The organism is Marinilactibacillus sp. XAAS-LB27 (genome assembly GCF_036039175.1).
Lineage (GTDB): Bacteria > Bacillota > Bacilli > Lactobacillales > Carnobacteriaceae_A > Marinilactibacillus.
This window is the reverse complement of record NZ_JAYXKP010000001.1, coordinates 1-57,671: the sequence shown is the minus strand read 5'-3', so window position 1 is coordinate 57,671 and position 57,671 is coordinate 1. Positions and strand designations below refer to the sequence as shown.

54 protein-coding genes (1 of these 54 running past the window's edge) are annotated in these 57,671 nt (G+C 36.3%); 8 read left to right on the top strand and 46 right to left on the bottom strand.

Annotated features, from left to right (window positions below; all coding sequences use genetic code 11):
* The 6 genes from VXN63_RS00270 to VXN63_RS00245 all read right to left on the bottom strand — a co-directional run.
* Positions 1 to 1,983, bottom strand: partial view of a glycoside hydrolase family 3 N-terminal domain-containing protein gene (locus VXN63_RS00270; protein WP_327755975.1) — the 5' portion only. It extends 321 nt beyond the left edge of the window; only the first 1,983 of its 2,304 coding nucleotides appear in the window; its start codon is at positions 1,981 to 1,983; its stop codon lies beyond the left edge, outside the window.
* A 16-nt stretch (positions 1,984 to 1,999) separates the two neighbouring features.
* Positions 2,000 to 5,125, bottom strand: a complete 3,126-nt coding sequence (locus VXN63_RS00265; protein ID WP_327755974.1) for an alpha-mannosidase — start codon at positions 5,123 to 5,125, stop codon at positions 2,000 to 2,002.
* Positions 5,126 to 5,296: 171 nt separating this feature from the next.
* A complete protein-coding gene (locus VXN63_RS00260; RefSeq protein WP_327755973.1) occupies positions 5,297 to 7,561 on the bottom strand; it encodes a helix-turn-helix domain-containing protein in 2,265 nt (754 codons plus the stop codon).
* A gap of 43 nt (positions 7,562 to 7,604) precedes the next feature.
* Positions 7,605 to 8,258 carry a YesL family protein gene (locus VXN63_RS00255; protein ID WP_327755972.1) on the bottom strand — a complete coding sequence of 218 codons (654 nt, stop codon included), beginning with the start codon at positions 8,256 to 8,258 and terminating at the stop codon, positions 7,605 to 7,607.
* A gap of 178 nt (positions 8,259 to 8,436) precedes the next feature.
* Positions 8,437 to 8,934: a hypothetical protein gene (locus tag VXN63_RS00250; RefSeq protein WP_327755971.1), complete on the bottom strand. Its 498-nt coding sequence runs from the start codon at positions 8,932 to 8,934 to the stop codon at positions 8,437 to 8,439.
* Positions 8,935 to 8,950: 16 nt separating this feature from the next.
* Positions 8,951 to 10,828 (bottom strand): beta-N-acetylhexosaminidase, encoded by a 1,878-nt coding sequence (locus VXN63_RS00245; RefSeq protein WP_327755970.1) that lies wholly within the window; start codon positions 10,826 to 10,828, stop codon positions 8,951 to 8,953.
* Positions 10,829 to 11,025: 197 nt separating this feature from the next.
* On the opposite strand from VXN63_RS00245, the gene VXN63_RS00240 reads away from it, so the two are divergent.
* Entirely contained in the window at positions 11,026 to 11,259 is a 234-nt protein-coding gene (locus VXN63_RS00240) for a hypothetical protein (RefSeq protein ID WP_327755969.1), read from the top strand.
* A gap of 48 nt (positions 11,260 to 11,307) precedes the next feature.
* Here the strand turns inward: VXN63_RS00240 and VXN63_RS00235 are convergent, their stop codons facing one another.
* The 9 genes from VXN63_RS00235 to VXN63_RS00195 all read right to left on the bottom strand — a co-directional run bounded on the left by VXN63_RS00235 (position 11,308) and on the right by VXN63_RS00195 (position 20,725).
* Complete coding sequence (locus tag VXN63_RS00235) at positions 11,308 to 12,201, bottom strand: DUF7916 family protein (RefSeq protein WP_327755968.1); 894 nt, start codon at positions 12,199 to 12,201, stop codon at positions 11,308 to 11,310.
* A 235-nt stretch (positions 12,202 to 12,436) separates the two neighbouring features.
* Positions 12,437 to 13,111 (bottom strand): hypothetical protein, encoded by a 675-nt coding sequence (locus VXN63_RS00230; protein ID WP_327755967.1) that lies wholly within the window; start codon positions 13,109 to 13,111, stop codon positions 12,437 to 12,439.
* A 153-nt stretch (positions 13,112 to 13,264) separates the two neighbouring features.
* Complete coding sequence (locus VXN63_RS00225; protein ID WP_327755966.1) at positions 13,265 to 14,254, bottom strand: sugar kinase; 990 nt, start codon at positions 14,252 to 14,254, stop codon at positions 13,265 to 13,267.
* Positions 14,255 to 14,264: 10 nt separating this feature from the next.
* Positions 14,265 to 15,020 (bottom strand): 2-dehydro-3-deoxy-phosphogluconate aldolase, encoded by a 756-nt coding sequence (gene dagF, locus VXN63_RS00220; RefSeq protein WP_327755965.1) that lies wholly within the window; start codon positions 15,018 to 15,020, stop codon positions 14,265 to 14,267.
* A 17-nt stretch (positions 15,021 to 15,037) separates the two neighbouring features.
* Positions 15,038 to 16,135: a DgaE family pyridoxal phosphate-dependent ammonia lyase gene (locus VXN63_RS00215; protein ID WP_327755964.1), complete on the bottom strand. Its 1,098-nt coding sequence runs from the start codon at positions 16,133 to 16,135 to the stop codon at positions 15,038 to 15,040.
* 2 nt (positions 16,136 to 16,137) lie between these two features.
* Positions 16,138 to 17,247 (bottom strand): amidohydrolase/deacetylase family metallohydrolase, encoded by a 1,110-nt coding sequence (locus tag VXN63_RS00210; RefSeq protein WP_327755963.1) that lies wholly within the window; start codon positions 17,245 to 17,247, stop codon positions 16,138 to 16,140.
* Between the two features lie 9 nt (positions 17,248 to 17,256).
* Complete coding sequence (locus VXN63_RS00205) at positions 17,257 to 18,342, bottom strand: DUF871 domain-containing protein (RefSeq protein ID WP_327755962.1); 1,086 nt, start codon at positions 18,340 to 18,342, stop codon at positions 17,257 to 17,259.
* A 298-nt stretch (positions 18,343 to 18,640) separates the two neighbouring features.
* Positions 18,641 to 19,936: a PTS sugar transporter subunit IIC gene (locus tag VXN63_RS00200; RefSeq protein WP_327755961.1), complete on the bottom strand. Its 1,296-nt coding sequence runs from the start codon at positions 19,934 to 19,936 to the stop codon at positions 18,641 to 18,643.
* Between the two features lie 87 nt (positions 19,937 to 20,023).
* Positions 20,024 to 20,725, bottom strand: coding sequence for a GntR family transcriptional regulator (locus VXN63_RS00195; protein ID WP_327755960.1), 702 nt, complete (start codon positions 20,723 to 20,725; stop codon positions 20,024 to 20,026).
* A gap of 184 nt (positions 20,726 to 20,909) precedes the next feature.
* Between VXN63_RS00195 and VXN63_RS00190 the strand changes: the two genes are divergently transcribed.
* Positions 20,910 to 21,245, top strand: coding sequence for a DUF6054 family protein (locus VXN63_RS00190; RefSeq protein WP_327755959.1), 336 nt, complete (start codon positions 20,910 to 20,912; stop codon positions 21,243 to 21,245).
* Between the two features lie 47 nt (positions 21,246 to 21,292).
* Here the strand turns inward: VXN63_RS00190 and VXN63_RS00185 are convergent, their stop codons facing one another.
* From VXN63_RS00185 to VXN63_RS00140, 10 genes are all read right to left on the bottom strand, one after another.
* A complete protein-coding gene (locus VXN63_RS00185) occupies positions 21,293 to 22,111 on the bottom strand; it encodes a formylglycine-generating enzyme family protein (RefSeq protein WP_442915289.1) in 819 nt (272 codons plus the stop codon).
* A 222-nt stretch (positions 22,112 to 22,333) separates the two neighbouring features.
* The gene (locus tag VXN63_RS00180) at positions 22,334 to 23,794 is read right to left on the bottom strand and encodes a sulfatase-like hydrolase/transferase (protein ID WP_327755957.1); all 1,461 of its coding nucleotides are present in this window, start codon (positions 23,792 to 23,794) and stop codon (positions 22,334 to 22,336) included.
* Positions 23,795 to 23,954: 160 nt separating this feature from the next.
* Complete coding sequence (locus tag VXN63_RS00175) at positions 23,955 to 25,877, bottom strand: beta-glucoside-specific PTS transporter subunit IIABC (RefSeq protein WP_327755956.1); 1,923 nt, start codon at positions 25,875 to 25,877, stop codon at positions 23,955 to 23,957.
* Between the two features lie 119 nt (positions 25,878 to 25,996).
* Complete coding sequence (locus VXN63_RS00170) at positions 25,997 to 26,827, bottom strand: PRD domain-containing protein (protein ID WP_327755955.1); 831 nt, start codon at positions 26,825 to 26,827, stop codon at positions 25,997 to 25,999.
* Positions 26,828 to 27,054: 227 nt separating this feature from the next.
* Entirely contained in the window at positions 27,055 to 27,741 is a 687-nt protein-coding gene (locus VXN63_RS00165; protein ID WP_327755954.1) for a plasmid pRiA4b ORF-3 family protein, read from the bottom strand.
* Positions 27,742 to 27,827: 86 nt separating this feature from the next.
* Complete coding sequence (locus VXN63_RS00160) at positions 27,828 to 28,136, bottom strand: DUF5316 family protein (protein WP_327755953.1); 309 nt, start codon at positions 28,134 to 28,136, stop codon at positions 27,828 to 27,830.
* Between the two features lie 57 nt (positions 28,137 to 28,193).
* Positions 28,194 to 28,838 (bottom strand): hypothetical protein, encoded by a 645-nt coding sequence (locus VXN63_RS00155; RefSeq protein ID WP_327755952.1) that lies wholly within the window; start codon positions 28,836 to 28,838, stop codon positions 28,194 to 28,196.
* Positions 28,839 to 28,920: 82 nt separating this feature from the next.
* Positions 28,921 to 29,334, bottom strand: a complete 414-nt coding sequence (locus VXN63_RS00150) for a GNAT family N-acetyltransferase (RefSeq protein WP_327755951.1) — start codon at positions 29,332 to 29,334, stop codon at positions 28,921 to 28,923.
* A gap of 83 nt (positions 29,335 to 29,417) precedes the next feature.
* Positions 29,418 to 30,104: an amino acid ABC transporter permease gene (locus tag VXN63_RS00145; RefSeq protein WP_327755950.1), complete on the bottom strand. Its 687-nt coding sequence runs from the start codon at positions 30,102 to 30,104 to the stop codon at positions 29,418 to 29,420.
* 2 nt (positions 30,105 to 30,106) lie between these two features.
* A complete protein-coding gene (locus VXN63_RS00140) occupies positions 30,107 to 30,976 on the bottom strand; it encodes a transporter substrate-binding domain-containing protein (RefSeq protein ID WP_327755949.1) in 870 nt (289 codons plus the stop codon).
* Positions 30,977 to 31,409: 433 nt separating this feature from the next.
* On the opposite strand from VXN63_RS00140, the gene VXN63_RS00135 reads away from it, so the two are divergent.
* Positions 31,410 to 32,270, top strand: coding sequence for a competence protein ComK (locus VXN63_RS00135; protein ID WP_327755948.1), 861 nt, complete (start codon positions 31,410 to 31,412; stop codon positions 32,268 to 32,270).
* A gap of 49 nt (positions 32,271 to 32,319) precedes the next feature.
* Here VXN63_RS00135 and VXN63_RS00130 read toward each other — a convergent pair whose 3' ends face one another.
* Entirely contained in the window at positions 32,320 to 33,138 is an 819-nt protein-coding gene (locus tag VXN63_RS00130) for an N-acetylmuramoyl-L-alanine amidase family protein (RefSeq protein WP_327755947.1), read from the bottom strand.
* Between the two features lie 11 nt (positions 33,139 to 33,149).
* Positions 33,150 to 33,698 (bottom strand): sigma-70 family RNA polymerase sigma factor, encoded by a 549-nt coding sequence (locus VXN63_RS00125; RefSeq protein WP_327755946.1) that lies wholly within the window; start codon positions 33,696 to 33,698, stop codon positions 33,150 to 33,152.
* Between the two features lie 699 nt (positions 33,699 to 34,397).
* On the opposite strand from VXN63_RS00125, the gene VXN63_RS00120 reads away from it, so the two are divergent.
* Positions 34,398 to 34,745 carry a TM2 domain-containing protein gene (locus VXN63_RS00120; RefSeq protein WP_327755945.1) on the top strand — a complete coding sequence of 116 codons (348 nt, stop codon included), beginning with the start codon at positions 34,398 to 34,400 and terminating at the stop codon, positions 34,743 to 34,745.
* A 145-nt stretch (positions 34,746 to 34,890) separates the two neighbouring features.
* Here VXN63_RS00120 and tkt read toward each other — a convergent pair whose 3' ends face one another.
* Genes tkt through VXN63_RS00085 form a run of 7 tightly spaced genes read right to left on the bottom strand, consistent with a single transcriptional unit; the run spans position 34,891 to position 41,455 of the window.
* Positions 34,891 to 36,885, bottom strand: coding sequence for a transketolase (tkt, locus tag VXN63_RS00115; RefSeq protein ID WP_327755944.1), 1,995 nt, complete (start codon positions 36,883 to 36,885; stop codon positions 34,891 to 34,893).
* A gap of 19 nt (positions 36,886 to 36,904) precedes the next feature.
* Positions 36,905 to 37,597, bottom strand: a complete 693-nt coding sequence (alsE, locus tag VXN63_RS00110) for a D-allulose 6-phosphate 3-epimerase (protein ID WP_327755943.1) — start codon at positions 37,595 to 37,597, stop codon at positions 36,905 to 36,907.
* Between the two features lie 27 nt (positions 37,598 to 37,624).
* A complete protein-coding gene (locus tag VXN63_RS00105; protein ID WP_327755942.1) occupies positions 37,625 to 38,725 on the bottom strand; it encodes a PTS fructose transporter subunit IIC in 1,101 nt (366 codons plus the stop codon).
* A 33-nt stretch (positions 38,726 to 38,758) separates the two neighbouring features.
* Positions 38,759 to 39,208, bottom strand: a complete 450-nt coding sequence (locus VXN63_RS00100; RefSeq protein ID WP_327755941.1) for a PTS sugar transporter subunit IIA — start codon at positions 39,206 to 39,208, stop codon at positions 38,759 to 38,761.
* A 23-nt stretch (positions 39,209 to 39,231) separates the two neighbouring features.
* Positions 39,232 to 39,546, bottom strand: coding sequence for a PTS fructose transporter subunit IIB (locus VXN63_RS00095; RefSeq protein ID WP_327755940.1), 315 nt, complete (start codon positions 39,544 to 39,546; stop codon positions 39,232 to 39,234).
* A gap of 30 nt (positions 39,547 to 39,576) precedes the next feature.
* Positions 39,577 to 39,975 (bottom strand): PTS sugar transporter subunit IIA, encoded by a 399-nt coding sequence (locus VXN63_RS00090; protein ID WP_327755939.1) that lies wholly within the window; start codon positions 39,973 to 39,975, stop codon positions 39,577 to 39,579.
* Complete coding sequence (locus VXN63_RS00085) at positions 39,965 to 41,455, bottom strand: BglG family transcription antiterminator (RefSeq protein WP_327755938.1); 1,491 nt, start codon at positions 41,453 to 41,455, stop codon at positions 39,965 to 39,967. Before VXN63_RS00085 ends, VXN63_RS00090 begins: the two co-directional genes overlap by 11 nt.
* Before the next feature lie 427 nt (positions 41,456 to 41,882).
* Here VXN63_RS00085 and VXN63_RS00080 point away from each other — a divergent pair, with 427 nt between their 5' ends.
* A complete protein-coding gene (locus tag VXN63_RS00080; RefSeq protein WP_327755937.1) occupies positions 41,883 to 42,194 on the top strand; it encodes a PTS sugar transporter subunit IIB in 312 nt (103 codons plus the stop codon).
* Between the two features lie 76 nt (positions 42,195 to 42,270).
* On the opposite strand, the gene VXN63_RS00075 is transcribed toward VXN63_RS00080, so the two are convergent.
* The 5 genes from VXN63_RS00075 to VXN63_RS00055 all read right to left on the bottom strand — a co-directional run bounded on the left by VXN63_RS00075 (position 42,271) and on the right by VXN63_RS00055 (position 47,024).
* A complete protein-coding gene (locus tag VXN63_RS00075) occupies positions 42,271 to 42,471 on the bottom strand; it encodes a hypothetical protein (protein ID WP_327755936.1) in 201 nt (66 codons plus the stop codon).
* Positions 42,472 to 42,566: 95 nt separating this feature from the next.
* Positions 42,567 to 43,499, bottom strand: coding sequence for a glycoside hydrolase family 43 protein (locus tag VXN63_RS00070; protein ID WP_327755935.1), 933 nt, complete (start codon positions 43,497 to 43,499; stop codon positions 42,567 to 42,569).
* 99 nt (positions 43,500 to 43,598) lie between these two features.
* On the bottom strand, positions 43,599 to 44,366 hold the full coding sequence (locus tag VXN63_RS00065) for a tyrosine-protein phosphatase (RefSeq protein WP_327755934.1): 768 nt from the start codon (positions 44,364 to 44,366) through the stop codon (positions 43,599 to 43,601).
* Between the two features lie 118 nt (positions 44,367 to 44,484).
* Positions 44,485 to 46,095, bottom strand: a complete 1,611-nt coding sequence (locus tag VXN63_RS00060) for a DUF7309 domain-containing protein (RefSeq protein WP_327755933.1) — start codon at positions 46,093 to 46,095, stop codon at positions 44,485 to 44,487.
* Between the two features lie 248 nt (positions 46,096 to 46,343).
* Positions 46,344 to 47,024, bottom strand: a complete 681-nt coding sequence (locus VXN63_RS00055) for a hypothetical protein (RefSeq protein ID WP_327755932.1) — start codon at positions 47,022 to 47,024, stop codon at positions 46,344 to 46,346.
* A gap of 531 nt (positions 47,025 to 47,555) precedes the next feature.
* On the opposite strand from VXN63_RS00055, the gene VXN63_RS00050 reads away from it, so the two are divergent.
* Positions 47,556 to 47,891, top strand: a complete 336-nt coding sequence (locus VXN63_RS00050) for a hypothetical protein (RefSeq protein WP_327755931.1) — start codon at positions 47,556 to 47,558, stop codon at positions 47,889 to 47,891.
* Between the two features lie 388 nt (positions 47,892 to 48,279).
* Here VXN63_RS00050 and VXN63_RS00045 read toward each other — a convergent pair whose 3' ends face one another.
* The 6 genes from VXN63_RS00045 to VXN63_RS00020 all read right to left on the bottom strand — a co-directional run bounded on the left by VXN63_RS00045 (position 48,280) and on the right by VXN63_RS00020 (position 55,386).
* A complete protein-coding gene (locus VXN63_RS00045; RefSeq protein ID WP_327755930.1) occupies positions 48,280 to 48,999 on the bottom strand; it encodes a GntR family transcriptional regulator in 720 nt (239 codons plus the stop codon).
* Positions 49,000 to 49,018: 19 nt separating this feature from the next.
* Positions 49,019 to 50,041, bottom strand: a complete 1,023-nt coding sequence (locus VXN63_RS00040) for an ADP-ribosylglycohydrolase family protein (RefSeq protein ID WP_327755929.1) — start codon at positions 50,039 to 50,041, stop codon at positions 49,019 to 49,021.
* A gap of 1 nt (position 50,042) precedes the next feature.
* A complete protein-coding gene (locus VXN63_RS00035; protein ID WP_327755928.1) occupies positions 50,043 to 51,449 on the bottom strand; it encodes a PTS transporter subunit EIIC in 1,407 nt (468 codons plus the stop codon).
* Between the two features lie 613 nt (positions 51,450 to 52,062).
* Complete coding sequence (locus tag VXN63_RS00030; protein WP_327755927.1) at positions 52,063 to 53,307, bottom strand: PTS sugar transporter subunit IIC; 1,245 nt, start codon at positions 53,305 to 53,307, stop codon at positions 52,063 to 52,065.
* Positions 53,308 to 53,330: 23 nt separating this feature from the next.
* Complete coding sequence (locus VXN63_RS00025; RefSeq protein ID WP_327755926.1) at positions 53,331 to 54,050, bottom strand: glucosamine-6-phosphate deaminase; 720 nt, start codon at positions 54,048 to 54,050, stop codon at positions 53,331 to 53,333.
* 19 nt (positions 54,051 to 54,069) lie between these two features.
* On the bottom strand, positions 54,070 to 55,386 hold the full coding sequence (locus VXN63_RS00020; protein WP_327756608.1) for a 6-phospho-beta-glucosidase: 1,317 nt from the start codon (positions 55,384 to 55,386) through the stop codon (positions 54,070 to 54,072).
* 172 nt (positions 55,387 to 55,558) lie between these two features.
* Here VXN63_RS00020 and VXN63_RS00015 point away from each other — a divergent pair, with 172 nt between their 5' ends.
* Positions 55,559 to 56,308 carry a MurR/RpiR family transcriptional regulator gene (locus tag VXN63_RS00015; RefSeq protein ID WP_327755925.1) on the top strand — a complete coding sequence of 250 codons (750 nt, stop codon included), beginning with the start codon at positions 55,559 to 55,561 and terminating at the stop codon, positions 56,306 to 56,308.
* 145 nt (positions 56,309 to 56,453) lie between these two features.
* Here VXN63_RS00015 and VXN63_RS00010 read toward each other — a convergent pair whose 3' ends face one another.
* Entirely contained in the window at positions 56,454 to 57,269 is an 816-nt protein-coding gene (locus VXN63_RS00010; protein WP_327755924.1) for a CAP domain-containing protein, read from the bottom strand.
* 252 nt (positions 57,270 to 57,521) lie between these two features.
* Between VXN63_RS00010 and VXN63_RS00005 the strand changes: the two genes are divergently transcribed.
* Complete coding sequence (locus VXN63_RS00005; protein WP_327755923.1) at positions 57,522 to 57,644, top strand: hypothetical protein; 123 nt, start codon at positions 57,522 to 57,524, stop codon at positions 57,642 to 57,644.
* Positions 57,645 to 57,671 lie beyond the last annotated feature (27 nt).

The following is a 57,671-nucleotide window of genomic DNA, read 5'->3' as shown; positions in this document are numbered from 1 at the left end:
TTCAACTTTCAAATTTGAATATTTAATTTTCGAATAATTCAAACCTTCTCCAAATGAGTAAAGAGGTTTCCCTGTCATGTCAAAGTAATCCTCTTTTTTTCCTGACCGTTTTTGGTTGTAATAAACTGGAAGTTGTCCACTGGATCTAGGAATTGATACATTAAGTTTACCGCTTGGGCTATAGTCGCCTGCCAGTAGACTTGCAATAGCCTCCCCACCTCGTTGACCCGGGTACCAGCCAATCAATACTGCATCTGATAACGATACAACCCTTTCAATTGAATGGGGTCTTCCCTGTATTATAATTGTGATAATTGGTTTCTTGTACTCATGTGCTATCTTCAAGATTTCTAGTTGATTGCCGCCCAAGCTCAAATCTGAAACATCAATATTTTCACCAGAATCCATATTCTCTTCTGGCGTATTGACTGCCCCATTTGCCAGAAAATCCGTACCAAAGTTCCGAGCACTTGAACCACCTAAAGCTAGAATAATCACCTCTGAATTTTCGCAAGCTTTTCTGATTTGTTCTATCTCAATTTCTGAGCTTCTCACGGCACATCCCTTTGTATAAACAATTTTACTACTTTTAAATCTATTCCTAATTCCTTCAAAAATGGTTGTAGCATATTCTCCTGCCTGTGGACTTGTATAATCTCCCAATTGATTATAGAGACTGTTCGCATTCGGTCCTATGACTGCGATTGTTTTAGGTTTTTGTAATGGTAAAATATTATGATCATTTTTTAAAAGGGTTAAAGTTTCCTTTGCTGCTTCCAGATTAGTCTGTTGCCAGTCTTTTTTGCTTACGTCCCAGTCGATTTCTATGCTTTCTTTTGTTTTATCAAATAGTCCTAATAAAAACTTAATAGATAATACTTTATATACACTTCTATCCAAGGTTTCCATCTCAATCGACTGATTTTCTATACCCTCTTCAATAGCTAAATATGAGTGATCCCACAAACTTAAGTTTACGCCAGCTTCTAACGCTTGTTTAGCATTCAAGCTTTTATCTTGCATGGCATTTTGGAGCCTATCTATTGCGCCCCCGTCTGCCATTACAATACCTTGAAAATTAAGAGTATCCCTTAGTTGTTTCGTTAGAAGATCTGCATTAGCATGGCAAGGTATTCCATCGATATCATTGTAAGCCGCCATCACACCTACTGCATTTACTGTACTTTTCATTATGGGATCATAAATATCAAATAACTCTCTTTCTCCAATAGAGACATCTCCAGAATTATGTCCGCCTAACGCGTCTCCTTGTGCGATTAGATGCTTGAGCACCACACCAATCCTGCTATCAGATTTTTCAAGTTGCTTTGTTGTTTTTTTAGTAAAGTCTTCACCTGTCTTAATCAAGTCCCCTTGAAATCCTCGAACCACTCTTCGAGTGTATTCAGCTGCTAAATAAGGATCTTCACCAAAACACTCTTCCGTTCTTCCCCATCTAGGATCTCTAACTAAATCTAAAGTAGAAACAAGCGCTAGGTGGACACCTTTTGCAGAAAGTTCCTCGGACATTTTTCGAGACATCTTTTCAATCAATTCTGGATTAAACATTGCTCCTCTACCAATATTCGTTGGATAAGATATACTGTCTAGAGCTTGATGACCATGTGGGCATTCTTCTACAATCAGTGCAGGAATGCCTAAATGAGTATGTTCTTTTATATATCTCTGGACTAAACTCACGACTTGACGACTATCTTCTAAAGGAATACCATTTTCTTCTGTTACATTTGACCATGGATCTGCCCGGAACAATCCATATAAGGCGCCTATCCCCCCGCCCCATTTAACATGTTCTTTAAACTTTTCAGTTAATTCAATATCTCCAGTTGACGTTTTTCGATAAACTTCCCAACCGTATAAGTGCTGGTTCACTTGACCTACTTTTTCTTTTGTTGATAATCTGCTTAGCAAGTCAACGACACGTTCATGTATGGTTAATTCTTCGTTTTCAAATGGTCTCAATACAGAACACCTCGCTTTATTTTAATAAAATAGTTTTGATTTCAAAAGGATCTAAAGTCATCTCAATTGTGCCACCTTGAATATCCTCTAAATCACCTTCGTAGGCTTCTAGCAGATTTGTTTCTATCCACTTCTTCACTTTTGAAGTTATTTTGAGTTTGAAATTTCTTCGACCACCAGTATGATCATGGAATCGAACCACATATCCTGATCCATTTTGAGCTTTTTTGATAGCATCTACAAACACCGTCTCTTCACTTTCAACCTCTATAATGGGTTCTATCCCTGTTAGTACACCTTGGTAAACTCTAGAAGCATGATTTATTTCCCAAGCTTTTTCTGCTGTTTGGGCTTCAAGGAAGCTACCTTTATGTGGTAACAAGCTATAAGTGAATTGATGTTTGCCCAAATCAGCCTGAGGGTCTGGATCTATCGTTCCTGTTACAAGTGTTAATCTAATTGTTGAATTTTTAATATCATGTCCATATTTGGAGTCATTCAATAAACTAACACCGTACCCTGTTTCTGATAAATCTACCCATTGGTGACCAATGCTTTCAAATCTTGCCTTATCCCAAGAAGTGTTCCAATGCGTCGGTCGTTTAACATTTCCAAATTGAATATCATACGTTGCTTCGACTGATCGAACATCCACATCAAAACCTGCTTTTAATACTTGTTGTCTTTCTTGCCAGTCTAAATTCGTTACAAAATCAATTCTTCGATCATCTCTGTACAAAATCATATCTTGCTGCATAGAAGATTTGCCGAAATTGTAAGTAAATCTTATTTTAGAAAACAGGTTATTCTGATCAATAATTTCAACTGTATCTGCAACCACTTCAGTAGCCTTTTCCTGATAAAAGATATCTATATCCCATGCGTCATAAGATAGAGGCTTATCTTCAAATAATTCGATTTTATTTCCCAAATCTTTCAATACTTCTCTTGACTGTTTTTTATCAAAAATACTAATTAATTGTCCTTTTTCGTTCCATAAAATACTATAAAATGGCGTTTCAACACCATGGTCTTTAAAATTGAAAGATCGGCTGTTATCACTACTCAAACTTTCTTTTTTCAAAGAAAGTTTAACCGATCCAAAAGCTGGAATATCATTCACTAAAACACTTGTTCGTCCATTAATAGCGATTGATTCTAAACTTTCTCCTCTTTGATTTATAACAGACATATCTTCAGTTAACAGGATAGGTAAATCAATGATTTCAGACCTTTCCCAACTTGCGGTATTATAGACAGTCCATTCAGATTCGGATTCCTTTACCGAGGATAATCGGTTGATAATCGAATTTGAAATGTCAAAAGCTCTTTTATACTCAACAAGATTATCTTGATAAACCTCATTGATTGAACAGCCTGGTAGAATGTCGTGGAACTGATTTTTAAGAATAAGCTTCCAGCCTTCATCAAGAATCCCAGCAGGATACTCTATATTCTGATTCATTTCCAATGTAGAAGCGATCAATTCACTATCACGATAATCTAATTCTAGTTTTCTGTTATCTTTTTTAACTCTTCCCTGAGAGGTATAGGTTCCTCTATGATATTCCAGATAAAGTTCTCCATCCCAAGTACTCACTTCGTTTGGTGAAGCAGAATCAATTGTTTCTTTTAGCGTGTTGAAATATTCTTTTGCCGTTCCTGTTTCAACCTTTGGTAAAGTTGGAATAGTATACTGCTTCATACGTGTCATCATCTCAACCATTTCACGATCGGTTCCACCACCACCATCGCCATGACCATATGCTAACAGTAAGTCTTTGTTTAAAGATTTATTTTGATAGTTCCTATAAATCCCTTTCACTGTTGCTGGTTCCATTAGTCCGCTGTAAACTGCCCCAATGGTTTCATCTGCGCTATTTGGGTTGGGAGTTGTGATGAAATGCGTATAAATTTCACTACCGTCTATGCCTCTCCAGATAAACGTATCATTTGGCATTCTGTTATATTGATTCCAACTTAATTTGGTAGTCATTAAGACTTCAATACCTGATTTTTTTAGTATTTGGGGCAGTGCCCATGAATATCCAAATACATCCGGTAGCCAAAGATAATGAATGTCTTTATTGAATTCATTTTTAAAAAAAGATGCTCCATAAATGAGTTGGCGAACAAGAGATTCTCCTGAAGGAACATTACAGTCGGGTTCGATCCACATTGCACCATCAGCTTCCCAACGACCTTCTTTAATTCTTTCTTTCATCTGCTCATAAAGTTCTGGATAATCTTCTTTTATAAACTCATAAAGTTGAGGTTGAGATTGCAAGAAAGTATATTCTGGATACTGTTCCATCAATCTTAATACGGTTGAAAAGGATCTTGCTGACTTCTCTCGGGTGTGCTTCAGTTGCCATAACCAAGCCACATCTATATGCGTATGGCCTATACCAGTTACTTTAGTGATGGGATTGGATTCAAAACTTTCTAGATGATCTGTTATAATTTTATTTGCTCGCTCGACACTACTATAAAATCCACTACTACCAGGTTCGGTCCAATCTATTACTAAAAAAGTTTCATCTAAGATTTGTAGGAAAAGTTCTCTTTCTGGTGATTTCTTATCTAAGTCCATTGCAGCTTTATACAAAAGCTTAACGTTGAAGTACAAATCATCTGTAACATAGGACAACACAGCTGTACTAAAATCGTTTAGCCGATGTTCGATTTTTTGTACAGGTCCGCCTGCTTCCAAACCTGTCCAAAGCATAAATGAAAACTCGATAGTTTTATCCGAGTACGATTCATCCAAGAACAATTCTTTGTGATTTTGATCCATTCCCTGAAAGGGACGACCGTTTATAAAGGTAAACGCTTCAAACCCTTCTAACTCCCGAATACGTCCAGCGATAAATTTTGTGAAATCTAAAAGAACAACAAATTTTTCACCGCTATTTAATGTTGGAATAGTTAGTGACGCTTTAAACCAGTAATAAGTATCTCTTCCGATTAAAAGCTCATTTGGAGTTAAAGCGTTCCAATCTTCTTCAACAGTAGGCGGGTATTTTTTATCTTTATTCAGATCGTTATAAACTTCAATATCATTAACAGCTTGTCGCCCAGTATAACGATATCCTGATAACTCCATCATTCTTCTTAGTAATTTTGGCTCTCTAAAATCCATACTATCTTCTCCTTAAGATCTTTTTTTCAGATTATGCTACTTATAAAGCTTAAGCAAGCGCATTCAAAAATTACATATACGTAAATTTGTTACATAGATAGAAACTTTATAATGTTTCAAATAAAAAGACTATAGAAAAAGGCTATTCGCCTTATCTATAGTCTAATTTTTCTAATGTGTAGTTGAAGAAACAGCAGTGTTTTTATACTGTTTTCGGTACTGTCCTGGAGTCAACTCATTTTCTTTTCTAAATTTCCGTGTGAAATTAGAAACGTCGTAGTATCCAACTTGAATCACCAATTCCTTTATAGGCATAGACGTACTCACTAATAGTTCTTTAAAGCGGTTCATTCTAAGTGACTGGACAATATTCGAGAAAGAATCTTCAGTTTCTTCTTTAATTAATTTACTAGCATATGATATCGATATATTATAATCTGAAGCAATCTGTTCCAATGAAATCTCTGGGGAACTATACGAATTGAAAATATATTGAACAATTTTTTTTCCAATCTCAGTACTTTCTTTTTCCAATTGTTTATTGATATCTGAACAAATATGGCTACAAATATCTATGACATGCTTCTCAATTGTCAAAGTGTTTGAGAAGTCTGTCAAATCATTTAATACCTTACTATATCGAGAAAGCCCTAGACTATTACCTGTCCTAACCACTACATTAACAATATACGCATTAACTGCTTGAACAACAATTGGATTATGAGTTGTGTTTTTAATTCCAGTAAATATATCATTGATCGTTTCAGTCGCGATTTCTATATTTCCTTGTTTTAAACTTTGCTGTAGTAACATTGAGCCTTCTTCTGGATAATCAAAATTGCCAGAAGCATTGGTTGCATTTCGTTCTTCTTTAATATCCTTAAAGAATAAAACGTTCTCTTCATCTTCTTTTCGATTATAGAGTACTTCCAAAGCTGAACTCGCTTCTATATACGAATTTTTTATTTTATCCCATGTGTTGTAAGTAGATCCAATACCAATTTGAATCTGACTATGATTGACAATATTACTCTGCTCGATATGTTTTTGAATCTTACAAATTGCTTTTTTCCATGTTTCCATTGAATTTTCTTTGAGATTAACAATCAAGAATATTTGATTGTTTCTAAGATGTGGAATGGTCGCTTCGAAATTGTATTGATTATGGTCCAGCAACGTATTCAGTTCTTCACTTAGAATTTCAATCGATTTTATATCATTCACATTGAAAGACTGATTGTTCAATTCAATAATCATTAGGGCAAAATAAGAAAATGGGAATATAATATCTTGTTTTGTTAACTGTTTTTCAAAGTTGTCTATGCTACCATAACCACCTTCAATTAAGTTTAACAGTGTAGCATTTCTAATAATTGGAGCCTGTTCATCCATTCTAGTATTTAAGATTTTAATCTCAGAATAAGTACGATTGATATTAGACTGTATTAAATCCCATTCGTTTCCATTTTGATCAGTAGAATCTTCAAAAGCATTAACAAGTTTTTTGATCGGCTGATAGTTAACTTTAGCAAAATGATAAGAAATAAAAATCCCTAAACTAGTTAGTAAGATGACTCCTACTACAAATAAAAACATGATAACATATAGAGGTCTGTAGAAATGGTTGTTTTCAATAAGTGATACAAAAGACCAACCTGTTACTTCATTCGTTACAGAATTAGACAAATATTTTGATCCGTCTATTCTGACTGTGTCTGATTCTATTATCTCAGGAACAGAATCGGTTAGTATATCTTGAGAAATATCAGGAAATATTGAACTACTAAGCACAACTTGATTTTGACCGTTGACTAGGAATGACATACCTTCATTTCGTTCGTTCAATAAATCTAAATGATTCTTTATTGGTAACGTATTGATTACAAATAAAATACTTCCGTAGTTATAACCGTTATTACCCAATGGCATAGTATAATACATTTGATTTTCAATAATTGATAGTGATTCTTCTCCATTTCTAACGACAGACTCCATTTGTTCTCTATCAATTAGATTCGAAAAATGTATAGCATGCTCGAACATTGCAGTAGTATCCATGTTCCCTCTAGAAGAAAGAACAAAATCAGTTTCTGTGATCACGACATACATTGCTTCAATAGAATTGGTTGAATGCTCATACTGTTTGATTGTCTCTCTATGGCCTTCAAGTCGGTTTCTATTGTTAGATGCAAATTGGCTAAAACTACTAGCCTGATTGACATAATTACCTAAAGAGCGAACGTCAGCCATTAATTCATTTAGAGCAATATTGGACTGTTCTAAATAGCTCTCGTTCGTACTTTTCAAGTCTTCTCTAATACTTGAGATATAGACGCTGTTTACAACAACTATCAGTAGTAATAAAGGCAATGAAAAAACTAGAATATAAGATAGAACGTACTTTTTGAATAAAGATGATTTAGGAATATATTTCAAATCATTACGCCTCTCTTTCAATTATTCTAAATCCGAAACGATTCTATCCGTTTTTTTGTTCCTCTTGTTTGAGTTCGTCAATTTTTTTCAAACCATTAAACGTAAACCAAATAATTGGTAGAATAAGCAAGGGTGTTCCAAAGAAAATACCTAAGAATGGCAAGAACTTAATGATTTCATATGAAAGCATGAGTCCCAAGAGTGCAGCTATTGTAAACACAGGGGTAGATAAAGAAACATAAAAAGCTTGTTTTATGGTCTGTTCATAAGACAAATTGTGACCCACCATAACAGTAAAAGTATAGACAGTAATAAAGCCTAATAGGAAAATACAGACCAATAACAACGTGTGTAATAAAGATGATCTTATGACAGATTCGTTAACACGTAAGTCAAAATATAAAAATCCAAATCCAGCTAGAAGTGTGTAGCCGACCTTATTAGAAACAGCAAATTTTGAGTTCCAAGTTTCTATGAAAATTTTTCTGATAGAAATGACTGTCCCTTGATCTGTGAATAGTTTAATGAAATATTTATAGATAGCAGCGATAGAAGGGAAAATTCCAAGTATAATCCCGCCTTTTAAAGTATATAAAATGAAAAACAACTGTAGGACAAAAGTATTGCCGATGTGTTCTCCAAAATTAAATACCGTCTTTAAAAATCCCTTTTTCTTTTTTTTCATAACATCTGCCATATGTCTCATTCCTTTCGTTCGTAAAGTTCTTAATTCACAACCAAATTGTAAACGCTATCTTTATTCATTGTACTATATTACATGAATGTTTTCATCTTCTATTTCAATCAATCACTTTTAGTGTTAATTGTTACCGATATATAGTGAAAAACGCCTATCAAAATAGGCGTTTTCTTTATTATTCAATGAAAAAAGTTTCTGTCATGACCGTTTCAGCTATTTTCCACTGTTCGTTTTCTTTGGTTATCGTATGATTGGCTAATGATACATGATCTCTATAAGGTTCTGCCTCTTCAGCTGTATGAACTGCTACACTCTGCTGCTCTACTTGTATCAGCATTTCATTAGCATCTTGTTCGAGAATTCTAATGCCTAATATGGTGTGCTCCATATCGTAAAGATCAAAAAATTCACTTAGTTCAGTTTTTGTACTTACTTGCGCAGAATTAACGATTGTAGTAATATACTGTTCGATATTCTCATTTTGAGCATATTCTAGATTTCTTTTTATCACTGCTATTCCTTCTTGAATAGCAGTTGGGTCTGAGATATCAGTATCTTCTTCGATTTCGTATGCGACTGAAGACGGTTCAACATAGTCTCTTGTATTTGTAGCTGAGCATCCAGTCAGGAATGCTATGAAAAATGACAGCCCTAAAAGTCTTATAGTCCTCATATTGACACTCCAATTCTTAAACACCTGATAATTTACCGGTACTTGCAATATCTTTGTATAGTCCTCTACCAATCATGCCTTCATCAGAAGAAAGTAACAGCTTATCTTCTTCTAATTCTTCTATTATAGAAAGCGTACCTTTCAAATAGTCTTGTAATCGATCAGCTGTTGTCTGCATCCTAGCTCTAATTCCACCATATCTGATATCCAAAACTTCCCATCCAAATGGCTTGTTGTATAGCATCCAGACTTTCCTATGCGCTTTTCTTAATCCTTCAAGTTCTAACACAAGGTTTTCAGCGATCATGTATAATTCGTTTAATTTTTTGATATCATTTCGATCATAGGCTGACTTGATCTGTAGACCAAATTCTGCTCTGGTTGATAGTACTTGAGATAACTGAGTGTAAAAGTCAAAAAGCTCTATATATTGATGGTCTTTAGGTAACGCAGAAAGTTTTTCCGCAAGGTTTCTATAGTGTGTGTTTAACGCAATATTTTCAATAGCTTTATCAAATTTACCAAGTAAAGGATCCTGCCATAACAGTATCTTGGATCCAGCTGATATACTAAGATTATTCTTCATAACCCCTGGTGTTTCATCAAGTTCATTTAAAAGTAAAAACTGATCGAAAGAAAGTCCAGTATTAAAAATACTTTCTTCGTTCAACATATCTTTATCTAACTTTTCATTATAAGACAGATGCGCGAATACTTGGAGACCAGGTAAGGCAGCCATAGTTGGTGTTTCACCGCCATCATCTCCCCACATGGTTGCAAATACTTCTTTTACCCCAAGTTCTTTACAAGCTTCGAGTGCTACTTTTGTGGTTTCAATCGATTTACCATAATTTGGAGAAATACCATTCCAAGTCCATACTCCACCAGCAAAAATTACTTTTTTATTCATTTCTAAATGATTCGATAAAAGTTTTTTGTAAGCCTGAGGATCTTCATGATAATAATCCCAAAAAACCATATCAACTTCGGGAATGTGTTCAACTATCTCCTTAGGTACGACACTTTTTAAATCGTAATAGTCTCCAGTCTTTGATCCAGTTCTGAAGTACATGTCGCTCCACATCATGGGCTCTAACGCAAGTTTGTTAGTGATTTCAACCACTTTTTGAACATGTTCATTCATAATTTCGAATGTATTTTTAATCCCATTCAATTGTTTATATCTACCTGTACCTACTCCAAACGCTTCATCCATTCCTATATGAATTTTATTCGATTGAAATGGCGCAGTAGCCGCCTCAATTATTTTTTCAAGAAAAGTATAAGTATCTGGTTCCCCGACTAGCAAAACATCCGAGGTATCTTGTATATTGCGGTGGGTTCCATATTGAAGTACTTGGAACAAGTGTCCAAGCGTTTGAATACAAGGAACCATTTCTATCCCTAAAGCAGAGGCATATTGATCCAGTTCTTTCAATTCTTCTTGGCTGTATTTTCCTCGGAGATAACCAAAATAAGGAAGTCCCTCTACTTCATAAGTATCTTCTGTATAAAGCATTGCTTGATTAAGTCCCATTTTAGCCATTTTCCTCAAAAACTCTTTGATTCCTTTTATATTCATGACGGCATTTCTAGAAGAATCAATCATAGCCCCAGTTTTGTCAAAATAGGCAATTTCCTTAGTATCGAAATCTTTCCCCATATGATAGGCGATTATCCATTTGTTTAATTGTCTAAAAAAGTTGTTAGTTGTAGTATAAGTGATTTTGCCTTCTTCGTTCTTAAAAGTATGATCGATTATATTGGTTTCTTTGTTCTGTACTACCTGTATTGGTATCCCTTGAGAATCAATTGTAATTTCAAGCTCTTTTTTTAAAATTTCAAGTCCCTTTTCTAACCCATTTAAATCACCTTGTAAATTTAACTGAATCATGATTTACCTCCTATTTTTTGGCGCCATTTTTAAATCGCTTACATTTTCGTTGTACAATCAGTTCTAATAAATTGAGATTACCACGACAGCCTTCAACTAACAATGTGTAATCTTTAGTGCAGACTTACATATTGCTCGAAATAGTAAGCGTATACATTTTCGTGGTATGATAAATAAAATAAGAAAGGAGTATCTATATGGACAATCAACCAGGAAACACAGGTCAGCCAGGTGCACTAAATAGTGATCCGGTAAATCAGTCAGAAAGATTTGCTGATGGAAGAAGTATTAGTGACTTAACGAAAAATAAGGGTAAGGATGATGATCATGCTGCTTATGCAGATGATCAAAGCAATCAGGTGAAAGAATCGGATAAAGAAGTGATTCCAGAAGATTTCGAACCATTTGATTTAGACAAAATTGAAGAATAAGCAAAAGGGCAGAGCTCATTAAGAGTTTCTGCCCTTTACTTTGTATTTTTACCGTTCGTTTGATCCTGCTATTCTAGCAATCGTATGCCTGTCTCCTCGAATCGTTCGAGACATTTCTAAAAGATTTTGATAAGGGACTACTCCACCATAGCCTGCATCACCAATATGCTGAATATCTACTCCCGCCATCTTATTCTGTAAAGAAATTTCTCTAATCGTAGCTGGATCTGCACTTTCTTGGCTTGTTCCAATAGCTGACATAGTCAATACATCAAATTGCTTGGCATGCTTAACAGCTTCTTTAACTTCTATTAAAGATACTCCAGGTACTGTACCTACAGCTGGCAACAAGATAATATCCGCTCCATTCTTCGCAAATTGCTCTATTGCTTCAAGATCAATAACGGATTCAGTTACACCTGCACCATGCATCTTCCCTGCAATAATAAGGCCATTGAAAATCTTCTTTGCTAATTTCACCGCCGCTATAATTTCTTTATTACTGACTCCTGTACCAGGATTTCCCGTCAAGCAAATAAAATCGAAACCCATTTCATTTGCTTTTTCAAACGTTTCTTTAAGCGCTTTTCTTCCTTTTGAGATTGTCAACACGTCTTCTGACATATTCGCTCCAGTATCTACCGGTTCTAAATTGACACCGATAGGACGTCCCGTTAACTTGTTTATCCTCTTAATAGGTTCAACTGTTTCATCTAGTCCATTAATTTGAGGATCGAATAAATCTAATACATTCAGTAGAATTAAGTCCGCTCCGAAAGCTCTCGCAACTTCACTATTCGTTAATCCTCCAGAAACAGTAGTAGTAACTACATTCTCTGATAAAATCGTTCTTCCTTCACTCGCTTTGATTGATTGTTTCAGATCACTACTAGACATGCTCTTAAAATCACTTGCATAACAGTTCAATAATCTTTTGACCATTCTATGCCCTCCTAATTTCTGTATACGTTTACTTTACACTTTTTTGAAGTATTTGTATGAAGAAATGTAATGATACATAGTTGAAATAAGGATACACATGTAGGGTCTTTTTCGTATTTCATCAGTCCAATTAGTTTTTTCTATTATTTCGTAAATTTCTTAAATAACGTTTTTGATAAAAATCCCTCCTACTTCAAAGAAACAGGAGGGATAAATCCATAGAAATTATACTTAATTAATTCAACACTTCAATATGGCTAATCGATAGATAAAGATTTTCTGACTCGCTCATTGACTTAACGATTTCTTCTTTTTCAGGACCCACTGGTATCAGCAAAAGAATAGAGGCATTTTCAGGTAAAGTGTTCATGTCAGATTCTCTGTAATTGATGACTTGATTTTCAACTACTGGTTGTCCTTCGTATGCCCAGCTGAATCGGAAATCCATGTCGTTGATAACCATTCCTGTTCGGTTCGTCAATAAAAATACACCATTCAACTGATCTTCTTCTTCGTACCAATTTCCAGTATAAATGACATTTAACAGCCCTTCTTCACCGACGTTCGGATTTGAGGCAAGGAAGTCTTCTGCTAACTGTACTAATGGATTGCTTTCGGCGGTTGCGTTGGCTTCTTCGTAAGGTCTTGAAAGTACTAATTCCCCTGTAACGCTTTCTCCAGTTTCTTCATCCATTTCGTTCGTGTCAGTGACCGAATCATCAGTTTCAGTAGTATCTGTCCCTTCTAAATCTGTTTCATCCGTTTCGGAACCTGATTCGGTTGTTTCTGTATCTGTTTCTTCCACTGCGTTCACTTCTACTTGGCTTGATTCTTCATTATCACTTTCAGAACATCCTACTAACAAACCTAATAATACGACTGTTGACATCATCCATTTCCAACGTTTCACTATTTTCCCCTCTCTCATTTATCGTTAACTGTTTTTTATAATAATTATTTGTTTTCAATAGTATACTTTATAAATATAAGAACCAGTATCTAAAATGACTCCAAAAAAACTTGCGCTCGTGATTAACGATGCGCAAGTTTCTGAACTACTTTATTATCTAATGACATTCATACGGTTTCCTTCTAGATAACTATCTACCATTGATTTGTCAATAATAAAACTGTCACCAAACATCGTATGCGCCAAGACTGAACTTGCAATAGCAAAGTCAATTAGTTTCTCATTAGACCATCGTTCAATTATACCTGTTAATAGTCCAGTGACGAATGCATCTCCTGTGCCAATTCGATCATATACGTTGAGCGAGTGTTCTCTGGTCATAACATAATTTTCTTTATGAGCCATAAAACCGGCTATCGTTTGACCTTGATCGTTGTTTCCTCTTTTTGTTCCAGCAAAATAGTCCAAATTAAAATCTTTTACAAATTGAAGTGCTAGATTTTGGAAGAGATCTACAGGGTAGTCCAATAATTCTACTAAGTCTCGTTCACCACCGATGACTATGGAACAATAAGGAAGGATTTTTTTGTACGCCTCTTTTATTTCTTCTTTATCTAGTGCTTTATTTAAACTTGGTCGATAATTGAAATCGAAACAAATCATCTTTCCTTTTTCCTTACCGACTTGAGCCAACCTTATAGCCACCTCTTTTACACTTTTAGATAAAGAAAGGGTGATACCACAAATATGAATAATATCATATTCATCTACTATTTTTTCAATGTCGTAATCTGATAGTGTACTTTTGCCAAATGCACTATTGATACGATCCATATAAGTTACTTCTGAAGGCCTAACACCATAGCCCATTTCCAAGAAATAAGCACCCATGTGCTGATCACCATATTGAATATGAACATCTTGTACGCCTAATTTTCTGATCTGACCGGCAGCAACTTTTCCAATGTGATTATCTGGTAGTTTGGTCAGTAAGCTGGTGTAGTATCCAAAATGAGACAAACCACTTAGAATATTTAACCCAGTACCCGTAAAACTCATATCTAACTGGCTAGATTGTTCAAGTAATTTATACTCTGGTGGTGTTAGCCTCATCATAACTTCTCCAAAAGCTACTATCTTCATTATGGACCTCCTATTGATTCTTGTATTTCTCAACCAGTCTTTTCATTATATCATATAGCTTAGCTACATCTTCAGGTCTAGTATTTCCTGAACTAGGATCAATAATAGAACTGTAAACATGAGGAATAACTTTTTCTACGCCTACACTTAGCGCTATCTCAACGATCTCTCCAAAATTCTCTAAATCGATTCCACCTGTCGGTTCAAGTAGAAAATCATTTTCTGCACAGGCTTTCGCTACGGCTCTATATTCTTCTTTGTGAGTAAGTCCTTTCATCGGAAAATATTTAATTGAGCTTCCACCCATATCTTTTAATAGCGTTATTGCTGCTTCAATCGTGATTTCAACACTTGCCTTTTTACTACTTAAAGGACCCGTTGCGATATTCACATAACCGACTTTACCAGTAGGAGAGACAAGACCATTCACGATGGTCTGATCTTGTGCAAGCTTCCCTCTACTCGTCCCGACCCCAGTAAACACTTGATTGACGTGTTGTGGCTGTAGTCCTCCGGCAAGTCTACTAACCATTTGGCTCTGATTAGGATCTCCCGCTCCAAGTCCGATTGAAAGTGCGTTGTCTGTAGCTTCAATGTACTTTTTCATATCTTCGATTGCTGCTTCGTCTGTATCATATTCTTTTGACAATACACCCAAAAGAATATTTCCTTCAGCAGCTTCGTAGCATGCTTTTGCATTTTCAATAGAATTTGCTAGTACATTCAGTGACAGTCGATTCCCTAAATAATTTGGTTCTTTTTTCATACTGATTCTCCTATCGTTTACTTCATCAACGCTTTCATTCTAACCATGATGTCTTGCATATCTTCACTACTTACGGCTCTTACATCGAATTCGACGATTCCATTATTCTTCTGGTAATCTCTTGTATAAATAGCTGGGTCTCCTTGCTTCAACTCTTCGACGAGTTGAGCGGCCGATAGTCCCTGGTTACCATCCACTGTCATTTGTGCTCTATAAATATCACGACCGGCAGTGTCTTGTATGATCTTGGCTTGAATTCCTATTAGCTCATTGAGCTCTTTTACAAAGCTATCTAATCTATTTTTCATACCTTCTCCGCTTTCAGCCCCGTTTACTAAATAAGCTTCAATGGCTTCAGATAATCCAAGAATATTTTCTTTTCCAATCTTCATTGCTCTTCCAATACCATCTGATTGCATTTTAATCTTTTCAATCCAATTGGACTTTCCTAAGACAACCCCAGAACTCGGGCCTTCAATCGCCTTTGCACCACTATAAATTGTAATGTCAGCACCCAACTCGTAGTACTTTTTCAAATCCTCTTCAGCTGCTGCATCCACTATTAACGGTAAATTATATTTATGTGCAACTTCAACGGCTTCAGTGATTGAAAGCATACTTTTTTGTACAGTATGATGGCTTTTAACGTAAAGAATCGCAGCTGTCTGGTCGGTGATCTTATTTTCGATATGATCTACACTGCACATATTGGCATATCCAGCTTCAACGACTTTCCCTCCACCTATTTGAACCATAACTTCTACAGGTGTCCCGTAGTCGACGTTATGTCCTTTGGGTATAACGATTTCTCTATTGGTCAGACTTGGATTATAAGGATCATAAACATGGGCTTTAGAACCCTTTCCAATGACTCCAGCTACTGATTGCGCAATTCCAGCAGACGCTGAGGAAACAATATAAGCACTCTCGACACCTAAAAGTTTCGCTATATGGTTACCAGTATGCTCAACTAACTGTTTCATTTCAAAAAAATGTTTTGATCCAAAGGCCTGTGCAGAAGTGGTTTCTTCCGAATAGATGGAAACGCCTAGAATACTCATTTTTCCACTAGCATTGATGACCTTTTTAAGGTTGTATTTCTTGTAATAATCCAAAGTTACCCTCCTAATGTATAAACTGAACCGTCAATAATCGTATGCGTTGGTTTAATGACTGTATCTGTAGTTCTTGTATTTCCGTTAGAGTCTGTTAATACTTTTGTCTCGCTCTCGACATTAAATATTGTAAAATCCGCATCGAACTGTTCTTTTATATGGCCTTTTTTGTTTAAATGATACATTTCAGCTGGTTTGGTTGTGATCATCGGTATAATTTCTTGAAGAGAATACCCTACAACAATTAATTTTTCGATTGTTGTCGAAAAATCAACGACCGGACCATTTTCTCGGTTTCGGTGGTATATATCAGTACTGAGCGTATGAGGCGTTAGACCTTCCTTAAAAGCTACCTCAGCCACATCAAAATTAAAACTATCCGTGCCGTGACCAATATCAAAAACCACACCTCTATTATAAGCTTCCCATACACTTCTCTTAATTCGCTGATGATTATCCATAATGTTGTTTTCTTTTCCATTAAAACAATGTGTTAGTATGTCTCCATCTTCCAACAACTCAAGAATATCTTCTAATAATGGCGGCGCGGATCCAATATGCACCATAAGAGGCAACTTTTTGGACTTCTTTTGAATAGATTTTGCTGACTTTAAAGGTAAAATACCATTTTCTCCAACAACGGTTTTACTCATTCTAGCTTTAAAGCCGACTATAAAGTCCTCATATTTTTCAATACTTTCTAGAACAAGTTTTTCATCAATATCATTCATATCCGCTAACTCACTTTGTTTTACGATACCGGTTTTAGAAATATTCAGTAATGCTTTAACATTGGTGATACTATCTTTACTAGCTCGATAGAAATCACCAATATTTTCTGCTCCAGTAGTGCCGGCATCTACAACAGTCGTAACCCCTTTAGTATATCCAATTTCATCAGGACTATCATGATAGAGCGGTAAATCCTCGTAACAGTGTGTGTGCGCATCTATCCATCCAGCCGATATATATGACCGCTTGTTTAAGTTAATCGTTTGTGTTGCTTCGTACTCTAACTTAGAGGCAACATCTATGATCTGACCATCCTTTATCGCAATCTCTACTGGTTCATCATTGACTGTTTTTCCGTTTATAATCAATACATCCATCATATGACCCACTCATTTCTCAACAAATCTGAACTTTTTCCATGGAGTGATATATTCTAATAGAAATAATTCGTCAGTCGAAATTTTCCCTACTTTATTTTTACGAATGTCAGAGTGCGGTTCTAAAACGATTTGTAACTCATTTTGGTACTTCCCAAATAAAGCATTTCCTATAACCACATCACCTCTGACAAAAGATTCCTCGTTGTCATGGGGAAGGTTTTCATTCGTATACAACTTTCTAACTTCTGTTGACCGAACCATTCTTTCCGTAATATCACCACGTCTATAGTGTAAATTTTCAAGCACGATGGCCTTTTCATCTTCAGACGTATCTGATCCAAAATCGATTTCAAATTCAATTCTGTAAGGATCAATTTTAGATAATGCTTTTAATTCTGCTTCCGAAGCATAGGCATTACCGATGATGATATCGTCTACCAAACCTGTTGCGAAAAGATGCTTCGCCTGAATTTCTACTGGTAAATGTCTATGCATTTCAAGTGTTGGTAATCCATCATTGATGTCCCAAGGCCCTATCTCGCCTACTTGAGAAGTAATGAAAGCAGCTGTTCGCAATCCTTCTTTTCTGAATCGCTCACTACAACTGACGAAGAAATCGTAAGGTAAGGCCGTTCCTTCTTGTGGGTAAAAATTATGACAACCTGATAAAAATGGCTTATTGGGCTCATATGTCAAAATATTATTCAAATAAGCTACGTCATTACTCATATTCAGTTCAATCATCAGTGCATAAGGATTAAATGAAATTATAGATTCCTTATTACCATCAAAGCCAACATCTAAACGAATTCCGTCAGCTCCAAGCTGATTGAAAAATGATAAATCATCATAGGAAATATTTAGATCTTGAAAAATATTGGGTGCAATGTCCAAAACAATTTCAAACCCTTTGTTTTTTGCGTAATCAATCGTTTTTTTAAATTTTTGAGCTACTTTTTCTTTTCCTTCGGTAACTTCAAGCATACTCATAAATATACGCTTGAAGTGATACTGACTTGTCAGATCTATATATGCTTTATCATTTTCGAAATCACTGTGATCCGGGTAAAGCGACATTCCCAGTCTTCTTTTCATCAGATAAACCTCTTTTCATTATGTTCAAATAAGATAAAGTATCTTTTGTAAATTAAGCTGAAGATAAAAATCGTTCCAAAGGGAATCATGAGACCTAAAAATGGTAATAAAGAACCAATTGCTAACAAGGACACTAAGCCCAGCAAACAACAAGAGACTACAAAAAGTGTTTTCTTCTGTAAAAATTCTTGAATTCGTTGATTCTTTTTAATAACCACCTGACTTAAGATGAAAACCAGTACATATAATGCCAACTCTTCAATTCTCATATACGCTTCCTTTCTAAATGACTAAACCTTTAAGCTTCAGTTTCTTCTTGTTCTTTTAATAGTTGTTGTTTCTCAAATACTTTAAAGAACGGATAATAAATGGCAATCGTAATGATGAAGTTAATGATAACGAGTAATCCAGCCATAACACTCCAGTTAGTACTGATCCAAGCGGCTATAGGAGATAAAACTGTGAAAGGCAATCGTGCCATCATCATGGGAACAACTTCTGTAACCGTTAGAATATAAGAAAGGGTTGTTGTCACTAAAGGTGCTACGATAAATGGAATCCCTAAAATTGGATTCATAACGATTGGTGCACCGAATATGATAGGCTCATTGATATTGAATAACCCAGGTAAGAATGATAATCTTCCTAAACTCTTCAAGTATTTAGATTTTGAAAATAAAAATAGTACAACGAGAGCCAACGTTCCACCGGCGCCCCCAATCCATACAAACCACTGTAGAAACTGTTCTGTAAAGATATTAGGTAAGGCATTTACACCCGCACCTTCTTGAAAAGCGGTCATATTTTCAGCAATAGAAATATCCCAGAATGGTCTAATAACTGGTCCCATAATCGCTGGTCCATGAATTCCTAGTACCCAGAAAAATGTAATCAAGAAGACTGTTAGTAGTCCACCTAGCAGGCTATTTCCAGCTAGTATATCTTTGAATGGTAATAATAGAACACTTAGGAATCCACTGATATCAAATCCAAATATGTGGCGAACAATCCAGAAGAACAGTAATATTACGGCGGTTGGTAGTAAAGCAATAAAAGAGTTTGCTACTTCAGGTGGTACACCGTCCGGCATTTTAATTGTGAAATTCTTTTCTTTCATAAATCTATAAATTTCAACAGATATAATAGCGGTTACAATTGCACCAAATAAAGATGCTGAACTTAAAGAACCGACACTCATATAACGTCCAGCATCAATGATGCCTTCTGCACCATCAACGACTTGAATTGGTACTACAGTTGCCATAAGAAATCCCATAACAGCTAATATACCACTCGTCATTTCATCTAGTTTGTAACTTCTTGCCAATGAAGATGCAATACCAAAAGTAGCATATAGCGATAAGATACCGACGGTAAATCTAAACGGTATATCCAGGACGGCTTTAAATGGTTCTACCAGTGCCGCGATTGATTCGATCGGTATATTTAATAGAATAGTGAAAAATGATCCGATAATTGTTAATGGTAATGTTGCAATAATTCCTTTCCTTATTGCTGCCATATGCCTTTGCGAACTTATCATTGAAGCCACAGGTAAAATCTTGTCGTTCAAAAACTCAACTAACTTGTCCATGTTATCCTCCTAATAAATATATAATGATTGCACAAACAATATAACATTATAATGTTTAAATGTAAACGTATACTTCAAATTTTTGAACTACACGTCATAATCTATTTTATAAGGATATTTTTCAGTATCATAAAAAGCGTATGATAACTCAATCGTTTCTCCTGTCTTCGCAAGGGTCCTTCTAATTCTTTTCAATATATACTGATTTTCTGTCTCTAGTAACTGCTGTGTGGCGAAGTCTATTTTTTCAACCGCAAAACTATCTTCAAACCTCTCAACTTGTTTTCCAAATTGATCCAGCCATTTATAAAGCGAACTTTCAAGGGTCTTTAAATGTGCTTCATTCCCTAAAACAGGAAGGTAGTGCTTGAAATAAATATAAGCTTGATTATTCAGATAATATAAGCGAGTCAATTCGTAAGCCTTATTACCAAAGTAGTCGTATAGTTCTTCATTTTCAAGAGTCAGTTCAACTTTTTTTATGTCCAATATTTTCTTTTCTAAAGTTTGCCCGCTTGCCTCTACTATAGAAGAAAATGATCTAGCTTTGGACAAATTATTGAACAGCCGATCACTAATGACTGTAGTTCCTTTACCACTTCTTTTTTCTAAATAACCGTCAGCTACAAGTAGTTCCACTGCTTTACGAATCGTGATCTTACTGACATCAAATGTGCGTTCCAACTCAACTTCGGAAGGTATCAATGAACTTACAGGATACTCACCACTTAAAATCTTTTTGCGTAAAGTTTCCGCAATTTCTATATATAATAATTTTGTTCTTTTCATACATATTCGATCCTTTACTGTAGTGTCTTTTGTTTAGTATATCATAAGACTACACCAAACCATCAGATACTTCTATTTAAATCGTACACTTAATAACAAGATACGTCTTAAGAATGATGCCTTTTCCTAAGACAACGAGTACACTCATTTTATAGACAACATCTTAAGAAAAGAGGAATCAACAATGGTTAAATATTTATATGAAACGACTGGAAATTTTAATGCTTTTGTTAGCGTTGTGCATGAGTTGGCGCAAGATATTAGTTCAACCACAATTTACGAAGATGGTTACCGATTCGGCGAACAAAGTGCGATGATGGTCTATGAGCGCTATAGTATCGTCGGTTCAAGCAGAGTATCCTTAAGTGTTATGATTACGACGTTTGAAGGGAAGATCCAACTCGTTGCTATTCCTTCCGGTGGTAGTCAAGCGATTGTGCTCAAAATTAATAATTGGGGCGAAGGCGCGTTTTTAGAGGAATTCAAGCAATCACTCGAAGATACAAATAAAACCTGGTAAAAACAAAAATGAAGTCTACCACTCAAAAATTGAGTGGTAGACTTCATTTATGCTATGACTGATTTTCCACATCTAAATCCAGTATTACCTGAAGAACTATCGGGCGTATTAGAAGTTCTTGCCGATACTCTATAACGGTTGCAATAAGAGTCATGACAAAGATACGACCCTCCTCGTGTGACTCTTGGCGCATCTGCTTGGCCAGTTAATGTAGAATCAAAATGCTCAGCTCCCCATTCCCAAACATTTCCTGAAATGCTATACAAACCAAAACCATTTGGAGGAAAAGCTTTAACTGGTGAGGTTCCAACATATCCATCATCTTGAGTATTTGTATAAGGAAATTCACCTTGCCAGATATTGCACATATGCTTTCCATCTGGTGTTAATTCATTTCCCCAAGGATATCTATTTTGAACGAGGCCACCTCTTGCAGCAAATTCCCATTCCTTTTCAGTTAACAATCTTTTACCTGCCCACTCGCAGTAAGCATTCGCGTCATTCCAAGATACATGAACAACCGGATGATCTAATCGTTCTTGAATAGAAGAATGAACTCCTTCTGGGTGAGCCCAATCTGCACCTTCCACTGCGAGCCACCATGGTGTCTGTGCCGGAGTCCCTTTAACTTCTTTTCTTTTTCCTTCAAACAATAAATGAAACACAAAAGACCAGCCGTAACGCTCTGCTTCTGTTCGGTAACCAGTCTGTTCTACAAACTTTTGGAACTCTTGATTCGTTACTGGAGTAGGATCAATATAAAAGGCGTCTATTTCAACAAGTCGCACTGGATCTTCCCGGTCTCCAATATTGATATCAGCATCCTCTGAACCCATTAAAAATTGACCCTTCTCAATATAAATCATATCTTGTAAGTTGGCTTCAGACTTTTTATAAACCTTGCCCTCATAGAGCTTTTCATCCAGTAAACTCTTTGGTGATTCCAGGTCTATTTTCGGATTACAGCATCCACTACCAAGTTCTCTCTCAACTTTGTCAAAATTTGTTTCAACTACCGTTACTTTTTCTTTTTTTGAACGATCTGGTTGGCAACAACCCATTCTACCCACTCCATAAAATTAGTGTTCTTATTTTAATCCTAGTCGAATATACTCTTCTTCAGGTGCCTCAATCTGGTCCAACATCCCAATAAGTTTCTCAATCATATCGTCTTCAACTTTTTCATCTTGTAAAGGCTCATTTTGCTCTGGATCTTCTTTCAAATCAAATAACAAGTGACCAAAAGCAAATGAATTACTGTAGTTGTCCATCTTGATTCTCAACATCGGAACATCATTACTGAATTTATTTCCTGAAACAAGTTCCGCTTCTCTTAATTGATCTTTTGACATAAATCCTCTAATTTGAGTTGGCATCATCGTATAGTTAACCAAAGGTTGGTTACTTTCATCTGCAGAAGCACGCATATAGACATATCTTCCGTCAAAAATACAAACTTGCCCACCATTCGTGCCAAACAAAATCGATTCATGATTCACAACTTTTTGATCCAGTAGACTGAGTAAAGACTTACCTTCCATATTTTCAGGAATATCTAATCCATAATAGTCTAGGAGTGTCGGCGCAATATCGATGGTCTGAGCAATACCGTCGCATCTTTCTCCACCTTTATAACCTGGGACATGCATGTAAAACGGGATATGAATGATCTCTTCGTACATTGGTGAACTGTTTTTTCCCATCCAATCATGCTCTCCAAGTAAAAATCCGTGATCCGTATTAATAATAACCATTGTATCTTCCCACATATTCGCTTCATCCAGATAGTCCAGCACTTTCCCTAAGTGGTGATCGCACATTCTCACCAACGCTTTATACTCTTCTCTCGCTTCTTGAATTCCGTCTGCCTGTTTTTCTCCATCCACTTTTTGATATTTAGGCCAGTAAACAAAGTCTTCATCTTTGGAAACTGATTCTCTATAACGATCTGGCACATAGAAAGGTTCATGTGGATCGAAACATTCTACTTGCAAGAACCAGTCATCTTTATCCTGGTGATGCTTTAAAAAGTCGATTCCAGCATGAATCGTTTTAACAGTCGACATCTCTTCTTCTGATTGTTGTTTCGTGCGGTTCGCAAAATGCTGTGTAACAGATAAGCCCTGTTTATTCATTGGATGCTTGTTTTCATTAGGTAGTGCTTCACTTCTAGCGATCCATCGATCCCCTTCTTGCCCTCTAAAGCCTTCCCAGCTACTATAGCGGTTGTGGTAGGTTGCACCGCCATCTTCCCAGTAATGAGAATGGTCTGTAATCAGGTGAGTATAAACACCTTGTTGATTCAACGTTTCAAAGACAGAAAAATCAAAAGGCTCTAATGGTCCCCAAGAACGGTGCAAGAAGTTGTATTTACCTGTGTGCAATTCTCTTCTAGCTGGCATACATGGCATGCTGCCTCCGTAAAATTTATCAAAGATAATACAGTGCTCTTGCAGTCTCTTGAAATTCGGAACTGCAATATCGATATCGCTGTAATTGGGTAAATAGTTTCTAGAAAGTGTATCAAACATAATCATAATCGTTTTCATGTCATTCTCCTTAAATCTAACCTGCTTATTTTTATAATCTATATAATCATAATTTCACCTATAGTTTTATTATACGGGATTGATTGATTGTTTTGAATGCCAATATACGCAAGAAAACCTAGCCCATCTACGGGACTAAGTTTTCTTTTCGTTTATTCGCTCAGTTAATAACCGTTAATAAAGTGAAGTCTTTTTTTGCAAGCTCTGTTTCAGCTTCTACTACATCCAAGTATTGATCACTGTTTGTGATAATTACAGGTGTCTCAATAGAGTACCCTTCACTCTTAATGCCTTCAATATCAAAAGTTAACAGTAATTGTCCTTTTTTAACGGTATCCCCTTGCGCTACTTTTGAGTCAAAATACTTCCCATTGAGGTTAACGGTATCCATACCAACATGTATTAGCAATTCAATACCATTATCTAACGTTAAGCCAATTGCATGTTTTGATGGGAATAATGTTGTTACAACACCATCACCAATCGCAATGACTTCTCCTTTTGTTGGATAAATCGCAACACCTTTTCCAAGTAACCCTGTTGCGAAAGCCGTATCAGAAATCGATTCTAAAGGCATGACTTCTCCTTCAATTGGACTTGCTATTTCAACATTATCAATGATCGTTTCTGGTTTCAAATTATCTTCTTGTTCTTCTTCGGAATCAATTTTAGGGTTATACGCAATCGTTAAGGTTAAGACCAGCCCTAGAACAAAGGCTGTTGCGATACCGATAACCGCACCATAAAATCCAGCATCGATACCCGTTTCAGGATTAATATAAGCTGGGAAAGCGAACAGACCTAGTCCACCAATAATATAACTTTTTGTACCCGCTAGTCCCATGATCAAACCACCGACTGCTGAAGCAAACAACGTTGCAAAAAACGTCTTCTTACGCGGTAGAGTAATTCCATATAATGATGGTTCTGATATACCAAACATACTTGAAATAAAAGCTGGAATTGCCAAAGCACGAACCTTAGTATTTCTTGTTTTGATAATAACGCCCAACACTACACCCGCTGTTGCAAAAGGCGTAGCTTGTCCTAAAACCAGTAATGTATCATTTCCAAGTACAGTAAGATTATTTATTGCAATTGGGATTAATCCCCAGTGTAGACCGAACATTACGAACACTTGCCATAGCCCACCTATTAAAATACCCGCTAAGGCTGGACTAAGATTGTAAGCTGCAGTCGTAACGGCTCCTAATATACTACCAATCCATGTTGCGATCGGTCCAATTAATAGGAAGGTTACAGGTACAACGATTAAAATTGTAAAGAAAGGAACTAAAAATGTTTTTACAACATCTGGAATGAACTTTTCTAAGGGTCTTTCTACTTTAGAAGCAAAATACACAGCGATAATAACTGGTATTACACTAGAAGCATAGCTCATTAAGATAACAGGTATACCCATAAATTCCAAGTGAATAGCTGATTCAAATAGCGATCCTTGAAAAACAGAATAAAGGGGTTCAACAGTACCCGCACCGGTAACAGCGGCGGGTGCTAGACTTGGATAAACGAGTGCTCCACCAAGAACCATACCAACAAACGGTTTAACTCCAAACTTCTTCGCTGCTGTATATCCTAGGAAAATAGGGAAAAAATAGAACAATGTATCGCCAGCTGCTTGTAAAATCAGATAAGTTCCTGAAGTATTATCAATAATGCCCGTTGACATCAAAACTGCGTTTAGTCCCTTGATCATCCCCGTCGCAGCCAACACGCTTAGAATTGGCGTGAAAATACTTGAAACGGTATCAATGAACGCATTAAAGATATTTTTGTCTTTAGGAGATTGGTCTTCATTTACTTCTGAATTAGTCGTAATGCCTGTTTGCTCAGTCAGTTCTTTATAGACATCCGGTACATGGTTACCAATAACAACTTGATATTGTCCCCCACTTTGCATAACCGTGATAACGCCATCCGTTTTCTTCAGCGTATCTGTATTTGCTTTAGCTTCATCTTTCAGCTTAAATCTTAAACGTGTCACACAGTGTGTCACGCTATTAATGTTTTCTTTTCCTCCAACATTATTCACAATTGTTTTGACTAGTTCTTGGTATTTCATCTTTTTTCTTCCTCTCTATTTTGAAGTAAAACAAAAAACAGGCACGACTGAATACAGTGAGTCCATTATGACTCACCCATTCGGTCTTGCCTGCTTTACCAGTAACACTCCAATGTGGGTTATTCTATTAGTTTTTGAATGTGTAATGTAAGATACAGTTGCTCGTCTTCATCTAGCCTAACTTCTAAATATTGTTCTACTTTTTTCATCGTGGTGAAAGCCGCTGGATATCTTTCTTTGATTTGATCCAACAATGGATTCTTGGCCGTTGTTTCGGACCGTATATCCAGTCGTTTAAAGAAGAATCTCAAATGTGTAACAAAGCGGTCATAAGCAATCGAAGTTTCATCTAGTTCGATCTTATTTTGAAAACGAATCAGAGATAATATATCTCGAATTTTTTTAGGTGAATTTTGACTAGCAGATAAATCACTGATACCAGCAGATAATTGAGAATTAATAAAATGTAGGGCTAAATTTCCTGCTTCTGACTCTGGGATATCTTTACCTGTTTTGTCGCTGATCATCTTGACCGACTTCTGTCCAATCTCAAATTCCTTCGGATAAAATTTCTTAATCTCCCAAAACAGAGCATTTTGCACTTCAACACCTTCATCATGCAACTTCAGTAAATTGGCTATATGATCGGTTAAAGATATATAAATCGTATCGCTTAAATCTTGTTGCAGCTCTTCCTTAGCGTAGCTAATGACATCATCCGCAATTGAGACGTACTCTACGGGAATATTTTCAACTAGTTCTGAAAAGCGATTCGTTAAATTCTTCTGTTGTAAAACGAAAATCTTTTCAATTTTACTTTCATCAGGCTGATCGCCTGGCTTTTTCCTAAATCCAATTCCTCCGCCGACCCAGATGAAGTCTTTCACTTCTTTACCATCATCATCACGAACTAGGATCGCACTGTTGTTCAAAACTTTTTTTACATGCATGCATTCACCTCCAATAGAAAGAAAAATACCTTAATATACCTAGAGATACTTCTCTAAGAGTATACTAAGGTATAGCCTGATCAGTTCGCTGTCAGTAACCATCCATTTGATTGTACCAAAATAATATCATGCTTTGAAATCGATTGCAAGCGTTCTCTGGAATTAATTTTATTTATCCTCATCTGTTTTTCGGTACTTATCTTCAATAACATCATAATTATTATGCTTTATCTGATTCCACTCAGTTTTCTTGTAAGCAATTTTTTTAACATCCTATTAATTTGCTTAGGATCATATTCTTTGAATCTTTGTGAAGTAGCCCAAGCCTGTAGTTCTTGGTGATCTGGATGAGAAGGATTATGATACGCTTCTAGAAATTGATAGAATCCAGTCATTCCTCCAACATCTTCAGGAGGCGCTGTTTCTGATCCATCCAGTAATGTGGGATATCCAAAATAATAATCCTCTACCGTTTCTTCAAGCGTGACTGTGATTCGCCAGCTATCCCCGTAATCATAAAGGTAATCGATAGATCCGAACTTTTCTAGATAAGCATCGATTTTTATACCTGAAGGTTTACGGACTTCCCTTTTCAATCGATCTTGATAACGTTGTTCGGATTCCATCATATCCGGATCCGTTGTTTTTAACCGATTTTCGAAAAAACTTTTATTCTGTTTGTAATATTGATGCTCTTCATAAGCTTCATCATTATTGGTCACAATTCTATTTTCTTCATTCAATTGAAATTCATATAGATGACCCTCAAACGTGATATCATTTTGGTTAAAATTAGTTACAGCTTGAATCACTTCATTTAGTCTTTTGAACGTGACGTCTGCTGGCATGATCACTTTTCTCCAGATCAGTGGATTGGAATCATCAAATTCGACACGAACGATATAAGCTTTCATTATAAGCTCCTTTTCAACTACTTAAGTTCTCGGTTATTTTATAAAAAAATATGTGCTAATTTTGAGCACGAATCTTTGATAGCTTTTTAAACAAACTCCAAAACAACAAACATTATGTAAAACGGTATTGCAAATAGCAAAATAAATTTAGAATACTTCAATGTACTTAGAGAACTGCTGCCTGCACGACTATTATTGTTCGCGCGCATTCTATCTCCACTCACTGCTGTCCCAGATAAGATGATTGCCAATGCGGTTAAGCCAAAAGCTGTGTAGTTGACTAAAACATTAAACTCAAACTGCGTAGTCATAGCAACCACATAGCTAAACAAAAGCATTGAAGCTCCAGCAACGATCCACTTTATACTTGCCGGTATTGATTTGATTAAGTTCATAAAACTCACCTCCTCTATACGAGGAGGATATCAGAACGTGTTTAATTAATCCTATTTTTAATCAGTCACTCGTTCCAGTTCAATCAACTCCACCACAGACTCATCGTCTCCAACATCCAAACTGACCAGTTCAGTCTCATCAATTAAGTCTTGAGTATAAACACTAATCCCATCGACGACTTCTACTTCAGACATCGTTGATTCCCAACGGTAAGGAACCTTATAAACATTGATTGTGCCGTTTCCATTACTTGAATATGTCACAGATCCATCCACTAATCGACTCCCAGATAACTGCACAACATCGTCTGGGGAGACTGCACTATTTTCGTCTTTTGGGTTTAATGGTGTTCCAGCTGGAAAGTGCTGCACGTTCAACTCACTGATTTCCTGATTCGGTCCGAGCTGCAACCAGATACGAGCGTATTCAATTTCTTCGTTAGAATACTCTGCTAAAATGTCTTTTGACTCTTCTGGTTCTTCCTGATCCTCCTCAAACTCTGAGTATGTTTTCCCATCTGTTGTATCGGAATCATTTGATTCTGATTGTTCTGAATCCTCATCTATGTCTTCTGTTGTTTGTGTTTGTTCCGCTTCATTTTCAACGATCATTTCATCTTTCATTTCTTTTGAACAACCATATGTCATCATTAACCCTAAAAATATATAAAATATCGTCATCGATTTCTTTTTAATCATCATTTATTTGTATACTCTTCTGTAGGCAAATATAAAAAATAAACCCCATTACCAGATAGCTATTATCTGTATCTGGGGTCTAATTTTACATATCTTTTTTCATGAAATATCTTGTTTCACCTGGCAAAGGCGAATTATCAATTTTACCAACAATCTCATAACCGTTTTTTTGGTAAAAAGCTGGAGCATTGAAACTCATCGTTTCTAGAAAGATATATTGACAATTTTCTGTCTTAGCCAATTTTTCAACGTGTGCCAGTAACTTTGATCCAATACCTTTACCTTGTGTATTTTTCGAGACAAAGAATAGCTCGATTTTCAAATGATCCCACTGAATATGCCCAACAATACTTCCAAGAACTTCATCTGCTTCTTTATATACAAAACTAATTTCTTTGGAAACCATTTTTAGTTTAGGAACTTTTTCCAATGTGTAAGCATCTAATCCTGTTATTGTAGCTTTTTTATTTTCTTCGTAAGGTACCTCTTCGATTGGCATATCCCCACTCCTTTAACTTAAGCCATTATATTACTTACTAGTTTAACATTTTGTTAAATAGATTTCACATAAAATTTCAACTATCATTTTTGGATGACGTATCTTGAAGAAATCACTTCTAAATAGGTCTGGAAGTAGCTGAAGATGCTGCAAATCAGCCAGTAAATGAGGGCGACCATAATGTACATGGTCATGTAATCAAATTCCCTGCCGCCGACGATTCTAGCGTTCTGAAAAATCTCATTAACGGTGATCATCGCCGCTAAAGAGGTTCCTTTTATTACATCGATCAATACGTTACCAAGCGGTGGCAAAGCGATTCGAGTCGCTTGCGGGATAATGATTGCTCGAAAGGTGACCCCTTTGCTTAAACCAAGCGCTTTTGCGGCTTCCCATTGTCCGTGATCAACGGATGATACGGCGGATCTCAAAATCTCAGAGATATAGGCCGCTGAATTCAGACTGAAACAGATGATTGCGGCTGTCAAAGCTGGAAATTGAATATTGACGAATGGTAATCCGAAATAGATCAGGAAAAGAAAAACAAGCGCTGGGGTTCCACGCATAAATGAAACGTACACCTTAGCCAAAAAGTTTAACAGTTTCATCTCCGACAGACGCATAACCGTCAACCCTAAACCGATAATCAGCCCCAAAAACGTACTGATCATCGCGATAATTAAAGTATTTGGGATGCCACTGATCAAGAAAGGTAAGCTTTCCCATGCTAACTCAGGATCAAAGATGTATTGCCATTCGATGTTTCCCATACTTACTCCTCAATCTCATACGTTGGTATATCCATATCGACTTCTACAGATACATCTTCCCCTTGATAAAATTCTTTAGACAATGCACTTAGAGTCCCATCAGAATGCATTTCTGCCAAAGCTTTATCAACTTCTTCGGTTAACGTATCGCTCCCAAGTTTCATTGAAAAATTGGTGTAGCTTGGGTTAAAGAATAAATTTTCTTGGATTTTGATTGGAATTTCAGGAAAAGCTGTCAATGCCATAGTCTGACCATAATAATCGTTGATGATCAAATCGGTCCGCCCATTTGCGACATCTTGGAGGTATTGATCGTTTGTGGCATTGTCGTAAATGACCAGTTCTGCACCATACTGTTCAGCAATCTGCATATAAGAAGTTGTAGCCGCTCCAGCTGCACGTTTCCCCTCAAGATCTTCCATCGTTTCAATCTCAGAATTGTCTTCTTCTCTAACAATCATCGACATATACGTATATTTATAGGGTTCCGAGTAATTGAATTTATCCGCATTTTCTCCCGCGTGGCTGATACTCAAAGCTGCAATATCGATTTGTTCACTGTTCAGTGATGTCAGCATACCGTCAACGTTCATTTCAGTGAATTCTACCTCAACATCTAAACGCTCACCGATTTCTCGTAAGATTTCTACTTCAAAACCAGTTAAGACATTCGTACCTTCTTCATGATAGGAATTCGGAAAATACGTTCCAGAAGTCGCTGCTTTTAAAACGCCAGCTTCTTGGATATCACTCCAGGAAGTATCTTCCGCTGTCGTAGATGCGGTTTCTTCAGATGAATCATTCGAACAAGCTGCAAGTAATAGTGTGCTTCCAAGTGATAGGGTTAGTAGTGATTGAATTGTTCTTTTCATTTTTATTCTTCCTCTCGAGTTAATCCTTATAGAGTTTAACAAGGTTTTGTATGTATAGTCAAAGTTTGTAATAAATTCTATTGATTTTTCAATCATCAGTATTTCAGATCCCTATTGTGTTACATTTTATAACATACAATATTGTTTTTATCACTTTAAATGATATAGTTTGAAGAAGCTCCTAGTTTTAACATACTTCTCTATAATACAACCAATTTATATTTCATCAATATTTTAAAACTTGAATAGTTCGATACAGAGATATATTAATACTATATGTATTTTATTACGAATTCGTATCAAAAAGGTAAATTTTGTAAATTTCATATTATTTTTAACTGCCCTAATGTATACTAAATGTATTAAATTTAAAAAAGACTCATTCATACGTTCCATAAAATGATAGCGGTCTCAAAAGAAAGGATTTGTGTCAATGCACCAAAAAGAAAAAGCTTTTGAAAAGTTAAGAAAAGTATTTAATAATGATTTTAGTCAATTCCAACATATGGTTCACGAGGATTTTACATATTATCAGACTACATATTTGCCCCCTTCCGTAAGCAAAGAAACGCTCCCGAAATACATAGATGAAGCTATCATGAGAAAGAAAATATGGATTGATGATGATAGCTATTACTTATATGATCTTTCCAAAAATGTAGAAACACCCTATAATAGCATGATTTTTCAAAATAGCGGTCTGGTCTTCAAATCAGAAGAAACCACCACAAAGATCATCAATCGTTTTTTTAGAATCAATACGTCCTATGATGTGATTAGTATTCTAGGAAAAATGATTGGGATAAAAAAGAAAGTTCCTTATGTACTAGGCAACATTCAGTTTGGACCTGAGAAAGGTCCATCCAAAGATCATGTCAGCTGGATTGGGCTACATCATATTCGTAATATGGAAACTGTTGGAGATCAAACGTTTATCCATATTCATCCAGATCATGAATTAATTATCGATATGAAAGTGGGTCCCATTAAAAGTATGATGGATAATGCAGCGGCGATGGTTTACATACAGCAACAACTCACTTTAGATATGCAGCGCATTTTTGGATCATCCACTAATCTTAATCCAGATAGCTTGATCTCAAGAATCGTTGAATCCAACGTTAAAAAATATGAAAATATCTATCCCCTTCCTTGGTTCATAAAGATGATTCATACATTAGCCTTTAATATCGTTTCGAAGTCCTTAGGAGTTGAAGGTTCGGTTCGCGAGGATTATGAACTTGATTATATGCTCAATGAAGAAGATAATGAAGAGACTGAAGAAGACGAATAATTAAATAGCCAGCACTCACTACTGAACGGTGTGAGTGCTGGCTTTATTTTTAAGTTATTTTTACATACTTAGGGTGCGCTGTGATATAGAAGGTTTCTCCTTTGGAATTTTCTACTTTGAATTGTTCCCCTTTACCAACCGTTAGTTTTTCAATGATTTTAGGAAAACCTTGACCAATCTTAAGATATCCAAATACATCTGCATCTTTCCAACTAGGCCGATTATAAAACCGAAGCTTTCCGTCATAAATGCTTTCTAGTTTCAATTGCACTGAACTGTTTTTTGACTCTTTTAAAGATTCTTCGTCTGGATTTTTGTATGCGATACCTATTTTCCGACAGACGCCTTCAATAACTGCTTCCGCTGCCGTATAGAATTGCTTTTGATTTTTGTAGTAAGCATGATCCATTGGATGATCGATAAAGCCGTATTCAATAATCACCGTCTCCGTTCTACCAGTCAGTCTATGCAGAAAATAGTAATCCTCACCAGGACTGATGGCCCTATTAAAGACTCTTCTGAGTGGTAACTGGGTGCACTGAGCTAAGCGATCAGCCAAGTCTTTCGCAAACGTTGGTTTCGCCCTGACCGAATGAATGGTTTCAATTCCTCTTGCGCTACTATCAAACGCGTTCCAGTGGTTTGATAGGCAAATGTCATACTGATTTTTGATTCTTGCAACACGCTCCGTTGGTGTCAAAGTGGTATCTTCTTTTCTCGTCAGCGCTACTTTTGCTCCTAAGGCATTTAACCGACGGAACTGGTAGCGACTGATTTCTAGTGCCCAATCTTTTTCCTTTTCGCCAAATCCCATGGCTCCTGGGTCTTTTCCTCCGTGTCCTGCGTCAATAATGATCGATTTGCTCATATTCATTCTCCTCATCTATTTTTTAATACTGTCTCGTAGTGAGCCAGTTTTTTTGCGACTTGTTTTTTCCATACATAGACTGTTTTTCTGCTTACACCATATTTTGCGGCAATCTCTGTGATCGATAGTTGCTCGAAAACGAGGTCCTTTAAGTAGCGCTGTTCTTTCTTTGTTAGGCAGTTCAACATAGAATAAAACAACTGCCAGATTACTACATCTTGATCAAGAAGCTGGTGTTCGTCCGTTCCCCATTCTTCAAAGGATTCGGGCAGCCCGTCTTCTCTTTCGATAATCCGCTGATCTTTTCTGATTTGATCCATCAGTCCCCAGTAAACTTTTCGGTAGGCATAGCCTGTGAATTGATAAAAATAGGCTTCTTCATGTAAGTCTTCTGGGAATTCCTGATAAGCATCCACTAGCTTTAACCGACCAATCTGCACAAAATCATCATAGTTAGTGTGGTCATAGCGAATGCCGATTTTCTTTATCGCTCCGAACACAATTGAGTCATGTACAAAGAAAAAATCGTGTTCTAACGTTTCTTCTAGCACTCGTTTCATCTTTTCTCCATTTTCCGAAGATCTTCTTTTGAACTATACAAGGCCTTGTATGACCTTACTTTACTAAGTTACGGACTCTCATTCAAAGGTGCATAAATGAGTTAAATCCTGCCAAAATAATGGCATCTTTGATAATAGACTCGTTTTTCTGGGAATCGTTAAGTTATTTGGCTGAAATTCATTGAATTCTTATTTAAAAGACGCCATATTTTTCCATTTTAGGTCTACTAATGGTTTGATTTATGATTAACGCTCTGATCTTTCCCTTATTACGAAGACTCACCGGTTTATTTGATGCCAGTTACGACAATATTGTGCTTATTTTGGGAACTCATTAACTCACTTGTATTGAGTTGCGACAATATCGGTTTTATTCTAATAACTCGTTAACTCACTCGACTTAAGTTACAACAATATCGGTCTTATTCTATTAACTCGTTAACTCATTTGACTTGAGTTACAACAATACGAGTCTGATTTTGTGAACTCGGTCAATATACCACTTTATTCGTACTATCCCGGTTAAATGATGCTTTTGAGCGTCATTATTCTATATTAGAAGCTGAATTAGAACCTCCCCTTAAGCGGTAAAGGCATTTGAAGAAGTATTCGTATTTCCCTTGAATTTACTATTTGTTCTCTTAATGTTCTACAAAAGAATCCGATGGTAAGAAGTAGTTATTGATTGGAGGCGAAAGTATGTACGAACAATTGACAAATGAAGAAAAAATGGTAGTAAATTCCGAAGTAGCGAATCATAAAAAAGGTACGGGTATGGCTTATCTACTCTGGTTTTTTCTAGGTGTTTTCGGGATACATAGATTTTATTTGAACAGAAAAGGTTCCGCTATTGCTTTATTGGCATTATTTATTACTGGATGGATTACTTCTGTTATTTTAATTGGATTTTTGTTCTTGTTTATAGGTGGAATTTGGTTATTCGTAGATCTATTCTTGGTGGCGGGAATGGTTCGAGTTGAAAATGAAAGACTAACAACATCATTTGCTCAGAATATGTATAACGGACGAAACGACTTAGAATTTTAACGATACCGATTTAATACTAGACTAGAAAAGGTAGCAGACTGATGAGTGTATTCATTAGTCTACTACCTTTTTCTTGTCAGAAACAGTTATTACAAAACGAAAAAACCCGATAAGCAGATTCGCTTTATCGGGTCTTGTTGTTCTATTAAAGTTCTTTGAAGATGTTCACGATATTTTCTGCAGTAAAGCCGTAAGATTCCACAACTTTTGTACCTTCTCCACTTTGACCGAATTGATCTATGGTTAAGCTTGTTCCTTGTGGACCGGTGTATCGATCCCATCCAAATGGTGAGCCCATTTCAATTGCTACTCTTTTAGTGACAGGGGCTGGAAGAACGGATTCTTTGTACGCTTGATCTTGTTTCTCAAATAGATCCATACTTGGCATCGAGACAACTGATACATCCACACCTGAATCCTTTAATTGCTTCTGTGCCTTAATAGCAAGCGATACTTCAGAACCAGTCGCAATCAAGATCCCTTCTGGCGTTTCGTCAACGGATGGTGAAATCACATACGCACCTTTGCGCACATTCTCTCTAGCATGCGTTTCTGTTCCAGGTAAGACGGGTAAGTCTTGTCGTGTTAATACCAGCATCGTTGGTGTTTTAGTAGACTCAACGGCCAATTCCCAAGCTGCAACGACTTCATTCCCATCAGCTGGACGAATAACAGATAAATTATGCATACCGCGGAAACTCGATAGTTGTTCCACTGGTTCATGCGTTGGTCCATCTTCTCCAACTGCAATCGAATCATGCGTCATTACATAGATTGCTGGGATTTCTGATAGTGCAGCTAGACGAACGGCTGGGCGCAAATAATCTGAGAATACAAAGAATGTACTAACATAAGACTGCGTTCCTCCGTGTAGTAAAATGCCATTCAAGGCAGCAGCCATGGCGAACTCTCTCACGCCATACCAGATATTGCGGCCATCATACTGATCCGCTGAAAAGTCCTGTTGACCATCAATCATGGATTTATTGGATCCAGACAAGTCGGCAGAACCACCCCAGAAAGTCGGTACGGCTCCGGCGATTGCGTTCAGCACTTCTCCACTAGATACGCGCGTTGCTTTTGTACCATTTTCTTCTGTATAAACTGGCAAAGCGTCTTGCCAACCCTCTGGTAGTTGTCCATCCATCATAGCTTGGAAATCTTCCGCCAGATCCGGATAGGTGTTTTTGTAGTCTTCTACCAACTGCTTCCAGTCAGATTCTGCTTTTTGACCCTCTTCAATCATTGTTTCATTGAATCGTTCTTGAACCGGTTCAGGAACATAAAAGTCTTCGCCTTCCCACAAGTAGGCTTTCTTAGAGGCAAGTATACCTTCAGCTCCAAGTGGTGCTCCGTGAACAGCGGATGTTCCAGCATTTGGTGCACCAAATCCAATTGTTGTTTTCACTTCAATTAAAGTTGGTTGATCAAGATTTGTTTTTGCTTTTTCAATCGCTTCATTAATATTACTTAGGTCATTTCCATCTTCTACGCGAATATGCTCCCAGCCATAAGCTTCAAAGCGTTTCCCAACGTTCTCTGTGAAAGCTTTCTCGATGGGTCCATCTAATTGGATATCATTTGAATCATACAAAACCACAAGCTTTCCAAGTTTCAAATGTCCTGCTAAGGAAGCCGCTTCTTGAGAAATCCCTTCTTGTAAATCACCATCCCCACATAAGGCATAGGTATAATGATCCACCACATTGAATTGATCTCTATTAAAACGTGCTGCCAAATGCGCTTCAGCCATTGCAAAGCCAACTGCATTCGCGATTCCTTGTCCTAATGGACCGGTTGTTGCTTCGACACCATCTGTCATATGCACTTCTGGATGTCCAGGTGTTCTGCTTCCAATTTGACGGAAGTTTTTCACATCTTCAATCGAAACGTCATATCCTGAGACATGTAATAAACTATACAGTAAGGCTGAGCCATGTCCCGCGGAAAGAATAAAGCGGTCACGGTCAAACCATTTCGAATGTTTCGGGTTCACTTTCATTTGTTTAGTCCATAAGGTATAGGCCATTGGTGCAGCCCCCATCGGCAAACCTGGGTGACCAGAGTTTGCTTTTTGGACGGCATCAATACTGAGTGTTCTTAATGTGTTTACGGCTAATTCATCTATTTTGTCAAACAATTATTTTACCTCCAAGAACTTATTTACTAAATGACTTCTCTGTGGTTTCTTCGTAATCTTTAACCATCGTTTCCCACGACGAATCAATCTCTTCTGTTAGGCCGAATAAGCCGCTTCTTCCAACAATATAAATATCGGGTCCAGCTGCATCGATTTTCTTGAATGTCTTACGATTTGATGATCCATCCATTTCAATCAAGTAGTTGTAGCCTTTTTCTTCTCGTAATGCTCTTAGAGCAACAATTTTATCTAATGTGTTATCGATGAATCGTTGTCCGGCAAATCCTGGATCGACTGTCATGATGGTGATTTTGTCTAGTAAATCGATATAGGGGAAAATCGTTTCGATTGGTGTTTCTGGATTTAAGACAATCCCAGCTTTCAGTCCGGCGTTATGGATATCATCGATTAATCTGAACGCTAAGCCATCTAAGACTTCCGCGTGCATACAAATCCACTCGCATTTCAAGTCGATCAATTGCGGTACCCAGAAACTTGGCTCTGTAACCATTAAGTGAACAGACATGGGCAAATCACTAATTTTACGGACTTCTTCAATAAACCACGGTGACAAAGTAATGTTTGGCACATAGTGTCCATCCATAATATCAATGTGATAAGAATCAGCGTGATCGTTTAAAAATGTGATTTGTTCTTTGAACTTATCTAAATCCATCGTCATCAGTGAGGGTGAAATTTCTACATTATTCATTTTAAAACCATCCTTCTTCAATCTTTTTTAGCTAATTTGAATATCGCCTAAGTCGATATCTTCTTCTTCAGCGTCTAATTGCGCATTGATTGATTCTTCTGTCACATTTTTCTTAACAAGTGCAAGAACAACGGCAGTTACAACAATATTTGCCAGTAAGGCTAAAATGCCGGCCATTGGTCTGGACATCGTAGGAATCATTAAGACGCCACCAAATGGTACAGTCGCATCTGCGCCAAGAGCCATAGAGACCGCTCCCCCAACAGCGCCACCGACTGCTGTTGCAAATACGCCACGGAAAATATCATTCATGACGATTGGGATAACGCCTTCGACGATATTAACGACACCCATCGGTACAGCCGTTTTCAATGTTTCAATCTCTACTGGAGAATAGATTGTTTTACCAAATAGTTTTGCCACAAAGAAGGCAAGTCCAAAACCAATTGGTGTTGCCGTATTAACGAGTTGTAGTGCCGTGATAGGTCCGTTTAAACCTTCTGCTTGAAGGGTTAAAACAAAAGCGAACACCGTTTTATTAATGGGACCACCATAGTCGACCCCACTTAAGAGTCCAACCACTCCTCCGAAAAGTAGTAAAGAAGAAGAACCTAAACCGTTCAGTAAGTTTGTTAAAGTATCTGTGAACAAAGCAATTGGCGTACCGATCACGTAGATCATAATCAAGCCACCAAGGAAGGTAGATACTAATGGAATGATTAATGTTGGCATTAACCCTTTAGCCCAAGCAGGTACTTTCAAGAATCTTAAAATACCAATCACTAAGTATCCGGCTACGAAACCACCTAAGATACCGCCAATAAATCCTGCTTCAATCGATCTTGCTAGTAACCCAACGATGAAACCTGGTGCAATACCTGGTTTTTCAGCGATGGAGTACGCGATCCCTGTTGAAATGACGACCGGTAACATACCTAGTCCCAGTCCTCCGATAACCGCTAGTACATCCCAGATCGAATAACTACCTGCTAGTAAATCTGTGCCTGGTTCTCCACCAAACGCCATCCCAATAGCAATCATAAACCCTGCCCCACAGACAATTGGGATCAGATATGAAATTGCGGTCAATAAATGACCTTTTAAATTTAACTGTTTAATCTTTTGCATGATAAACCCCCATTTTTAAATGTTTATTCTTTTTTACGAAAAAGCTTGAACAACTTCCTCTGGACTCGTTGATTTCAACAATTCTTCTACCACTTCATCGTTTCCAAGTTTACGTGCGAACAGTGATAAGAGTTTCAAATGCTGATTCGCATCTTCATTATCATTTCCAACAGCGAAAAGAATAATCCCTTTAACCCCGCGGTCATCTAGTGACTCCCAAGGAATCTCCGTTTCATTAATCCCAATGGCTACACCAATATTATCCACGTGTGCACTTTTCCCATGAGGAATGGCAATAAAGTTTCCAATACCGGTCTTTCCTTCTTTTTCACGGGCGTAGACATCTTCTTTGAATCCTTCAATATCTGAAATATAGCCATTATCTAGTAACTCTTGGCATAATACGTTCAATGCTTCCTCTTTTGAATCAACCTTCATATCTGACTTGATCAGGTTTACATCTAAAATCTCTTTTACTTCCATCTGCTGCATACTCCTTCAATTAGTTATTTGGCTTCAACGACTTCTGTGACTTTTTGGATCAATTTGTTTGGCGATTTGACCGCTACTTCTGTTGGAACTTGGATCACTTTTTTACCTTCAAAGCGTTCACGACCGGAAATTTTAACATCAACGGCTAAGATAACCGCATCTGCAGCATCAATTTGTTCTTGAGATAATCTATTTTCAATACCAATAGTCCCTTGTGTTTCAACGTGAATTTCGTGGCCGGCTTTTTTTGCGGCATTCTCTAGTTTTTCCTGTGCGATATATGTGTGTGCGATTCCTACTGTACAAGCTGCTACTCCGACGATTTTCATGATTGTTTTCTCCTTTTAATTGTTAGTTTTTTAAATTTCTGGTTGATCTGTTTCCATTAAATACTCTAAGAATGCTTCATCCGCCAGTTTTCTTGTGAACTGACTGATCTCTCTTTTTACGTCATCCGTCTCTTCTTTACGAAGGAGAATCATAATGACAAGTCTGACTTGCTTGATCTGTTCGTCCCAAGTGATTTTCTTTTCTGGTCGAACGATAAAAACTTGGCTTTTATCTAACACACCACTTTCAACATGCGGTAAAACAATTTCTTCAGCGATTTCTACACTCCCATTTTCTTCACGCTCGGCCATTAAGCCTGCCAAGTCGAGTTGTTCTGCATCCATTAATGTATCTGATACATACTGAAACAACTCAGCCCGTGAATGAATCGGTACGTCCAACTTCACGATAAATCGGTTAGCGTCCATTGTAGATCTCCTTTATTTTGTTCTGAAGTCTGTTCTTGTCATCTTCTGTAAACATGGCGCTGACCAGTAAGCTTTTTATCGGTACGTCTTCTTCAATTCGAATCGTTGTCACGATCAATTCCGTACCCGGATAGTTCCGAGAAATTTCTCTCAAATCTCGGTAAGCAATCACATCAACGATTTCTAGTTCTGGAAATTTCTTGTCGATTTTCACTTTCAATAATTCCGAAGTCCCCACGCCAGTCGTACACATAATAATTGTTCGAATGGGTAATTGATTTGTTTCAATAATGCGCGCAAAGTACAAGGTCAAAAAACCATTCTCATCTTCATTAATAGCCGGTAAAGAAAAGGTTTCACTCACTTCATCTGAAACTTCAACGACCTGGTCATAGATAGACTGGTAAGTCATCTGTATCTGGTCTAGCAGACTATTCTTAACCCTTATACCATGTCTCAAACGATTCAACATCGGCTTGATATGATTCGCCAAATCTAGAAAAATCGATTCACTTTGAATGGTAATATTTAGCCGCTTACTCATCTCATTCAAGTACAGCTGCGTAAGTTCTGTAACGGTATTTGAAAAAGTTGCGATGGTTGTTGAACTACCCATTCTTGAAGACATCAGATACTGATAAAGATAAATCATTTCTGATTTTGGTAACTCCACCGTCAAATAATTCGATAGGTTTTGAATCGTTGACTCTGCCGCTTGATAGAGTGCTTGGTCGTTTTGTTGAATCTTGTCTTCAATGAACTCGGTTTCTAATTCTCTACCAGTAATATGCTTTAAACCAACTTTTCTGATTCGACTGATCAAAATATATAAATGAGAAAAGATATTGATGTCATAAGGATAATGAATCGTGATATCCAACTTCTTTTCGATCGTTTTAATTTGATCTAAAATATAAAGCACATCGTAGTGGTTGAAGTTTAAGTCTTTATTGTTTTTCAAATCATTTACATTCACGATATTCATTCGTTGAATTCGGTCCGTAATGGCTCTGCGGATATCTTCTTCCTCACCAGTTATCGAAACCGTTCTACTTTTTCTTACAAGATTCAAGTTATATTGTTTCAACGAATCTGCGATCAGTTGTTCATCATTGAATATCACTGTCTCACTAATAAAATAGTCAGCGTATAATTCGCTTACATTTCGGGCTTTAGGAGAATAAAGTAGTAATTCTTCCATAATTCGGCCGCGACGTTCTGCTGGGGTAAAATCACTCGTTTTTCGAGAAACTTCTTTATTTGATTGAATATACTTCTCGTAATCTAACGCGTATCCTCTCCCTTTCTCGGATAAAATCAAGTCACCTTCTGATGACCCCTCATTGATGTCTTTAATCATTCGGTATACAGTTTTTCTAGAAATCGCTAATTGACTAGCTAACTCTTCTGAAGTACTATATCCGGGGTTTTCTGAGAGAAATAGCAACAGTTTTTGTTCACGTATTTGCTTTGAACTCACCGTTATCTCCTCCTTTGTTATCTATAGTGTACCGAACATCTAAGAAAACGCTTTACACATAATTGTCCACTGCAATGGACAATTTTATGAGAAGGCTTTCTTTTCATGCAACCGACCTAACTCTCTCTTAAAATGTTTCTTCTATATAAAGGATCTACTTAATCACAATCTTCTTGTGGAACTGAAAGATCCCTATTTGCATTAGACAGAGAGTGTATCTGATTATATACCTCTAGGCAATCGTATATTTCCATTCCAATTTGTACTTTAGTAAAAAAAGAATCAGTTGTCGAAATAAAAAGGGACTTTCGTTGATATCTGTTACAAAATAGTGTATAAATAAAGTATAGATAGTAAACGCTTTCAATATAGATGATAACTATCTTGATACACCTAACTCATTTAACTCAAAGGGGAGAGATGTCCAATGAAAACGATTATGTTAGTTTGTACAGCTGGTGTCAGCACAAGTATGTTAGTATCGAATATGCAGAAAGCCGCAGAAGAAAAAGGAGTAGAAGCTGATATTTTTGCAGTATCACCTAACGAAGCAGATGGTTACCTGTCCACTAAAGAGATCGATGTACTATTACTCGGACCTCAAGTTAAATTCTTAAAAGACCAATTACAAGAAAAAGTTGCAAGCAAAAATATTCCTGTAGAAATCATTGATATGCGTGACTTTGAACATATGGATGGAGAAGCTATACTGGATACAGCATTAGGGTTAGTGAAATAAGCGTTTTAATTAAAAAAATAAAAAAGGATTCAATCACCCGATATGGATGATTGAATCCTTTTAAATTTAAGTTTAATTATATTTTACCTATTTTCACACAATTACGCTCTTTTTCCCAACGTAAAAGCATTTCTTTTTCCATGAGGTTTCTAGGTCGTTTGCGCCTAGAATCAGTAGAAATTTTCGGATTAATTCTTTTCGCAAGTACAGATATTTTCAGTTTGCTGATACTACTTTTAACTGTTTTGTTACTCGTTTCAATCTTAATTTTCTTCATTTACTAGGCCTCCTTTTAGTGATCATATTAAAAATAAAATCTAACGTCAGTTTCTTTCTACCTACTTCAAAGAGGTTCAAATCATACAATAAATTCTAAGCAAAATTTTTTACCAATCTTTTATATTCTTCGTCAGATATTCTAATAACACCGCCATGCCTTTTTCGAGTTTCTCCCATATCATACTCACTAGGGTTCAGCACTATCATTTCAGGACGTTCTAAATCTGGGATAATAATAGGTAAATATCCAAGGCCTTTGCTGAACTGATCTGCAATCAAGCACCATTCCCCACTCGGTAACTGGTAACACTCAGGTCCTTCTAGTCCATATAATTGATCCAATACTGGTGTGTCTAATTTTTGAAAAGATTCTTTATCTAGCGATAAGCCACGCTCCATCATAATCGTTTTCGTTGTTTCATCTTTTGAGAAGCGATAGTAGATACCGTTATGTTCAATGATATTGGTATCAATAATATGATTTTCTCTTTCTATGTATTTCACTGTTGTTTCCACAGTTGTGAAATCTTTTGTATACGTAGCATAGATTTTTTGTTTAGGAGCTGGGTCAGCCGCTTCTTTTACCATTGAAGCAAAAAACAAAAGAAATGCTTCTCTCTCAGAATCATAAATGGCTTCTGGTGCCCAAACACATCCTACTGAGTCTGTTCCTACTTTAACCGCTCTTTCTTCGGACCAGTTCACTAAGTCTTCACTTTCCCAAACAATGATCTCTTTACTACCTTCATATTGAGCTTTTTTCCAGTCTTTTTTAGATTCCATTTTCAAATCCGTCGCAATCAAATAATACTTTTCCTGATTGTCATCTTTAATGATAAAAGGATCTCGCACCCCTTTTTCGCCAATATTTGACTCTAAAACAGCTTGGCCTCCATTTAAATCTTTCCAGTGTAAGCCGTCTTCACTCACACTAAAGAACACTTGCTCTTGATTGTTTTGTTCCCCGACAAAGTGAACAAATAAGTAACAGTCCATATTACTCCCCTTTTCTTTTTGAGATTTCAAATACATGATACCCCTTTCAAAAACACTTCTCAAGTAAATAAAAGAACACACAAGCATACTCTATAAGTATACTCATGCGTTCATAAGAAAAATGTATTACTAGAATAATCCGAAAAATTTCTTCTTTGCTACACTCGTAGGTGTTGCTGGGATAATGACATCTCCATTAATCAGATCTTTTGTTGTCTGGTGGAACTCGTGCCATTTGCGGCGACCATAATCTTTGATGATTAGGTCATGTGCTTCTTTCATATGGAAAGCTCTGTTACCTGTGTTATGCGCGTCAGAAGCAATAAAATGAACAAGATTGGCGTCAATCAATTGCTTACTCAGCTTCTTGATTTCTTTTCCAAATCCACCAGTATAACTAGCAGCTGTTAATTGTGCTAATGCTCCGTGTTCAACCAATTCTTTCAATTTATCTGGGTCTTCTAAAATCATACGGTTACGCTCTGGGTGAACGATGACTGGTGTTTTCCCATTTGACTGCAAATCATAAAACAAACGCTCTGTGTAGGTTGGAATAGAAGAAGTTGGAAATTCGATCAGCATATATTGCTGCAGTTCATCGGTGAATAATAGCTGATCCTTTTTGATATCTTCTAAAATATCCCCATAGATACGAATTTCTTGACCAGGAAACAACGTTAACGGAATCCCTTCACGGTCAATTTCTTCTTGTAATTCTTTCACCATCGTCAAAACTTTGCTTTTTTCATTCATCCAGTCGCGGTTCATATGATGTGGCGTTGCTAGTAAGTGAGTGATTCCCTCTTCAACAGCTAAACGGGCCATATCCAGAGATTCTTCTAAGTTTTTAGCTCCATCATCTACTCCTGGTAAAATGTGGCTGTGTAAATCAATCATCTGATCACTCCTTCTAAAGTTAGCTTACCATTAAGTAAACGATACTTATTTAAGTATAGCTTACTATACACTAGTCTCATTAAGAAAAGATTAATCCCTAGATTTAATCCAATTGCCTTTAAATTTGTTCGTCGTGAATCTCTTTCATAACGGCTTCAACTTCTTCTAACCGATCGACAGTTTTCAATTTGATATTGGTTTTCTCACAAAAATCTTCAATAATCCACTCAATACTGTTTTTTCTAACGAGAACTTCTTTTGGTTTCCCTTTAGAACAGATATCCATTAAACATTTCTGTACGATCTGCTTCATTTCACTTGCATTAGAAAAAGGTTTGACGTCCAAGACCATCCCATTACCTCTTTCAATCCCAAGAACTAACATCGGATAAAAAGGTCTTTCATGAGGATGTTCTTGAATCACTGATTTTGTGTAAGCAACATCAAGCACGACCGTATTTTTAGCTTTTGGCGCTCGTTTGATTTGGTGAACGGCGATATCATTTTTAAAGCGTTCTTTTTCTTTGGTTTCAGCGATTTGGTTCTGCTCCGGTAAAACGTGTTCTTCGGTAATCCACTGGTTCTCAACTAGACAACGGCCCATTATGTGGCCACCCATAACACCTGGTAGTGTCTGTCCCTCAGACTCTTTGAGTACGATTAACATCTGCTCAATGACTTGAGTTGACCACTCTACTTCTTCATCTGAAAGAATTGCCCAAGGTATAAATCCCGGGGTATGTTTCATAACCTCAGGCTTTAGTGAACCGTTTGATTGCAGTCGATCCATTTTCGCTAGTCGGTCTGCATTATCTTGATCTAAATCTTCTTCCTGATCCAAATATGAGATAATGATCCCATCTTGTTTTGTATGCGATAGATAATCTGGAAGATTGTTCTCTTGATCATAAATCGTATACAAGCTATTTAATCCGTCTCGACCGGTAAATAAGCCGATACCTTTAAAGCTACCATCATTTCCCATAATTGTGCAGTAAGTCCATTCTTTTGTTTCTGGATGCTGCACTGCAATCCATTCGTTATCGGAAAAGTTTTCCCATGGTTTCATTGCAGAAACTTGATCAATTTGATCATAAAGCTTACTCCAGTGTTCCTGTGAAGGATCGTTCAGTGCCGGAATCCATTGCTCATCGAACTTCTCACTGAAATCACTAAAAGTTTGATCATCAGAGCGTTCTACCCATGCATCAAACCAGTTTTCTATTGGCATTGAAACTTCACCATCTTTGATTCGTGGTACTTCACTTAGTTCTTCAGATAATAAAGACGTATCAATAGTATTCGAACCCAGCTCTTTGATACGCGCGTTGGTATCACTCGTAACGGCACTTAATGGTCCAAGCTTCGCACGACTAATGGATTTTGTTACTGTAGGGTTGTCGACACTTTCTAAATACGTTTGAATCTCTGAATCTCCGAAATGTTGTTTTTGCATCATCGTTTGTAGTTGTTTTTTAAACAGTTCAAAACTATCCGAAACGTCTTCTAAAGACAATGGTCCAATGATTACCGGCAATTGCGTAAGATCATTGACGAAGGTTACAATATAGTCTTCGTCTACTTCAATCATTGAAGCATGCCAGTCAAAAAGTTCGTCCAGATCTTTTGTATCTGTTTCAACAGGTTCAATAGAAAAGGCATCCTTGCCGCTTAATTTTGTACTCTTTTTGAGTGTTGCTAATAATTTGTTTGTTCCGTGAAATCTCATGTACTGCCATCCTTTTCCAATTAAATCGGTATGTTCGCATTCATATTAAACTGCGATTCAATTCTTTACATACCGAACGATTTATCGATTTTCTTTGATATCTTTCTATAGTACAGTTTACACTAGTCTAAAGCTCGTTACAAAGCTAATTCAATCTCTGTTATCAATATTTAATTGACTGAAATACTGATGTACGTAAAATAGAGAACCATCCTCAATTGGATGATTCTCCACTAAGTTAAAACATCTTATTCATTCGCTTCAAAAGACAGCTCCGGACTTACACTCACAATGACTTGCTGACCTTCTTCTAGTTCCACAGTCACTGATTCTGGACCCAGTTCACCTTGAGGATCTATTGGTTGATCTACTAAAGGTAACTCCCCAATCCCTTCGTATATCATAATCTTACCACTCTTAGATCCAGTGGTGGTTACTTCATAGCTACCGGGTTCAATATCTGTTCCAACGTCCCACGTCCCTGTCGTTAATACATCAGACCTTGTTCGTTCTTTGACTGGTGTGAAAGTTGTTAACTCCATTCCCATTAATTCCATCTCATCGCCTTCTGTCAAATCGACTGTTACACTTGGAACACCCATATCGGCATCTTCATCATTTAATGTTTCCATAATACTCGTATTTCTATTCTCGTTATTTTCAATCATTAGATTCCCTGGCTCTTGCCCAGTAATCACGTATCTCCCAGCAGGTATATCTTCTCCGACAACATGTTGACCATCTTCAAGATTTTTCACACCACTTAAGGTATCTGACATTGCACCTTGAGCACCTGACGACTCTTCAGATTCTTCTTCTGCATCCACTACCGATTCTGTTGACTCAGCATTAGTTGCATCTTCTTCAACAGCTCCATCGTCTATACTACAAGCCGCCAACATCAATCCACTTGCTAATACGAGCCCCATGAGCTTTGTTTTGTATGTATTGCTACTCTTTTTAACTTTGATACCTATCCCTCCCAAATGAAATTAGTAAGCTTATTTTAACATTTTGAACTCTCAATGCAAAAATTTCGATTTAAATGCTATAAGAATAATCAAATGCTTTTTAAAGAGAATAAATTTAGTTGTTTAAGAGACCGTTCCTCTTATTTCATTTACACTATAAACCTGAGTAGTTAGAGTTTAAAAAAATAATCCTTTAATTATGTAGAAAATAATAGAATGTGCTCTTTTAATGTTATAATTTTTTTATAAATAGAAAAAATCAACTATTTGGTTGTACAGTTTAATTCATCTAATCTTTAAAGAAAATTCTATTACTCTTTCATTAAAGTATCATGATATAAGCTTTTAATGTTTGTGCAGGTTTAATTAGTGAATCATTAGTTTTTCAATTTTTTAAATAAGATAACAATTATATTGTTTACTATTGAGCAATGAAATTGTAGTATATAAACGTTGAAAAAATGGATCATTAGTTTGGAGGAATGAATCATGCATTTACAATTTAGTGATGAAGAAAAGCGCGACATCGAATCTCTTGTTAAGCAGCTCAATGTAACCAAAGAAACTTACGTTATGAGTCTTCATAAGAAAAACGAGATGACCAAAGAAGCTTTGAAAGATTATGAACAGTTTAGAATTTTCGTTGATGATTACCACCGAATGTTGGACAATCTATATGACTATAATAGTGCCTTAAAAGACATAATTGAAAGTAATAACGATACCAAAGTCGTTGATGCTATTCTCTACTTTTTAGATACGACTATCAAAGATCCGATGGTTTTAACGCAACTTTACGGGATTTATAAGAAGCAGAATGGTTAGATGGATTGACAATTAGAACTAATTTTAAATCGCTTGTATTTTTTATCCCGTTATTAAGTAAAACAGTAATAATTTAAAATTGGTCTTAAAAGATAATCCTTTATCTCAATATTTTTATACACGTAGTTTCTTTACCAAAACAAATAACTGTATTTTGATATGCTAAATTCTAAAAAAGTGTTGGAAAGAATGTACAATCCATTCTTCCCAACACTTTTTTAGATGATTAATATATTTTAGTAAACGACAATAAAATTTATAGTCAAGCACTCTTTCAATTTAACTTTTTTGAATGTTTGCTATCCAGCCTCGCCTTTAAACTGATATTATAAAATCTACTTAAAGAAAGAAGTAGTCCTATAAATAAGCCTTTAGCCATCGAAATAGCTTACCCTTCGAGCTGTATTTGATACTTATATCTATCAGCACGATAATAAATTTCAGCTAATTCAATCCCCTTTTTTTCGTCAAAAGCTATTCTTTCTATATACAATAAGGGCGAAGCAGGTTCAAGACTTAAGTGTGCTTCAAGAAATGGCGTAACTAACATCGCTTCAATCGTTTCATTGGCAGTAGTCAGCTTAATGTCATTTTCTTTAAAGATTTTATAGAGTGAAGCATCAGAAGCAGATAAATCTTCTTGGTCTATCTTTACTTCACTAGTGGGAATATAAGATCTTTGAAAGCCTACCTTTTCTCCATTTGTATACCTTAAACGTTCGATTTTATAAACGCTAGTACCTTTGTTCAAAAATAATTTCGACTGAACATTCGTCGGCGCATCAATGATTTCAAATGATACCAACTTTGATAGCGTACTTCTATTTAAATTATCCTCACTGAAACTAGAGATTTTTTTTAATTGAAGCGCGTGCTTGTTGTTTATCACGACTGTTCCAATTCCTGAACTCTTTTTTACGTATCCATTATTTTGAAGAATTTCCATTGCTCTTCTAATGGTTACTCGACTTACGCTATATAAATCTTGAAATTCTTTTTCGGAGGGAAGAATATCTCCTTCTTTATATTCCTTATTTGTTATTTGTTGCAATATTTCTTTATATACTTGTTTGTACAAAGGTTCTTGAGTATCTGAAAAATCGCGCATACAAATCCTCTTTCTATGATTAATCTTTTTGAATAGATATTTCTTTTGCCAATCTAGTTATTTCGAACTGATTAGCTTCTTCTATAAATTTAATCATATCATAAAAATCAGAATTTTTCTCCGCCATGGAACCAACTATCGATCCGACAATAGTTGCGATAGTATCCGTATCATATCCTATATTAACTGCATCCAATACTGCCTGTTTAGGATTATTCATATTCAATTTGATGATCCCAAAGGCACAAGGAACGGCTTCGGCAACATGGAGTCCTGTACCAATCAATTGGTAGAATTTGAGTAGTTTTTCTTCTTTTGTTCCTTTTCCATCAGCAATATCAAATGCTAGCTTAATTCTTTCGACTACACTAGGACCTGCAACTGTTCTAGAAAGTTCTTTCCCTAAACGTTCGCCTTCTAGTGCTCCATACACTCCAGCATCTAAAATTGCACTAAAGTCAACATTCTCTTTAAGTGACTCGCTAACCGCTGCAGCAACAGCCGATGCTCCTGATATCGCTAAATGGTTGTCGTGTGTCACACGAGTAATAACAATTGCATCACGGATAGCTTTATCCTTGTCCCCAGGGTTTAATAAACCTGCGGGTGCTATTTTCATTGCTGCGCCATTTGTGGCTTTTGAAGCATAATCAACTGTCACCGCACCTTCTAGTGGTTTCATCTCTTTTGATTCACCTTTATACATCGCAATTGCGCTTCTTGTTGTCGGACCAGCAAAACGATTAAAGTAGACTGGCATATCCGACCACTTTATAATTGCCTGCTTGATATTGTCGGTTGAAATACTTTTTTTATCTGAGGCTAGTACTTCTTTTAAAATGAGATAAATTTGCGAAAAATCATCCGTTACTTGCCCTGGTTCGTTTCCTAAAGCGAAGGCTGTATCACTTGGCTTTTCAAAAGTCGTTACTCCACCATCATATCTCTTTCTTATTTGCTCAAATGTTAAATTTTCTGTTACTGCTGCCATGGCATCTCCCATGGCAGCATAGGCCAAACTTCCTAAAATACGTTTTTCCATCCTAATCTTCTCCTTCTAATTGTTCTTCTATTGGATCTTTAAAACCAATTAATAATGTAATGATTAGTGCTGTTACAAAGGAAATAATTAACCCAGTGACATAAGCCCATAACGTTGGCCCAGCAAAAGCAGGAATAGTTGTGATTCCACCGAATACGAAAGCGTAACCAACAACATTAAACAGTCCAATAAAAGCTCCTCCTATTGCTGCACCAGCACACCCTGCAATTAACGGTGTCTTCAATTTAACTCCGAGTCCATATATTGCGGGTTCAACAATACCAGATAGGAAGACAGTAGTTATAGATGTTATTGAAAAGTTTCTTAGACTCTTGTTTTTACTTCTAATAAATACTGCTAAAGCAGCACCTGCCATACCGAAATTGGCGTTCGCAGCATATGCAATGATACTAGATTCCCCAGTCAAAGCTATATTTGGTATAACAACAGTTGTGTTCGGTGCCCAATGAACGCCTAATAGAATTAAAATATTCCATATGCCACCTATAATAGCACCAGAAATAACACTATTCAGTGAAAGAATATAATTTACACCATTTGCTGCCCATATACTGATGTAGTTTCCTACTGGACCGATAACAACTGCAACTAAAGGAACCAGTAGCAATAATAACACCGTAGGAATAATGACCATGTGTAAGCTAGAAGGCAATTTAGCTTTCATGAAATGTTCCATTTTAGATTGAATCCAGATTGTTGCAATCGCAGGAATAACTTGGCCTGTATAATCAAATAGCGGTGCTTGCAACCCTAAAAAGGTTATAGAGCTCGTTCCAGACTCACCTACTAATGACAAGAAGTCAGGCATGATCAAAGCACCCATTATAGCAACAGCCAAATAAGGACTCGTTTTAAACTTTTTAGCAGTAGTAATGGCTACTAATATAGGAAGAAAATAAAAAACTGCTGTTCCTGCTAGAGTTAGGATTAAGTTAGTAGAACTATCTGGGTCTAATATACCAATTTGGGTAGCAAGAATTGTAAACCCTCTAAGCAATCCTGAACCAGCAAATAAAGGTAATAATGGAGAAAAAATACTAACTACAACTTCAATAAATCGATTGAAATAGTTTCGAAGTTTACTCGTATTATTTTTATCCTCTTTAACATCTTCTCGGTGAACTTTATCTACTGCTTTCTCTCTGTTCAAGTCTGTATTGTTTAAAATATCCTCGTAAATTTCCCCTACATTGGTACCAATAATAATTTGAACACTTGAATCTGTACTTACTACACCCATAACACCAGATAAATCATCTAGCTTTTTTGAATCAACTAGGCTATGGTCTTTTAATTCCGGTCTTAGTCTTGTTGCACAGTGCGTTATAGATACTATATTTTCTTCTCCGCCAAGCAATTTAACAATCTTTAATCCTAAAGATTCCAAAATGCACTCCTCCTTGATCTGTTAATGTCACCGTCGCGAACAATGACTATAACGTAGTAACGTTATAACGTTACTACGTTACTACGTTATATTAATAATAAAGCGTTACCATAAATAAGTCAAGAATATTTTAAATTCTTATATGTAAAGGTTTGTAAACAATTCCAAAGAAAATATGTATTCAAAATTAAAAATAGAGACCCAACGTAGATAGATCAATCTACATCAGGACTCCCATCTTAACTAAACCAGACTGCTTAAGGCTTGTTTTCAACATTTATTCAATTGACCATTTCTTCTAATGACATTTCGTCTTCTGATATAGTCTTAATTACAGATTTTTGATTGATAACTTCCATCTCAAATACACGTTAATCGTCAATTCCCAACTGGTCAGAAATCTGATTAGGTTCAGGTATAAACAATTTGTTCTACTTTTGTTTTAGCCTAACTCTTGCAGAATCATTTTTCATTAAATACTACTCCTTCAATAGGTTATCAATTATACTTCCCAGTTGTTGCCCTTAAACTTATATCAGTCTCTGAAAATTTTCAAGAATAGAATGTGTAAATACCGCCTCGTTATCTTTAGATTCAAAATAATTTAGCTGTCTCACTTTGATTCAGATTCGTTTTGCTCTAGCATTAACTGTTTCTTTTCCGCAACTTTAAAAAATGGAAGATATATATAATAAGATGCTATAACAGAAAGAGCTGAGAATATGGCTGCAGGTATATTTCCGTTTGTAGCTAGATATGCTCCTATAATAGGGGGGGTAGTCCAAGGTACGAGAAAAACTATGTTTCCTATTATCCCTAAATTGGTGAGAATATATGCAGCAGATCCCAATATAATAGGTGTTACGATAAATGGGATCATTATAATAGGATTGAGTACTATTGGGAAACCAAAAATGACCGGTTCATTTATAGCGAACAGCGCAGAAGGTAAAGACAATTTACCTAAAGATTTGTAACCCTTAGTTTTTGATCTTAACATATTTAAAACTAAACCTATCGTTGATCCTGTACCACCTAAGCACATGAATACAATCCAGAATCCATCCACCACGACATGTGGCAATGGTGTACCCGCCTGAAATGCGACAGTATTGGCTGCCAAATTACTCAAGAAAATAGGAGTAGCAATTCCAGCGAGTGCATGATCCCCGTGAATCCCTGCTGTCCAGAGTAAACAAACCAACAAAGAATAAATTACTAGACCAGGGAGACTGTCCAATCCAAATACTAATGGTTGGAAAATAATCTGGATAATTTCGTTCAAATCAATTCCAATAATCACTCTTACAATCCATATAGCTACTATGACAACGAATGCTGGAATTAGACTTACAAAAGATTGTGCGACTGCTGGCGGAACCCCCTCAGGCATTCTAATAGTAATACGGTGCCTAATGAAGAATCTATAGATTTCCACGGTAAACAAAGCCACCATAATTGCTGTAAACATTCCAACAGCACCCATAGCTTCAATATCCAAAGTGTTTTCAACAGATAATGTCGCTAATAAAAAGGCCACTAAAGTGATAATAGCATTGGAAATTGGCTCTACATTTAATTCTTTACCCAAGAAATAACCAATACCAATAGCAGATATTAAGCCTAGCATTCCAAAGGTTTCATTTACTGGTGCATTGATAATCTCAGAGTACGGCGAAATGAAGTTCATCCAAGCTTGAATAGGCAAATTGCCTATAATTAAGAAAAAACTACCTATAATTGTAAAAGGTATCGTTATGGATAGTCCATTTCTAATGGCAATTAAACGCTTATTCTGACCAACTTTAAATAATATCGGAACAATTTTATTCTCAAATAAATCTAACATGTTATTCATCTCCTCACTATTATCAAAATATTTTAACCAACATCATTTACAATTACTGTACAATTCTTGTGGAGTCTTAAAGTTGTTACAGGCCAATTTAGCGTAACCTTGTCTTCCATCAATTTTTGAATTGCAGCTTTTTTTGTTTTTCCATTTGCCTCTAAAATAAGATATTTTGAATTTAATAGTTGCTTAAGTCCTACTGTGAGTCCCTGACTAACATTCGCTTCTTTAGAAAAGTATTTTACAGCAACCTCTTTAGTTATGTCGCTCAGCTCTACGATATGTACCAAACTCTCAAGATTAGAACCAGGTTCGTTGAATCCTAAGTGACCATTTACTCCCACTCCTAGTAAAGAAAGTGTTATCCCACCATGTGAGTGAATGAATGCATCAGCCAGTTTACATTCTTCATCAAGATTACTATCCTTTGCATTAAAAAAATGAATATGGTCTTCGGGAATGTTAGCAGGTTCAAACAAGTTTCTTTTCATATAATCTATACAACTACCCTCATCAGACTCATCAAGACCAACCCATTCGTCTAGTCCAATGTAATAAGCTTTTTTTAAGTCAATTCTTTTTTCATTATGCGCTGAAACGAGTAACTCTAAAGTACCAACGGGCGTATCCCCTCCTGCAAAACAATAGAGAGCATTAGGATATAATTTCATTGTAGAGATAATCTTTTCACTAGCTATACTACTCATTTCTTTATAATTTGGAACGATTATATACTCAAATGGATTCATATACATTCTCCTTTAAAATCTAATTTTTAAATTGTGGTAAATACTCTTTGTGCGCCTCAATAAGTTCATCCAACATTTTTTTTGCATCACTATCGCTAGAAACTAAAGGGTTAATGACCATTGCAAGCAGCGCCGTTTCATAATCCCCAGTCACTGCTGCCTCTATAGCTGTTTTTTCAAAAGATTTGATTTGCTGTACTAGACCCTTTATTGGAACAGGTAGAGCGCCAGTAGTTAAAGGAATTGGACCATGCTTTGTTATAACACAATTCACTTCTACAACTGAATCCACATCAATATCTAGGACTGAACCATTGTTCTTTGTATTAACCGTCTGAATATCTCTCTTATCGTTATAAAAAGAACTAATTAAATTACAAGCTGCTTCACTGTAGTAAGCTCCACCTCTTTTTTCTAATGCTTTAGGTTTTTCATTAAGTTCGGTATCACGGTACAAATCAAATAGTTCTGCTTCCACATCTTTTACTACTTTCGCTCTAACACCTTCTTGCTTATAAGCAGATTGTTGTTTTTCTAGCATCTTAGAAGTCTGATAATAATATCTTAGATAACCAATCGGAATCATACCAAGTTTTTTAATAAACCCAGGTTCCCATGCAATTTCTTCTATATTTTTTAGCCCTACTAAAGACTCTTGTTCAACAAATTTTTCCATTACTTCTTTAGTTTTATTTAGACCGCGTAGATAAACATTTTTAGCAAATACCATATGGTTTAATCCCGCAAATTCAACATAAATCTCTTCTCGAGGTTTCTCTAATAAATCAGCTATCCCTCTTTCAATGCCTATTGGTCCATTACACAAGCCCACTACCTGTCGTATATTGCTATATCTAAATACAGCTTCTGTAACCATTCCTGCTGGATTAGTAAAGTTGATCAGCCATGCGTTAGGACAAAGTCTTTCCATCTCAGAACAGATTTCTAAAATCACCGGAATAGTTCTTAACCCTTTTAATAATCCTCCAGGACCGTTTGTTTCTTGTCCAATTGTATGGTATTTCAAAGGAATACTCTCATCTTTTTCTCTTGCTTCTAATTGACCCACTCTAAACTGAGTCGTCACAAAGTCAGCATCTTTCAAAGCTTCTTCTCTATTAAAAGACAAATGAATATTAATCGGGACACCTGCTTTATTAATCATCCTTTTTGAAAGCTCTCCGATAATTTCTAGCTTTTCACGTCCTTCTTCAATATCTACGAGCCAGATTTCTTCAACGGGTAGTTCTTGATAACGATTAATGAATCCTTCAATCAATTCTGGTGTATAACTAGAACCTCCACCAATTGTAACGATTTTTAGCCCTCTCATTATGCTTCCTCCTAAAATTAAATCGTTTTCATTTACTACCTGTATTATAGTATAGAAATTAGTTTACGAACTGGATTGGAGCTATTTAGGAGCTTGAATCTAATCTTGGAAGCAGTTACAATTGAGGAACAAGTTGTTCCATCATATTCAAGCTAAATAGAGAGGAATGTACTCAATGTTATTTTTAAATTACACGCCCGAATTAACTTCTCTTGATAGAGAAATATACAGATTCGTATCTGCTCATCTTGAGCAAGTAGTTTATATGCGTATCAGAGAACTGGCTGATAGTACACACACTAGCCCTACAAGCGTGTTACGCTTTTGTAGAAAGTTCGAATGTGAAGGATATTCAGAGTTTCGAATTAAACTGAATATGTACTTAAAAACAAAAAAAGAGAATCCTATCAATGATATAGATGAAATGGCTATGATTGATTTTATCAATAGGACCACGCAACCTCATTATAGAGACAAAATTATCGAAGCAGTTGAACTTCTTAAAGACAAAGAATTAATCTTATTTTTAGGATCAGGATCTTCAAATCTTATTGCCTCATACGGATCACTATACTTTTCTTCTATTTTCAAAATAGCATTAAGAATAGAAGACCCTGTAAATTTACCGCTTGATTATCTTTCAAAGGGATTATCTGAAAAAATTTGTATTGTGGTTTTGTCTGTCTCTGGAGAAACGACTGAAATCATAAACTGTCTAAATCACTTGAATTTTACTAGTAGCTCTATTATCTCTATTACCAATAGTTCAAAGTCCACAATAGCTCAACTCTCTGATATCAATATTCCATATTATATTTCTAAGGAATATAATCATCATGCTGACATTACTTCTCAGCTACCCGCGTTGTATACAATAGAGTTATTAGCTAAAGAAGTTAAAAAATCTCAAATTATTGATGAGTAGTTACTTTCTGTAGTATTCAATAGCTAATAAAATACCCTCGAATTAAAAGAACAATTCGAGGGTATCATCTTACACATATTATTTTTGAAAACAGAATACGATTTAGCAAGTAAACTTATTCAAACACACTATCTTAATATAATTGTTAAAGGTTATCGACGAGCGTCAATACCGCTATAATACCGACTCCATAGTGAGGATATGCTGGTCCAGTGATTGTATAAACACCTTTGGCATTTCTTGTTCCTAATCTAGTTTTACCATTGACCACTGGTTGTGCAGCAATTGTAAAACCTTTAAACAATTTATCTTCCATGTTGGCTTTATGGCTGGCTGAATTCATCCACTGATTAAAGAAGTATTCCGCTAAGAACTTTTCACTTACAATCTCGTAAGGGTTATTTGCATTGTATTTGAAAGCAATATTTTCTCCTACACCTTTATTTATCAGATTTTGGCTAAATACTGTGTAGGTAGGTTTGCCGTTTGGTAATGTATGACTTTTATAGGCATGAACTCCAAGATAACCATAATCTGCCAAAGTTTTCGTGATTTTCTTTGTTCCACTAACGAAATTGCTCGCTGGTTTAAGTGTACTTAATTTTAATTTTGTTCTACGTGCATTGATTAATGATGCAAACTCTTTATTTAATTTATTGTAATCAATTCCAATTGCTAATTGTTGTAATTCTTTTTGAGATAGATTAGTATACTGTTCTTTTTCTGTTTTCGATATATTCTTCGCTAGTTTATATGCTTCTGCATCTGTTTTACTTAGTACCTTCTCTACCCGGTTATTCGTTTGTGGCTTCTCAGTTTTTTTTACACTAGCCATTTCGAATGATTTATTTTGAGTAATTTTAAGAGCTTCTGCATTCACCGTATCACTTTGATTCAGACTAATCACCACTGCAGTTGTTAAGGCGATTAAAGTCGAGTACTTTATTATTGTTTTAAACATTTTTTCCCTCCATATTTTGACTTTGTTATAATCGGCTTTTGTAGCAAGTTATTAATACAAATATAGATATTTAAAGTAATACAAATAGTATGTAATGAGAAATATGTGTATGGCAGAATAAATATTTAGAATATTGCAGGAAAAACCCATAACTCGGGCAAAAAAAAATAGCCCATTACTTCAACCCATACCATCCACTTAAAATGGAGTTTGACTAAGAACTTCAGAGAGGCATGGGAAAGGATGCTCACAATGGACCAAATATATCCTATCAAAAAAAGGAGAAATGAAGAAGGTTATTCTTTGAATAAAAATGTCACGGAGACCGGATATGTTTGGCGTACAGTTAGAAAATACGGGTTCTATAATAAATAACGTTGGTGAGAATTCACCAACGTTATT

What these genes read in the sequence shown, in the direction of transcription:
- VXN63_RS00265 (WP_327755974.1), bottom strand. Translation starts at nt 5,125, where the DNA reads ATGGATTTTAGAGAGCCAAAATTACTAAGAAGAATGATGGAGTTATCA.
- VXN63_RS00255 (WP_327755972.1), bottom strand. Translation starts at nt 8,258, where the DNA reads ATGGCAGATGTTATGAAAAAAAAGAAAAAGGGATTTTTAAAGACGGTA.
- VXN63_RS00250 (WP_327755971.1), bottom strand. Translation starts at nt 8,934, where the DNA reads ATGAGGACTATAAGACTTTTAGGGCTGTCATTTTTCATAGCATTCCTG.
- VXN63_RS00245 (WP_327755970.1), bottom strand. Translation starts at nt 10,828, where the DNA reads ATGATTCAGTTAAATTTACAAGGTGATTTAAATGGGTTAGAAAAGGGA.
- VXN63_RS00240 (WP_327755969.1), top strand. Translation starts at nt 11,026, where the DNA reads ATGGACAATCAACCAGGAAACACAGGTCAGCCAGGTGCACTAAATAGT.
- VXN63_RS00235 (WP_327755968.1), bottom strand. Translation starts at nt 12,201, where the DNA reads ATGGTCAAAAGATTATTGAACTGTTATGCAAGTGATTTTAAGAGCATG.
- VXN63_RS00225 (WP_327755966.1), bottom strand. Translation starts at nt 14,254, where the DNA reads ATGAAGATAGTAGCTTTTGGAGAAGTTATGATGAGGCTAACACCACCA.
- dagF (WP_327755965.1), bottom strand. Translation starts at nt 15,020, where the DNA reads ATGAAAAAAGAACCAAATTATTTAGGGAATCGACTGTCACTGAATGTA.
- VXN63_RS00210 (WP_327755963.1), bottom strand. Translation starts at nt 17,247, where the DNA reads ATGATGGATGTATTGATTATAAACGGAAAAACAGTCAATGATGAACCA.
- VXN63_RS00205 (WP_327755962.1), bottom strand. Translation starts at nt 18,342, where the DNA reads ATGAAAAGAAGACTGGGAATGTCGCTTTACCCGGATCACAGTGATTTC.
- VXN63_RS00200 (WP_327755961.1), bottom strand. Translation starts at nt 19,936, where the DNA reads ATGGACAAGTTAGTTGAGTTTTTGAACGACAAGATTTTACCTGTGGCT.
- VXN63_RS00195 (WP_327755960.1), bottom strand. Translation starts at nt 20,725, where the DNA reads ATGAAAAGAACAAAATTATTATATATAGAAATTGCGGAAACTTTACGC.
- VXN63_RS00190 (WP_327755959.1), top strand. Translation starts at nt 20,910, where the DNA reads ATGGTTAAATATTTATATGAAACGACTGGAAATTTTAATGCTTTTGTT.
- VXN63_RS00185 (WP_442915289.1), bottom strand. Translation starts at nt 22,111, where the DNA reads ATGATTTATATTGAGAAGGGTCAATTTTTAATGGGTTCAGAGGATGCT.
- VXN63_RS00180 (WP_327755957.1), bottom strand. Translation starts at nt 23,794, where the DNA reads ATGAAAACGATTATGATTATGTTTGATACACTTTCTAGAAACTATTTA.
- VXN63_RS00175 (WP_327755956.1), bottom strand. Translation starts at nt 25,877, where the DNA reads ATGAAATACCAAGAACTAGTCAAAACAATTGTGAATAATGTTGGAGGA.
- VXN63_RS00170 (WP_327755955.1), bottom strand. Translation starts at nt 26,827, where the DNA reads ATGCATGTAAAAAAAGTTTTGAACAACAGTGCGATCCTAGTTCGTGAT.
- VXN63_RS00165 (WP_327755954.1), bottom strand. Translation starts at nt 27,741, where the DNA reads ATGAAAGCTTATATCGTTCGTGTCGAATTTGATGATTCCAATCCACTG.
- VXN63_RS00160 (WP_327755953.1), bottom strand. Translation starts at nt 28,136, where the DNA reads ATGAACTTAATCAAATCAATACCGGCAAGTATAAAGTGGATCGTTGCT.
- VXN63_RS00155 (WP_327755952.1), bottom strand. Translation starts at nt 28,838, where the DNA reads ATGATGATTAAAAAGAAATCGATGACGATATTTTATATATTTTTAGGG.
- VXN63_RS00150 (WP_327755951.1), bottom strand. Translation starts at nt 29,334, where the DNA reads ATGCCAATCGAAGAGGTACCTTACGAAGAAAATAAAAAAGCTACAATA.
- VXN63_RS00145 (WP_327755950.1), bottom strand. Translation starts at nt 30,104, where the DNA reads ATGGGAAACATCGAATGGCAATACATCTTTGATCCTGAGTTAGCATGG.
- VXN63_RS00140 (WP_327755949.1), bottom strand. Translation starts at nt 30,976, where the DNA reads ATGAAAAGAACAATTCAATCACTACTAACCCTATCACTTGGAAGCACA.
- VXN63_RS00135 (WP_327755948.1), top strand. Translation starts at nt 31,410, where the DNA reads ATGCACCAAAAAGAAAAAGCTTTTGAAAAGTTAAGAAAAGTATTTAAT.
- VXN63_RS00130 (WP_327755947.1), bottom strand. Translation starts at nt 33,138, where the DNA reads ATGAGCAAATCGATCATTATTGACGCAGGACACGGAGGAAAAGACCCA.
- VXN63_RS00125 (WP_327755946.1), bottom strand. Translation starts at nt 33,698, where the DNA reads ATGAAACGAGTGCTAGAAGAAACGTTAGAACACGATTTTTTCTTTGTA.
- VXN63_RS00120 (WP_327755945.1), top strand. Translation starts at nt 34,398, where the DNA reads ATGTACGAACAATTGACAAATGAAGAAAAAATGGTAGTAAATTCCGAA.
- alsE (WP_327755943.1), bottom strand. Translation starts at nt 37,597, where the DNA reads ATGAATAATGTAGAAATTTCACCCTCACTGATGACGATGGATTTAGAT.
- VXN63_RS00105 (WP_327755942.1), bottom strand. Translation starts at nt 38,725, where the DNA reads ATGCAAAAGATTAAACAGTTAAATTTAAAAGGTCATTTATTGACCGCA.
- VXN63_RS00100 (WP_327755941.1), bottom strand. Translation starts at nt 39,208, where the DNA reads ATGGAAGTAAAAGAGATTTTAGATGTAAACCTGATCAAGTCAGATATG.
- VXN63_RS00095 (WP_327755940.1), bottom strand. Translation starts at nt 39,546, where the DNA reads ATGAAAATCGTCGGAGTAGCAGCTTGTACAGTAGGAATCGCACACACA.
- VXN63_RS00090 (WP_327755939.1), bottom strand. Translation starts at nt 39,975, where the DNA reads ATGGACGCTAACCGATTTATCGTGAAGTTGGACGTACCGATTCATTCA.
- VXN63_RS00080 (WP_327755937.1), top strand. Translation starts at nt 41,883, where the DNA reads ATGAAAACGATTATGTTAGTTTGTACAGCTGGTGTCAGCACAAGTATG.
- VXN63_RS00075 (WP_327755936.1), bottom strand. Translation starts at nt 42,471, where the DNA reads ATGAAGAAAATTAAGATTGAAACGAGTAACAAAACAGTTAAAAGTAGT.
- VXN63_RS00065 (WP_327755934.1), bottom strand. Translation starts at nt 44,366, where the DNA reads ATGATTGATTTACACAGCCACATTTTACCAGGAGTAGATGATGGAGCT.
- VXN63_RS00060 (WP_327755933.1), bottom strand. Translation starts at nt 46,095, where the DNA reads ATGAGATTTCACGGAACAAACAAATTATTAGCAACACTCAAAAAGAGT.
- VXN63_RS00055 (WP_327755932.1), bottom strand. Translation starts at nt 47,024, where the DNA reads ATGGGGCTCGTATTAGCAAGTGGATTGATGTTGGCGGCTTGTAGTATA.
- VXN63_RS00050 (WP_327755931.1), top strand. Translation starts at nt 47,556, where the DNA reads ATGCATTTACAATTTAGTGATGAAGAAAAGCGCGACATCGAATCTCTT.
- VXN63_RS00045 (WP_327755930.1), bottom strand. Translation starts at nt 48,999, where the DNA reads ATGCGCGATTTTTCAGATACTCAAGAACCTTTGTACAAACAAGTATAT.
- VXN63_RS00040 (WP_327755929.1), bottom strand. Translation starts at nt 50,041, where the DNA reads ATGGAAAAACGTATTTTAGGAAGTTTGGCCTATGCTGCCATGGGAGAT.
- VXN63_RS00030 (WP_327755927.1), bottom strand. Translation starts at nt 53,307, where the DNA reads ATGAATAACATGTTAGATTTATTTGAGAATAAAATTGTTCCGATATTA.
- VXN63_RS00025 (WP_327755926.1), bottom strand. Translation starts at nt 54,050, where the DNA reads ATGAATCCATTTGAGTATATAATCGTTCCAAATTATAAAGAAATGAGT.
- VXN63_RS00015 (WP_327755925.1), top strand. Translation starts at nt 55,559, where the DNA reads ATGTTATTTTTAAATTACACGCCCGAATTAACTTCTCTTGATAGAGAA.
- VXN63_RS00010 (WP_327755924.1), bottom strand. Translation starts at nt 57,269, where the DNA reads ATGTTTAAAACAATAATAAAGTACTCGACTTTAATCGCCTTAACAACT.
- VXN63_RS00005 (WP_327755923.1), top strand. Translation starts at nt 57,522, where the DNA reads ATGGACCAAATATATCCTATCAAAAAAAGGAGAAATGAAGAAGGTTAT.